53 protein-coding genes and 2 pseudogenes (1 of these 55 only partly in view) are annotated in these 57,126 nt (G+C 62.4%); 35 read left to right on the top strand and 20 right to left on the bottom strand.

Translation table 11 applies throughout. From position 1 onward, the window contains the following. The 5 genes and pseudogenes from ACZXDY_RS22060 to ACZXDY_RS22040 all read left to right on the top strand — a co-directional run. Positions 1-274, top strand: partial view of an N-acyl homoserine lactonase family protein gene (locus ACZXDY_RS22060; protein WP_028163155.1) — the final stretch only. It extends 488 nt beyond the left edge of the window; the window shows 274 of its 762 coding nt (coding positions 489-762); its start codon lies beyond the left edge, outside the window; the stop codon is at positions 272-274. Next, positions 267-2,669 (top strand): xanthine dehydrogenase family protein molybdopterin-binding subunit, encoded by a 2,403-nt coding sequence (locus ACZXDY_RS22055; protein ID WP_464346927.1) that lies wholly within the window; start codon positions 267-269, stop codon positions 2,667-2,669. The genes ACZXDY_RS22060 and ACZXDY_RS22055 overlap by 8 nt, the downstream gene beginning before the upstream one ends. After that, entirely contained in the window at positions 2,662-3,411 is a 750-nt protein-coding gene (locus tag ACZXDY_RS22050; RefSeq protein WP_028163157.1) for an SDR family NAD(P)-dependent oxidoreductase, read from the top strand. Before ACZXDY_RS22055 ends, ACZXDY_RS22050 begins: the two co-directional genes overlap by 8 nt. Positions 3,412-3,423: 12 nt before the next feature. Further along, positions 3,424-4,490: pseudogene (locus tag ACZXDY_RS22045) on the top strand (class I adenylate-forming enzyme family protein); the annotation flags it as partial. Between the two features lie 45 nt (positions 4,491-4,535). Beyond that, on the top strand, positions 4,536-4,964 hold the full coding sequence (locus tag ACZXDY_RS22040) for a class I adenylate-forming enzyme family protein (protein ID WP_464346944.1): 429 nt from the start codon (positions 4,536-4,538) through the stop codon (positions 4,962-4,964). A gap of 12 nt (positions 4,965-4,976) precedes the next feature. Here ACZXDY_RS22040 and ACZXDY_RS22035 read toward each other — a convergent pair whose 3' ends face one another. Then, complete coding sequence (locus ACZXDY_RS22035) at positions 4,977-6,017, bottom strand: winged helix-turn-helix transcriptional regulator (RefSeq protein ID WP_035689760.1); 1,041 nt, start codon at positions 6,015-6,017, stop codon at positions 4,977-4,979. Positions 6,018-6,195: 178 nt separating this feature from the next. Between ACZXDY_RS22035 and ACZXDY_RS22030 the strand changes: the two genes are divergently transcribed. Then, complete coding sequence (locus ACZXDY_RS22030; protein WP_028163159.1) at positions 6,196-7,422, top strand: ABC transporter substrate-binding protein; 1,227 nt, start codon at positions 6,196-6,198, stop codon at positions 7,420-7,422. A 65-nt stretch (positions 7,423-7,487) separates the two neighbouring features. Further along, positions 7,488-9,062 (top strand): 4-hydroxyphenylacetate 3-hydroxylase family protein, encoded by a 1,575-nt coding sequence (locus ACZXDY_RS22025; protein ID WP_464346926.1) that lies wholly within the window; start codon positions 7,488-7,490, stop codon positions 9,060-9,062. A gap of 639 nt (positions 9,063-9,701) precedes the next feature. Here the strand turns inward: ACZXDY_RS22025 and ACZXDY_RS22020 are convergent. From ACZXDY_RS22020 to ACZXDY_RS21995, 6 genes are all read right to left on the bottom strand, one after another. Next, complete coding sequence (locus ACZXDY_RS22020; protein WP_464346925.1) at positions 9,702-11,108, bottom strand: amidase family protein; 1,407 nt, start codon at positions 11,106-11,108, stop codon at positions 9,702-9,704. Between the two features lie 86 nt (positions 11,109-11,194). Continuing rightward, a complete protein-coding gene (locus ACZXDY_RS22015; RefSeq protein ID WP_464346924.1) occupies positions 11,195-11,893 on the bottom strand; it encodes a cyclase family protein in 699 nt (232 codons plus the stop codon). 22 nt (positions 11,894-11,915) lie between these two features. Then, the gene (locus ACZXDY_RS22010) at positions 11,916-12,650 is read right to left on the bottom strand and encodes an ABC transporter ATP-binding protein (protein WP_464346923.1); all 735 of its coding nucleotides are present in this window, start codon (positions 12,648-12,650) and stop codon (positions 11,916-11,918) included. Next, the gene (locus tag ACZXDY_RS22005) at positions 12,647-14,443 is read right to left on the bottom strand and encodes a branched-chain amino acid ABC transporter ATP-binding protein/permease (protein ID WP_464346922.1); all 1,797 of its coding nucleotides are present in this window, start codon (positions 14,441-14,443) and stop codon (positions 12,647-12,649) included. Before ACZXDY_RS22005 ends, ACZXDY_RS22010 begins: the two co-directional genes overlap by 4 nt. Beyond that, on the bottom strand, positions 14,440-15,315 hold the full coding sequence (locus ACZXDY_RS22000) for a branched-chain amino acid ABC transporter permease (RefSeq protein WP_394565717.1): 876 nt from the start codon (positions 15,313-15,315) through the stop codon (positions 14,440-14,442). Before ACZXDY_RS22000 ends, ACZXDY_RS22005 begins: the two co-directional genes overlap by 4 nt. Positions 15,316-15,509: 194 nt before the next feature. Next, on the bottom strand, positions 15,510-16,655 hold the full coding sequence (locus ACZXDY_RS21995) for an ABC transporter substrate-binding protein (protein ID WP_464346943.1): 1,146 nt from the start codon (positions 16,653-16,655) through the stop codon (positions 15,510-15,512). Positions 16,656-16,967: 312 nt separating this feature from the next. On the opposite strand from ACZXDY_RS21995, the gene ACZXDY_RS21990 reads away from it, so the two are divergent. Together ACZXDY_RS21990 and ACZXDY_RS21985 are read left to right on the top strand one after the other, a co-directional pair. After that, positions 16,968-17,915 (top strand): LysR substrate-binding domain-containing protein, encoded by a 948-nt coding sequence (locus ACZXDY_RS21990; RefSeq protein ID WP_464346921.1) that lies wholly within the window; start codon positions 16,968-16,970, stop codon positions 17,913-17,915. Positions 17,916-18,045: 130 nt separating this feature from the next. Continuing rightward, a pseudogene (locus ACZXDY_RS21985) lies at positions 18,046-18,224 on the top strand (tripartite tricarboxylate transporter permease); the annotation flags it as partial. 133 nt (positions 18,225-18,357) lie between these two features. Here the strand turns inward: ACZXDY_RS21985 and ACZXDY_RS21980 are convergent. Further along, complete coding sequence (locus ACZXDY_RS21980; protein WP_245287249.1) at positions 18,358-18,552, bottom strand: hypothetical protein; 195 nt, start codon at positions 18,550-18,552, stop codon at positions 18,358-18,360. Here ACZXDY_RS21980 and ACZXDY_RS21975 point away from each other — a divergent pair. Further along, on the top strand, positions 18,475-18,783 hold the full coding sequence (locus ACZXDY_RS21975) for a hypothetical protein (protein WP_245287250.1): 309 nt from the start codon (positions 18,475-18,477) through the stop codon (positions 18,781-18,783). The two genes, ACZXDY_RS21980 and ACZXDY_RS21975, sit on opposite strands and share 78 nt — an antisense overlap. 5 nt (positions 18,784-18,788) lie before the next feature. Here the strand turns inward: ACZXDY_RS21975 and ACZXDY_RS21970 are convergent, their stop codons facing one another. Then, complete coding sequence (locus tag ACZXDY_RS21970; protein ID WP_028163167.1) at positions 18,789-19,157, bottom strand: transposase; 369 nt, start codon at positions 19,155-19,157, stop codon at positions 18,789-18,791. A 310-nt stretch (positions 19,158-19,467) separates the two neighbouring features. Here ACZXDY_RS21970 and ACZXDY_RS21965 point away from each other — a divergent pair, with 310 nt between their 5' ends. From ACZXDY_RS21965 to ACZXDY_RS21940, 6 genes are read left to right on the top strand one after another with little or no spacing between them, the layout of a single operon-like run. Then, on the top strand, positions 19,468-20,724 hold the full coding sequence (locus ACZXDY_RS21965) for a substrate-binding domain-containing protein (protein ID WP_464346920.1): 1,257 nt from the start codon (positions 19,468-19,470) through the stop codon (positions 20,722-20,724). A 51-nt stretch (positions 20,725-20,775) separates the two neighbouring features. After that, positions 20,776-22,383, top strand: coding sequence for an urea ABC transporter permease subunit UrtB (gene urtB / locus ACZXDY_RS21960; protein ID WP_464346919.1), 1,608 nt, complete (start codon positions 20,776-20,778; stop codon positions 22,381-22,383). Next, positions 22,380-23,474 carry an urea ABC transporter permease subunit UrtC gene (urtC, locus tag ACZXDY_RS21955; RefSeq protein ID WP_464346918.1) on the top strand — a complete coding sequence of 365 codons (1,095 nt, stop codon included), beginning with the start codon at positions 22,380-22,382 and terminating at the stop codon, positions 23,472-23,474. Before urtB ends, urtC begins: the two co-directional genes overlap by 4 nt. Further along, positions 23,471-24,199 (top strand): ABC transporter ATP-binding protein, encoded by a 729-nt coding sequence (locus ACZXDY_RS21950; protein ID WP_028163170.1) that lies wholly within the window; start codon positions 23,471-23,473, stop codon positions 24,197-24,199. The genes urtC and ACZXDY_RS21950 overlap by 4 nt, the downstream gene beginning before the upstream one ends. A 2-nt stretch (positions 24,200-24,201) precedes the next feature. Continuing rightward, positions 24,202-24,894, top strand: coding sequence for an urea ABC transporter ATP-binding subunit UrtE (gene urtE / locus ACZXDY_RS21945; RefSeq protein ID WP_464346917.1), 693 nt, complete (start codon positions 24,202-24,204; stop codon positions 24,892-24,894). A gap of 23 nt (positions 24,895-24,917) precedes the next feature. Further along, a complete protein-coding gene (locus ACZXDY_RS21940; RefSeq protein ID WP_130222481.1) occupies positions 24,918-25,856 on the top strand; it encodes an acetamidase/formamidase family protein in 939 nt (312 codons plus the stop codon). A 271-nt stretch (positions 25,857-26,127) separates the two neighbouring features. On the opposite strand, the gene ACZXDY_RS21935 is transcribed toward ACZXDY_RS21940, so the two are convergent. The 8 genes from ACZXDY_RS21935 to ACZXDY_RS21900 all read right to left on the bottom strand — a co-directional run bounded on the left by ACZXDY_RS21935 (position 26,128) and on the right by ACZXDY_RS21900 (position 35,560). Beyond that, positions 26,128-27,279 (bottom strand): 2Fe-2S iron-sulfur cluster-binding protein, encoded by a 1,152-nt coding sequence (locus ACZXDY_RS21935; protein ID WP_464346916.1) that lies wholly within the window; start codon positions 27,277-27,279, stop codon positions 26,128-26,130. A 1-nt stretch (position 27,280) separates the two neighbouring features. Then, positions 27,281-28,120, bottom strand: a complete 840-nt coding sequence (locus ACZXDY_RS21930) for an FAD binding domain-containing protein (protein WP_464346915.1) — start codon at positions 28,118-28,120, stop codon at positions 27,281-27,283. Then, positions 28,117-30,477, bottom strand: coding sequence for a xanthine dehydrogenase family protein molybdopterin-binding subunit (locus tag ACZXDY_RS21925; protein ID WP_464346914.1), 2,361 nt, complete (start codon positions 30,475-30,477; stop codon positions 28,117-28,119). Before ACZXDY_RS21925 ends, ACZXDY_RS21930 begins: the two co-directional genes overlap by 4 nt. A 56-nt stretch (positions 30,478-30,533) precedes the next feature. Next, positions 30,534-31,913 carry an amidase gene (locus tag ACZXDY_RS21920; RefSeq protein WP_464346913.1) on the bottom strand — a complete coding sequence of 460 codons (1,380 nt, stop codon included), beginning with the start codon at positions 31,911-31,913 and terminating at the stop codon, positions 30,534-30,536. A gap of 95 nt (positions 31,914-32,008) precedes the next feature. Then, positions 32,009-33,424 carry a TRAP transporter large permease gene (locus ACZXDY_RS21915; protein ID WP_463326703.1) on the bottom strand — a complete coding sequence of 472 codons (1,416 nt, stop codon included), beginning with the start codon at positions 33,422-33,424 and terminating at the stop codon, positions 32,009-32,011. A gap of 43 nt (positions 33,425-33,467) precedes the next feature. Further along, positions 33,468-34,016, bottom strand: a complete 549-nt coding sequence (locus ACZXDY_RS21910; protein WP_130222493.1) for a TRAP transporter small permease subunit — start codon at positions 34,014-34,016, stop codon at positions 33,468-33,470. Positions 34,017-34,111: 95 nt separating this feature from the next. Further along, positions 34,112-35,209, bottom strand: coding sequence for a TRAP transporter substrate-binding protein (locus tag ACZXDY_RS21905; RefSeq protein ID WP_464346912.1), 1,098 nt, complete (start codon positions 35,207-35,209; stop codon positions 34,112-34,114). Positions 35,210-35,362: 153 nt separating this feature from the next. Next, entirely contained in the window at positions 35,363-35,560 is a 198-nt protein-coding gene (locus tag ACZXDY_RS21900; protein ID WP_464346911.1) for a hypothetical protein, read from the bottom strand. 170 nt (positions 35,561-35,730) lie between these two features. Between ACZXDY_RS21900 and ACZXDY_RS21895 the strand changes: the two genes are divergently transcribed. Continuing rightward, the gene (locus ACZXDY_RS21895) at positions 35,731-36,279 is read left to right on the top strand and encodes a MarR family winged helix-turn-helix transcriptional regulator (protein ID WP_464346910.1); all 549 of its coding nucleotides are present in this window, start codon (positions 35,731-35,733) and stop codon (positions 36,277-36,279) included. A gap of 57 nt (positions 36,280-36,336) precedes the next feature. Here ACZXDY_RS21895 and ACZXDY_RS21890 read toward each other — a convergent pair whose 3' ends face one another. Both ACZXDY_RS21890 and ACZXDY_RS21885 read right to left on the bottom strand, forming a co-directional pair. Further along, positions 36,337-36,870, bottom strand: coding sequence for an aromatic-ring-hydroxylating dioxygenase subunit beta (locus ACZXDY_RS21890; RefSeq protein ID WP_464346909.1), 534 nt, complete (start codon positions 36,868-36,870; stop codon positions 36,337-36,339). Positions 36,871-36,873: 3 nt separating this feature from the next. Then, complete coding sequence (locus ACZXDY_RS21885) at positions 36,874-39,741, bottom strand: FAD-dependent oxidoreductase (RefSeq protein ID WP_464346908.1); 2,868 nt, start codon at positions 39,739-39,741, stop codon at positions 36,874-36,876. Positions 39,742-39,930: 189 nt separating this feature from the next. Between ACZXDY_RS21885 and ACZXDY_RS21880 the strand changes: the two genes are divergently transcribed. The 17 genes from ACZXDY_RS21880 to dhaK all read left to right on the top strand — a co-directional run bounded on the left by ACZXDY_RS21880 (position 39,931) and on the right by dhaK (position 54,842). After that, a complete protein-coding gene (locus ACZXDY_RS21880; protein WP_464346907.1) occupies positions 39,931-40,302 on the top strand; it encodes an antibiotic biosynthesis monooxygenase family protein in 372 nt (123 codons plus the stop codon). A gap of 6 nt (positions 40,303-40,308) precedes the next feature. Continuing rightward, complete coding sequence (gene maiA, locus ACZXDY_RS21875) at positions 40,309-40,953, top strand: maleylacetoacetate isomerase (RefSeq protein WP_028163185.1); 645 nt, start codon at positions 40,309-40,311, stop codon at positions 40,951-40,953. 114 nt (positions 40,954-41,067) lie between these two features. Next, complete coding sequence (locus ACZXDY_RS21870; protein ID WP_464346906.1) at positions 41,068-42,123, top strand: ABC transporter substrate-binding protein; 1,056 nt, start codon at positions 41,068-41,070, stop codon at positions 42,121-42,123. Positions 42,124-42,145: 22 nt separating this feature from the next. Next, positions 42,146-42,907: an ABC transporter ATP-binding protein gene (locus ACZXDY_RS21865; RefSeq protein ID WP_028163186.1), complete on the top strand. Its 762-nt coding sequence runs from the start codon at positions 42,146-42,148 to the stop codon at positions 42,905-42,907. A 7-nt stretch (positions 42,908-42,914) separates the two neighbouring features. Further along, the gene (locus tag ACZXDY_RS21860; protein ID WP_210164689.1) at positions 42,915-43,682 is read left to right on the top strand and encodes an ABC transporter permease; all 768 of its coding nucleotides are present in this window, start codon (positions 42,915-42,917) and stop codon (positions 43,680-43,682) included. 1,046 nt (positions 43,683-44,728) lie between these two features. Next, the gene (locus ACZXDY_RS21855; RefSeq protein ID WP_035689766.1) at positions 44,729-46,087 is read left to right on the top strand and encodes an ABC transporter substrate-binding protein; all 1,359 of its coding nucleotides are present in this window, start codon (positions 44,729-44,731) and stop codon (positions 46,085-46,087) included. Positions 46,088-46,158: 71 nt separating this feature from the next. Continuing rightward, positions 46,159-47,133 carry a carbohydrate ABC transporter permease gene (locus tag ACZXDY_RS21850; RefSeq protein WP_464346905.1) on the top strand — a complete coding sequence of 325 codons (975 nt, stop codon included), beginning with the start codon at positions 46,159-46,161 and terminating at the stop codon, positions 47,131-47,133. Then, positions 47,130-48,092, top strand: coding sequence for a carbohydrate ABC transporter permease (locus ACZXDY_RS21845; protein WP_130222516.1), 963 nt, complete (start codon positions 47,130-47,132; stop codon positions 48,090-48,092). The genes ACZXDY_RS21850 and ACZXDY_RS21845 overlap by 4 nt, the downstream gene beginning before the upstream one ends. Then, positions 48,089-48,298, top strand: coding sequence for a hypothetical protein (locus tag ACZXDY_RS21840; RefSeq protein WP_464346904.1), 210 nt, complete (start codon positions 48,089-48,091; stop codon positions 48,296-48,298). Before ACZXDY_RS21845 ends, ACZXDY_RS21840 begins: the two co-directional genes overlap by 4 nt. A gap of 4 nt (positions 48,299-48,302) precedes the next feature. Next, the gene (locus ACZXDY_RS21835; protein ID WP_464346903.1) at positions 48,303-49,400 is read left to right on the top strand and encodes an ABC transporter ATP-binding protein; all 1,098 of its coding nucleotides are present in this window, start codon (positions 48,303-48,305) and stop codon (positions 49,398-49,400) included. Further along, entirely contained in the window at positions 49,393-50,418 is a 1,026-nt protein-coding gene (locus ACZXDY_RS21830; protein ID WP_464346902.1) for an ABC transporter ATP-binding protein, read from the top strand. Before ACZXDY_RS21835 ends, ACZXDY_RS21830 begins: the two co-directional genes overlap by 8 nt. A gap of 21 nt (positions 50,419-50,439) precedes the next feature. Beyond that, the gene (dhaL, locus tag ACZXDY_RS21825) at positions 50,440-51,063 is read left to right on the top strand and encodes a dihydroxyacetone kinase subunit DhaL (RefSeq protein WP_028163195.1); all 624 of its coding nucleotides are present in this window, start codon (positions 50,440-50,442) and stop codon (positions 51,061-51,063) included. Next, positions 51,060-51,452, top strand: a complete 393-nt coding sequence (dhaM, locus tag ACZXDY_RS21820) for a dihydroxyacetone kinase phosphoryl donor subunit DhaM (protein WP_028163196.1) — start codon at positions 51,060-51,062, stop codon at positions 51,450-51,452. Before dhaL ends, dhaM begins: the two co-directional genes overlap by 4 nt. Before the next feature lie 31 nt (positions 51,453-51,483). Then, the gene (locus ACZXDY_RS21815; protein WP_063623372.1) at positions 51,484-51,786 is read left to right on the top strand and encodes an HPr family phosphocarrier protein; all 303 of its coding nucleotides are present in this window, start codon (positions 51,484-51,486) and stop codon (positions 51,784-51,786) included. Further along, the gene (gene ptsP, locus ACZXDY_RS21810) at positions 51,773-53,407 is read left to right on the top strand and encodes a phosphoenolpyruvate--protein phosphotransferase (RefSeq protein WP_464346901.1); all 1,635 of its coding nucleotides are present in this window, start codon (positions 51,773-51,775) and stop codon (positions 53,405-53,407) included. The genes ACZXDY_RS21815 and ptsP overlap by 14 nt, the downstream gene beginning before the upstream one ends. Next, positions 53,400-53,822: a hypothetical protein gene (locus ACZXDY_RS21805; protein ID WP_130222522.1), complete on the top strand. Its 423-nt coding sequence runs from the start codon at positions 53,400-53,402 to the stop codon at positions 53,820-53,822. Before ptsP ends, ACZXDY_RS21805 begins: the two co-directional genes overlap by 8 nt. Positions 53,823-53,858: 36 nt before the next feature. Then, positions 53,859-54,842: a dihydroxyacetone kinase subunit DhaK gene (gene dhaK / locus ACZXDY_RS21800; RefSeq protein WP_464346900.1), complete on the top strand. Its 984-nt coding sequence runs from the start codon at positions 53,859-53,861 to the stop codon at positions 54,840-54,842. 168 nt (positions 54,843-55,010) lie between these two features. Here the strand turns inward: dhaK and ACZXDY_RS21795 are convergent, their stop codons facing one another. Beyond that, positions 55,011-56,459: a helix-turn-helix domain-containing protein gene (locus ACZXDY_RS21795; protein ID WP_464346899.1), complete on the bottom strand. Its 1,449-nt coding sequence runs from the start codon at positions 56,457-56,459 to the stop codon at positions 55,011-55,013. Between the two features lie 266 nt (positions 56,460-56,725). On the opposite strand from ACZXDY_RS21795, the gene ACZXDY_RS21790 reads away from it, so the two are divergent. Further along, a partial coding sequence (locus tag ACZXDY_RS21790) for a carboxyl transferase domain-containing protein (RefSeq protein WP_464346898.1) occupies positions 56,726-57,126 on the top strand: 401 nt, incomplete at its 3' end.

Raw genomic sequence — 57,126 nt, 5'->3', positions numbered from 1 at the left:
GGTGCTGGTACCGCTGCCGGGCCACACCCCGGGCACGCTTGGTGCGCTGGTTAGTCTCGATCGCGACGGGCAGTTTCTGCTCGCGTCGGACTCCGTCAGCCTGCGGCAAAATCTCGATACCGACGTCGCGCCCCGCAACACCTGGAACGTCGAGCAGCAAATGAAGACCTTCGACGAGATCCGCCGGATCGAGAAGGGCGGCGCCACCATCATTTGCGGGCACGACGACCGGCAATGGCAAAGCCTGCGCAAGGGAACCGCGGGCTATGAGTAGCGATCGACGCGCCCAATCGTCGGACGTCCTGCGGCCGAAGAACGTCGGCGCGCCCATCAAGCGCACTGAAGATCCGCGTCTTCTGACGGGCAACGGGGAATACACGGCCGACCGGAAGCCGGACCGGCCGCTGCACCTCGCGTTCCTCCGTAGCGGGCAGCCGCACGCACGGATCGCGCGGATCAATGCCGAGGCGGCGCGATTGGCGCCGGGTGTGATGGCTGTGCTGACGGCGGAGGACATCGCGGACGACTTCAGGCCGGTGATCCCGTTCTCGCGGATGCCGAACTACTACGCGACGCCAACTATGCCTCTTGCCTCCAAGAAGGTCCGTTACGTAGGCGAACCCGTCGTCGCGGTCGTCGCCACTTCGCGGTATCTCGCCGAGGATGCCCTGGAGCTGATCGAGGTCGACTACGATCCCCTAGGCGCGATTGCGCGCGCCGAGATGGCCGTCGCCGACGATGCGCCGCTACTGCACGAAGAGGCGGGTAGCAACATCCTGATCGCGCGCGAATTCAAGAAGGGCGATGTCGCCGCCGATCTGAAGGCCGCGGCCGTCAGGGTGAGCGGGCGTTTCGAAATGACCCGCAAGGCGCCGCTCGCGATGGAACCGCGCAGCTACACCGCGGAGTACGAAAGCCGGCGCGACGCCGTCACGCTTTATACGTCGTCGAATATTCCGGGCATCGTCCGCGACGCGATTTCGGAATCGCTCAGTCTTCCTGGACACCGCCTGCGCGTGGTCGCGCCCGATGTCGGCGGGAGTTTCGGTTCGAAGGGCTCGCTCTATCCGGAGGAACTTTTCATCTGCATCGCGGCGCGCAAGCTGCGCCGCTCGATCAAATGGACGGCAGACCGTCTGGAGGACGTGAGCAGCAGCAGTCAGGCTTTTGCCGAGATCGTCGATGCGGAGATGGGTTTCGACGCGAACGGCGTCGCGACCTCCCTGCAGGCGGACGTACTCGGGGACGTCGGCGCCTTCTCGATCTACCCGTGGACCTGCGGCCTGGAGCCGGTGCAGGTCGTCAGCTTCCTTCCCGGCCCGTACAAGATCGGATCCTACCGGGGCGCCGTGCGCGGCGTTGCGACCTGCAAGCCACCGACCGGTCCTTATCGCGGCGTCGGTCGACCGATCTCGACCTTCGTCGCCGAGCGTCTGATGGATCTCGGGGCGAAGGCGCTCGGCATCGATCCTCTCGAGATCAGGCGCCGCAATGTCGTGCGGCCCGACGAGTTTCCCTACCGGATCGCCTCCGGAATCATCTGGGACAAGACCGGCTTCATCGAATGCCTGAACGCCGCCGCCGAGACGGCCGGGTACGAGCAGCTTCGGAAAGAGCAGGCCGAGGCACGCAAGCAGGGCCGGCTGTTCGGCATTGGCATCGCCTCCTATGCGGAACTGACCGGTATCGGGTCGCGGATCGCTGTGGCGCCGGGCATGCCTATCAATACCGGTTCGGAAACGGCGAAGATCACCATCGATTCGACGGGCGCCATCACCGCAGCCTTCGGTGTCGCATCCCACGGCCAGGGCCTCGAGACCACGCTGGCTCAGATCGTCGCTGACGACCTCGGCACCCGCTTCGAGGACGTCCGCGTCATCCAGGGAGACAGCGACGAGGTGCCGATGTCGACCGGGACCTACGCGAGCCGCAGCGCGGTGCTTGGCGGCGGCGCCGCCAAGCATGCCTCGAAAATCCTTCAGGAAAAGATCAAGCGGGTCGCCTCGCATCTTTTGGAGGCCAATGCGGACGACATCGAAGTCGCGGAGGGGAAGGCCATCGTCCTCGGCACCGACCGCGCAGTGTCGTTCAGGCAGATAGCCAAGGCCGTCTATTCCGACATGAAGACGTTGCCTGTCGAGGCCCGCGAAGAATTGACCGCGAGCTACACCTACGACCCGATCAACGGCACCACCGCGGCGGCTACCCACATAGCCGCGGTGGAGATCGATCCGACGACGTGCTTCGTGAAGATCCTCAAGTTCGTCGTTGCCGAGGACTGCGGACGGATCATCAATCCGATGATCGTCGACGGTCAGGTGCACGGCGGCGTCGCGCAAGGCATCGGCGCCGCACTGTTCGAGGAGCTGATCTATGACGACGACGGCCAGCTCCTGAGCGCGAGCCTCGTCGACTACGTGATCCCCTCCGCGCCCGAAGTGCCGCTCATGGATGTCATCCATGTCGAAAGCGAATCCGCGGTGGCAGGCGGATTCCGCGGAATGGGCGAAGGCGGCACGATCGGCGCCCCGGCCGCTATCGCCAACGCGATCGCGGACGCGCTGTCGCCACTCGATATCGACGTCTCCATTCTCCCGATGACCCCAGAGCGCATCTTCAAGCTCATGGAACAGGCCAAGCTCAATCAAGAGGAAAAAGCAGATGAGTGATCTCAAAGGACGTGTCGCCCTCGTGACGGGAGGTGGTCGGGACGTGGGCGCCGCGATATCGAAGATGCTGGCCGAAAGCGGAGCATCCGTCGCCGTCAACTACCACAGCTCGAAGGCCGAAGCGGAAGGCGTCGTCGCCGAGATCGAAAGGGCTGGCGGCAAGGCGAAGGCCTATCAGGCCGACATCGCCAATGCTGACGTCGTCAAGAAGATGGTTGCGGACATCAAGAGCGATTTCGGCGGCCTGGATATCCTCGTCAATAACGCAGGATTGGTGTTCCGCAAGCGCTTCAGCGAGAGCACGCCTGAAGATTGGAAAAAGCAGATCGACACCTGCCTCTACGGCGCGTTGAACTGCTCCCACAGCGCTGGACCGCTGCTCGAAGCGTCAGGCCGCGGACGCATCATCTCGATCATGGGCGACTCCTCCCGGGTCGGCGAGTCCGGTCTCGCGCTTGCGGCAGCGGCGCGAGCCGGCACGATCGCGCTGATGAAGTCGCTTGCCCGCGAATGGGGACGTTCGGGCGTAACCGCGAATTCGATCTCGCTCGGTCTCATCGAAACTGCCCACGAGAAGACGTGGGTGGACGCCAATCGCGACAAGCTGGTCAAGGCCTACGCTATCCGGCGGCTCGGACTGCCGTCCGACGTGGCACCTCTCGTCACCTTGCTCGCGTCCGATGCCGGAAGCTGGATCACGGGCCAGGTCATCAGCGTCAACGGCGGATACTCGATGGTATAGGAGGAGGCGACGATGCTGCACGTTGATCTGATCGCGCCGATCGCGGCACTCCTCGATCGTCACGCGAAGAAGCGGCCGGACCAGATCGCGTACTGGGACACGACCCGGTCCGTCACCTACGCGCAGCTCGCTGAGCGCACAGCGTCGATCGCCGCGAATCTGACGAAGGCGGGCCTTGAGGAGGGTGACAAGCTTGCGATCTATCTGCCGAACGGCGTGGACTGGATCGAGATCTGTCTCGCCGCGCTGCGGGCCGGCGCCGTCGTTGTGCCGATCAGTATCGACGCGGCGGAAGGCGAAATCAGCTATCGCCTGACGGATGCGGGCTGCACTCTCATCGCCACGACGGCCGCGAGAAAAGACCTGGTCGGAAAGATCTGCAGCGATGCCGGCATTGCGGCGGCGACGATTTTCGTCGGTGCGGACGCTGAACAGGCCGGGACGTCGACGGCGGAGCTCGCGAACAGCCGCGCGGCAGCGCCGCTCGACCCGAACGACATCGATCGGTCTTCGTTCATCATCTACACCTCGGGTACACGGGAAGGGCGAAGGGGGTGCTGCTGTCGCTGCGCGGTATGCTGTGGATCGCCGCCGCCTGCTGGGCGCCGATCGGAGGCTTGACGGAGAAGGACGTCGTTCTCTCGCCTTTGCCTCTGTTCCATTCCTACGGTCTCAACCTGTCAGTGCTCAGCGTGCTTGCGGTAGGCGCGAGCGAACACATCATGGAGCGGTTCTCTCCTCAGCAGGCGCTCGATCTGTTGCAGACCGGCAAGTATTCGATCATGCCGGGCGTCCCGACGATGTTCCACTACCTCCTGCATCGAGCTCAGGAATCAGGCATCGAGCATCTCGGATCTGTGCGCCTGTGCATCTCGGCGGGCGCGATCATGCCCGCGAGCCTCAACAAGACCTTCGAGGAGCGCTTCAGGACGCGCCTCCTTGACGGATACGGCATTACGGAGACTTCCACGATGGTCACGATGAACTGGCTGCACGGCGCGCGGCCGATGGGCTCGTGCGGATTGCCGGTACCGGGGCTTGCCGTGCGTATCGTCGATCCGTCGTCGTTGGAGGATGTGCCGATCGGCGCGGAGGGCGAACTGATCGTCCGTGGTCCCAACTTGATGCAGGGCTATCACAACAAGCCGGAGGAGACGGCATCGGCACTGCGCAAGGGCTGGTATCACACGGGCGATCTCGCGAAGTCGGATCCTGCGGGATATCTGACGATCACCGGCCGTATCAAGGAACTGATCATCCGCGGCGGTCAGAACATCGCCCCCGCCGAGATCGAGGAGGTTGTCGTCAGGTATCCGCAAGTCAAGGACTGCGCGGTGGTCGGCGTGAAGCACGCGACGTTAGGCGAGGTGCCTTGCCTCTTCGTCGTCGCCAAGCAGAATGAACTGGATGTTTCTTCGCTGATGGAGCACTGCAGAGCACATCTGTCGTCCTACAAGATCCCCGAGGCGATACATCTGGTCGGCGAGATTCCCCGCACGGGCTCGGGCAAGATCATGCGCTTCAAACTGGTCGAAGCGTTGAGCCAGGTGTGAGGGAAACCACCGTCAGTCGACGGATCGCGGCCCCAGCGCTCCGAACGACTTTGGATCGTAGGTGAGGCGGTACCGCATATCGGCGGCGACGATGGGCTGCTTGCAGCGGTCGCAGCAGACCGAAGCGTGGAAATCGTGTCCGCATTTGAGATGCGTGAGAATGAGCGGAGGCCTGCTCTTCGCGAGCCAGCGGTCGCCCCATCGCAACATCGCGATGAACGGACCGTAGAGGTCCATTCCCATGTCAGAGAGGAGGTATTCGTACCGATCGGGCGAGCTTTGATATTGCCTGCGATAGAACACGCCGCTGGCGACGAGTCGGTTCAACCGGTCGGTGAGGATATTTGGCGCGATCGCGAGTTCCGTCAAAATCTTGTCGTAACGTCGGTTGCCGAAAAAGCCCTCGCGGACGACCATGAAGCTCCACTTGTCGCCGATGATCTCCAAGGCACGCGACACCGAACTTGGTCGCCCAAGGAGGAACCGGCTTCCGTCGGAGGCGCGTCTGGTGTTGCGGCCTTCCTTCGCGGGACATCGTCCGGCGCCCGGGCCGTCACGGTATTTGGCGTCGCGGGCGGAGACGCTCTCCCCACAATGCGAGCACGTGATGACCGGATGGCTGTCGCAGCCGCAGCTCGTGTGGATCAGCGTCAACGGAGGAGGCTTGCCCTTGGCGAGCCAGCGATCGCCGAACTGCATTAGAGCGATGAAGCTCGGATAGAGATCGAATCCCATCTTGGTCAGACGGTATTCCTTGCGCTGGGAGGACCCGCGCGCGACCTGGCGGAAGATCGCGAGCTGCGTGAGCTTCTTCAGCCGGTCAGTCAGGGTTGCCCGCGGAATGCCGAGAGCCGAGCGGAAAGCTTCGAACGTCTGCGTTCCGAAGAAGGCCTCGCGGATGATCAGAAAGGCCCAGGCATCCGAGACAATGTCGAGCGTACGTGCGACCGAACAGTTGCGCTCGGTCCTGACGGTGTTCGTCCGACTCGCGGCCGCTTTCGGCCCTGGCCTGGGAGAGGGCTTGGCTGTTTGAATCTTGCCGGCGACGGGCATTCAGGACGGTCCATTCACGCAGCCGCGGTAACGGCGGCCTTCGAAAGATGCGCACCTCTATCACATCGACGCGATTGACTTGCAGGAAATATAAGTCTAGTTATGCATGTAACTAAGTCTAGTTATGCTAGTCATAAAAACAGAATCGGTTGCATATGCATGCCTGGGGAGGAGTGCCATGAAGTTGAAAATCGGTAGTGTGCTGATCGCGACAGCGGCGATCTCGTTCGTGAACGGCGGCGCCTGCGCCCAGACCACGGCGATCTCGGACGATGTCGTCAAGATCGGCGTGCTGACGGACATGTCCGGCCAGTTCTCACACGAATCCGGCGACGGGTCGGTGACAGCGGTGAAGATGGCCGTCGAGGATTTCGGTGGCAAGGTGCTGGGAAAGCCGATCGAGGTGCTCGTTGCCGATCACCAGAACAAGCCCGACACCGCCTCGGCGCTGGCGCGCAAATGGTTCGACGTCGAACACGTCGACATGATAGGCAATCTCATCAACTCCTCGATCGCGCTCAGCGTGTCCCAGCTCGCCAAGGACAAGAACAGGATCGCGATTATCAATGGCTCTGGCTCTTCCCGGCTCACCAATGATGCCTGCACGCCGAACAGTATCCACTACGCCTACGACACGTATGCGTTGGCTCGGGGGACTGGCAGCGCCCTGATGAAGGCCGGCAAGAAGAGCTGGTATTTCCTGACCGCGGACTATGCATTCGGGCATGCGCTTGAGGCAGATACCTCCGCAGTCGTCAAGGCGCTCGGCGGGGGAGTGGTCGGAGCAACGAGATATCCGGTCGAGGCTTTCGACCAGTCTTCATTTCTCCTGCAGGCGCAATCTTCCAAGGCCGAGGTCGTCGCTTTGGCCGGGTCGGGGAGTGTTCTGGTCAACTCGATCAAATCAGCCCAGGAGTTCGGCATTCCTGCGGGCGGACAGACGCTTGCCGGCCTGCTTGTCTGGATCACTGACATCAAGAGCCTCGGTTTGAGCTCGGCGCAAGGATTGGTCCTGACAAACGCCTTCTACTGGGACCGCGACGACGAGACGCGCGCATGGTCGAAGCGCTTCTATGAGCGCATGAAGCGTATGCCGCACATGGGCGACGCGGGGGACTATTCGTCGACGATGCACTATCTCCGGGCGATCCAGGCGGCCGGCACCGACGAGGCGCACGCCGTCATGAGCAAGATGCGCGAGATGCCTATCAACGATTTTTTCGCCAAGAATGGCCAGATCCGCCAAGACGGGCGCATGGTGCACGACATGTACGTCTACGAAGTCAAGAAGCCGTCCGAGTCGAAGGGCGAGTGGGATTACTATAAGCTGCGCGAAGTGATCCCAGGCGATCAGGCGTTCCGTCCGCTCAAGGACAGCGTCTGCCCGCTGGTCAAGAAGGGCTGAAGCAAGTGGGTAACGCGGGCCCCGATGCGGTCGCACCGCGGGCCCGCTTCGTTGGAGGTGTCGTGATGGACCAGAAACTCGTCGCATCCGGTTCGACCGCCGGGTCCCAAAATCCGATCCGATCCGGCGCCGACTACATCGAGAGCCTGAGGGGGCGGAAGCTGAAAGTCTATCTGATGGGCGAGCCGGTCGAGGAACCGGTCGACCATCCGATCATCCGGCCCTCGATCAACGCGGTCGCCAAGACGTACGATCTCGCCAACGATGATCCGGAACTGGCGTCTGCCGTCTCGCCGTTCACCGGAAATCGCGTGAACCGCTTCCTGCACGTTTCGACGAGCACGGCCGATCTCGTCATGCAGAACAAGATGCAGCGCCGCCTGGGGCAACTGACGGGTACGTGTTTTCAACGCTGTGTCGGCATGGATGCGCTCAATTCCCTGCATTCGGTGACGTACGATTTGGACGACAAGTGCGGGACCGACTATCATGCTCGGTTCACAAAATTCCTCGCGCGGATGCAGAGCGACAACCTGGTCATAGGCGGCGCGATGACCGACGTGAAGGGGGACCGTGGCAGATCGCCGTCGCAGCAGGCAGATCCGGATCTGTTCGTTCATGTCACACGCCGGACCCCGGAAGGCGTCTACGTGAGTGGTGCGAAGGCGCACCAGACGGGCTGCTTGAATTCGCACTGGCTGATCGTGATGCCGACGATGAGACTCGAGGCAGCCGACAGGGATTACGCCATCGTCGGCGCGGTACCCGTCGACGCGATGGGCATCACCTACATCTACGGCCGGCAATCCTGCGATACGCGCAGCGCCGAAGGTGGAGACATCGACGCGGGCAATGCGCACTTTTCCGGCCAGGAGGCGATGATCGTTTTCGAGGACGTCTTCATTCCGCGGGAGCTCGTGTTCCTCGACGGCGAGTTCGAATTCGCCTCCACGCTGGTCGAACGTTTCACCTGCTATCATCGCCGCAGTTATGTCTGCAAGACGGGCGTCGGCGACGTCCTGATCGGCGCGGCGGCGACCATCGCGGATTACAACGGGGTCGAGCGCGCCTCTCATGTTCGCGATAAGCTCGTTGAGATGACCCATCTGAATGAGACCATCTACGGCGCCGGCATCGCTGCGAGCCACCAGGGGATTGCGATGAGGTCTGGAGCGTGCCTGCCGGACGAAATGCTCGCGAACGTCTGCAAGCATCATGTTACGCGGCTGCCCTACGAAATCGGCCGGCTGGCCCAGGACCTCGCGGGCGGATTGATGGTGACGCTGCCCTCGGAACGGGAGTTCCGGCACAAGACGATCGGTCCGATCGTTGAGAAGTATCTGAAGGGACGTCCCGATGTCGCGACCGAGGACAGGATCCGGATCCTTCGTCTGGTGGAGAATATGACGCTCGGCAGAAACGCAGTTGGCTATTTGACGGAATCCATGCACGGTGCGGGCTCGCCGCAGGCACAGCGGATCCAGATTGCGCGATCGATGCAGCTCGAGTTCAAGAAGACGTTGACGAAGTCGCTGGCCGGCGTAGCATCCGCACCGCGCGCCGAGATCGTAGACGATCTTTCGACCTACATGGCTAGAGTGTTCGCGCCCGTCTCGGACCGAGCGAAGCCGCCGGGTTAAAGATGCCGTCTACGACCGTGACCGTATCGATAGCCGCCCGAGAGTCGACTAGCCGGATTTCGCAGTTGCTCGAAGCGAATTCGGCTGCGCGGGGAAGGCAGCTGTTCGGAGATTGCTCCGAGTCGGTCGTGAGCCGCTGGCTGGACGACGGGATGCGGCTCCGTGGCCCCCATGATGGACTGGAGCGAAGGTTCAGGTTTTTCAATCGGTTAGTCGGGTGCGTGTGCACGACGTGTGCACCAGGAGATTAAGAAAAATCTATTGAGAGCAAGTGTGGGCGATGGTTCTTTGGAGTGATGGGACGTCCGCAGAAGCGCTGGCGACCTAGCGAGTTGGATAGGGCAGGGGGCACGCGAACGACTAAGGAGCTGATCGCGCCCGTCACAAGTAGAGCTCGGTGATCAGTCGCGAAGAACTGCGCCAATGACAGTGAAGACAAAAATTGGTGTTGGGGTTCGAGTCGCTTCCCCGCTGCTACGGGCTAAGATCCCTCACGCCAATCTACTTGGCGGACCGAGTGCCCAATGAGGCGCTTCGGCTTGCGTCCAGGAGCCGAATAAGAGTCGGCTGGCATGGGGCGGTGGCACTCTTCCCGCCTTGCATGGAGTTGGCGAGGCCGACATCATCTGCCTCATAAGGTCAGATCGGATAGTTTCGTACATTGTATCCGGGGATCTGGGCTCGTTCGAATGCAGCGGCCAGGCGCACCACGTCGTGCTCGCTGTGTGATCGTCCGACGATCTGAAGCCCGACCGGCATTCCGTCCGTCGCGATCCCCGCGCAGACCGACGCAGCCGGCTGCCCGGTGAGATTGAAGGGATACGTATAATAGACCCATGAAACGAGATTTCGGTCTGATAACTCGTCGGGAATATTTTTGCCAACCTCAAGCGAGGTGACGGGAAGGACCGGAGAAATCAACACGTCATAACGCTCGAAGAAACCGCGAACGGTGTCGCGCAGCGCATAGCGGGAAAATACCTTGGTGTAATAATCGCGCATGTCCTGTGTCAGCGCCGGTTCGAGCACATCGGCGACTGCCGGATCGAGCAGCTCGCGCTGATCCTCCATGAAGGATCGCAGACGAATGCCGACGCCGGCATAAAATTCTGCCGTCCACAAGTCCGCGGGATCGGCGTCGAAGACCTTCTCGACAAGATCGACCTGGCAGCCGAGCGTTCCAAGCGTTTCTGCGGCGCGGTCGGTCAGCTTGAGGACTTCGGCATTGGGCCGCGCGTAGCCCAAGGTCGGGCTGTAAGCCACTCTCATTCCGGCAACCGGTTGCGCCAGCGCCGCAATGACGTCCGGGACGGGGCCAGCGACGCTGAACGGATCGCGGCGATCGAAGCCGGCGATAACGGAAAATAGCAGCGCGGCGTCCTCGACCGAACGCGCCAGCGGACCAACATGTGCAAGTGTTGGTGTCGCGGAAGTCGGCCACACCGGTACGCGGCCGAACTGTCCCTTGATTCCGGTAAGGCCGCAGAAGGAAGCGGGGATACGGATCGATCCACCGCCGTCGGTGCCGAGCGCGAAGGGCGTGATACCTGCGGCAACCGATGCGGCCGCGCCGGCACTCGAGCCGCCCGGCGTCTTGTCCAGGTTCCAGGGATGGCGGGTGATGCCGGTAAGCCGGTTGTCCCCCACCGGCTTGCAGCCGAATTCACTTGTCGTGGTTTTGCCGATCAGGATGCCGCCAGCAGCCCTGGCCCGCTCGACCGCCGGCGCATCCACGGAGGCGATGTTCGACCTCATCGTCAGAGAACCGGACGCGTAACCGACGCCCTTCACCGCCATCAAGTCCTTCGCAGAGAACGGAATGCCATGGATCGGGCCGAGGGGATCGCCCTTCATTACGGCGGCTTCGGCCTGCCGGGCCGCGGCGAGGGCCTCGTCCGGCATCAGCAGATAAAATGCATTGAGCGTCGCTTGCGTCGCCTCGGCTTTCTCGAGCGCACGCTTCGTCAAATCGACCGGCGATATCTCCCTGGCGACAACGTGTCGGCGCATCTCCGTCGCGCTCATGGTGTCGAATTCGGCCGACATCGCTGTAACCTCTTTGCAGGAGAGAAATTCCGGACGTCACGCAGGGAACGCCGTCCGGATTGTTTCGCAAGTTCGGTGAGGCGGCCCTAGTTGATGACGGCAAAGGCGCGCACTGGTGATCCCGAACCACCCTTGAACTTCAACGGTACGCCGAAGAACTGGAATTCGCCCTTGCCGATCAGTTCTTCAAGATTGACCAGCCATTCCCAATGGCTGATGCCGAGGTCGCGGCACAGGCGGTGTTGCGCGAAGATATTGTCGGTCGGCTTGTCGGTTGACGGTCCTTCAACGCCGTGCATCTTCGATCCCCGCTCGTGAAGCCACCTCGTGGCTTCGACGGTCAGAAGTGGATTCTTCCAGACTGAATCGAGACTGGGGTAATTGCGCTTGTGGAAGCCGGTGCAGAGCAGCACGATATGCCCGTTGACCTTGACACCGGCTTTCTTCTCGGCCGCCTCCATGTCCGCAACCGTGATGTCGCCGAGATCCGGCATATGCTGCAGGTCGAAACAAACGGCCTTTCCCATGAACATTTCCAGCGGCATTTCGTCGATCGGCTTCCCGCTCGGGTTGACGTGCTTGAACGCATCGACATGCGTTCCGACGTGATCGAGCATCGCGATGAAGTTTGTCTGGAAGGTCATGGGATCGCCGGGCACGCCGAGATTGGCCGATTTCGTGCTCTCGTGGCTCATGTGAACCGCCATCACCGGCCGCTGAAAAAGCTTGTGCGCTGGCATGTTGTCTTCGATAGTCAGGCTGAGATCAACGATACGCTGAGCCATGGTCACTCCTTAGGCTTTGGGGTTAAGAACGCTTCTTCTTGCCGAGGAATGCTTCCATCACCTCGGGGTCGCGGGCGAGTTCGCAACTCGGGCCCTGGCGCGTGATGCGTCCGTTGGACACCACGAATCCGTAATCGGCGACCGCGAGCGCATGCGAAGCAAGCTGCTCGACGAGCAGTATGGTCAGGCCTTCCCGGTTGAGCTTGCTGAGCGTCGCCAACAATTGATCGACGATCTTCGGCGCCAGACCGAGTGACAGTTCGTCGATGATGAGAAGCTCAGGCCGTGCCATGAGGCCGCGGGCAATCGCGAGCATCTGCTGCTCGCCGCCGGACATGCTGCCCGCCTGCTGCTGCAATCGCTCGTTCAATCGCGGAAACAGCTCGAGAACCTTTTCGAACGTCGCGCGCGAAGCCCTGTCCTTCAGGCCGCCGCTCAGATAGGCGCCAAGAATGAGATTATCCTTCACCGTCTGGTCCGGAAACAGCAGCCGCCCTTCCGGGACCATCACAAGCCCACGGGCAACCTTGCGGTCGGCACTCAGGTGAGCGGTGTCCTCGCCACGGAAGTAGACCTGTCCCGCGGACGGCCGGACCAGACCGGTTGCGCCGCGCACCATCGTCGATTTTCCGGCGCCGTTATTGCCGATGACCGCGACAAACTGGCCGCGGCTGATCGTGAACGATGCGCCGCGCACCGCAATGGCCGCACCGTAGCGCAACTCCATGTCGCGGACGTCGAGCAGCGCCTCGCTCATGCCCTTGCCTCTTGCGGTCGCGCATGCGAGAGCGACGTTCCGAAATAGGCCTCGATCACGCGTGGGTCGTTCTGAACTGTGGCCGGCGTGTCGCTTGCGATCACCTGCCCATAGTCGAGCACGGTTACGGTGTCGGCGAGCGCCATGATCAGGTCGACATGATGTTCGATCAACAGCACCGAAATGCCGAGGCTCGCGATGCGGCGTATCATCGCCTCGAGATCGTCGATCTCCTGGGAAGTGAGGCCGGCCGCCGGCTCATCAAGCAGCAGAAGTCGGGGCTTGGTCGCGAGTGCGCGTGCGATCTCCAGCCGGCGCTGCAGGCCGAACGGCAAGTGCCGCGCTGTATCATTGGCTTGCGGCAACAGTCCGACGAAATCCAACAGGCCGATGGCGGCCGCTCGGCATTCACGCTCGTCGTGCCGCATCCTTGGCGTGCGCAGCAACGCGCCGGCGAGTCCGTAGCGCAGGCGCTGGTGGTAGCCGACCATTACATTGTCGAGCACACTCAAGTCACCGAACAACTCGGTGTTCTGAAAGGTTCGCGCCAGCCCGAGCCTCGCAACGTCGTATGAACGGCGCGCCGTCAGCCCGATCCCATCGAGTTCGAACCATCCCTCGTTCGGCTGGTAAAAGCCGGAAACCGTGTTGACGAAGGTGGACTTGCCTGCGCCATTGGGGCCGATCAGCGCGTGTATTTCGCCGCCCTTGACCCGCAAGGAGACCTTCGACAGGGCCGTCAAGCCACCGAACCGAACGGTCAAATCGCTTGCCACGAGTTCCGCCGGAAGCTCGCGGGCTGCATGATGCAAGCTCTTCTCGGCTGGAACGCCTTCCGACGATGCCGGAGCAGGATCGGGCGGGCGGAGACGGTCGAACAGCGAGCGCAGCGTCCCGACGATGCCGAGAGGCATGACGAACATCACCAGCAGCAACAGCGCGCCATAGGCGAATCTCTGCCAAACCTGGAACTGCTGAAGATATTCCGGCAGGTAGGTCAGAATATACGCGCCGATGACGCCGCCGAAGGTAGATCCCGCGCCGCCGAGGATCACCATCAAAAGGAAGCGCACGCTGTCGGAGAACGTGAAGATGTCCGGCGAGATGTAGGAGTTCAGGAAGGCGTACAGCGCGCCGGCAATTCCCGCGGTCACTGATGCCACGGCAAAGGACAGCGTGCGGATGGCGGTTGGGTTGATGCCGAGCGCGCGTGCCGCAGTTTCGCTTTGGGCGACGGCAAGCATTGCGCGTCCATATCGCGAATATCGCAGATGGTGGATGAGCAGGACCGCGACGAACAGAACTCCCGCCAGGACACAGTAGAAGGCGAAGCCAGACAGTTTGATGCCGAAAAGATTCGGTCGGGGTATGGACGTCAGTCCTGTTGTGCCTCCGGTGAGAGACTGCCATTCGATTGCAACGTTTTCGACGATGATGCCGAAGGCAATGGTCACCACCGCGAGATAGACGCCGCGCACGCGCACCGATGGATAGGCGAGCAGGGCGCCGAAGAGACTGCAGACGACGGCCGCGCTGATGCAGCAAGCGACGACATCAAAATGCAGCCGCGTCGCGAGGATCGCCGCGGTGTATGAACCGAGCGCGAAGAAACCGGCTTGCCCCAGTGAAACCAGAGCGCTTAGTCCGACAAGCACGTTCAGTCCGGCTGCAATCAGGCCATAGGTCAGAAACAGCATGAACAGGCGTAGTTCGTATTCGTTGGCGGCCTGAAGCGGAACCGCGATCAGGACGAGACCGAAGACGAGGAAGCCGATCGCGTTGAGGTACCTCATACCTTGAGAACCTCACGCTTGCCGAACAGGCCTTGCGGGAACGCGAGCAAGACCAGAACCATCACGCTGAAGCCGACGATCTCGCGGGCAGCCGTCGAGACATAACCCTCAACGAACTTCTCCATCACGCCGAACGCGAAACCGGCGATGACAACGCCCGGCGCGCTGGTGATGCCGCCGATGATCGCGACCGCGAAACCCTTCAAGCCCAGGATCGCGCCCATGCTGGCTGATACCTGGATCACCGGCGCGACGAGGATTCCGGCGGCCGCGCCAAACAGGGATGCGAGGCCGAACGAGAGTGCCGTGATGCGGTTGACGTTGATGCCCATCAGGGCGGCTGCCTGCTTGTTGTGGGCGACGGCCTGCATGGCACGGCCGACCAGCGTGTGCCGCTGCAGCAGCTTGAGGCCAATCACGACGGCCACGGCAAAAACGGGAATGAAGAGTTCCTGGGGGTAAACGCCCGCTCCAAGGATATGAACGGCGCCTGCCACGCCGGGCGACGGCAGCGGCCGCGAGAATCCACCAAACTGCAGGGTTGCGAGCGCCTCGGTCATGACCCCGACAGCCAACGTGGTCAGCATCCAGCCGACCGACGTCGCCGCACCCACGAACGGACGGACCGCAAATCGTTCCAGCAGAATGCCGAATATGCCGCCGGCGGCGATACCGAGAAGACAGGCGAGGGGCATCGGCACGCCCTGATCGACGCCGATCACCGCGACCACGGCCCCCAGCATGAGCGTGTCGCCATGCGCAAAGTTTACCGCCTTCGCCGCCGACCACATGATGTGGAAGCCGAGTGCGACGAGCGCATAGATGCCGCCGATGGCAAGGCCCGACAGGATGTATTGGATGGTCGTCGTCACTGCTGGACTCGCGGCTTGCGATCAAATCGGCCGGTTGGACGCGGCGCGGTCGATTTGCGCTCGTTATCGAAGGCAATCGTAGCGTGTTTGGCCGATGCCATTCGCAGCGCGATCACGATGTTGATTGATGCTGGTCACGGCAGCCAGCGTTGCGGGTGCTCAGGCGGAGTCCGCAACGCTGGAAGTGTCTGTCGTCAGTTTGTCTTGCCGTAAGCCGTCTGCTCGATCGGCAACAGCTTCCCGTCAACCCACACTGTGAGCTTGTAGTACTTTGGCAGGATTGCATCCTGACGTTCGGGATCGGACGCGTCGAAGGCCGGCTTATATTCGGCGACCAGGCCGTCGTAGTCCACGGTATAGAGGGCCTGGCGAACCTTCTCCCAATCGTAGGATTGTGCCTTTTCGATCGCCCTGGCGATGATGTGGACAGCATCATAGGCGTTGGCGACGCCGGAACCCATCTTGATCTCAGCGGGATCCTTGAGGCCGTATTTGGCCTTGACCTTGTCCCAGAGCGCCAGCTTCTTTGCGTCCATTGACCCCATGAAAGTATAGGTCTGGATCACCTCGACGCCGTTGGCGAGCGGCCCGGCCAGTTCTCCGAGGTTGCCGGCAATACCCCACGCGCCGATGATGGTAGGTTTCCAGCCGACCTTGTCCATCGAGCGCAGGATCTGGTTTCCCTCGCGGTCGAGCGCCCAGAACAGCGCGACGTCGGCGCCCGCGTCGCGCGCGCGGATAACCTGCGGCGACATGTCCTGGTCGCCCCAGTTGAAGGTCTCAGCTGCGGCCAGCTCCTTGCCTTTCTTCGCCATCGCATCCTTCACGTCGGCGATCGCGCCATTGCCCCAGCCGGTATTCTCATAAAAGAATGCGACCTTGCCCGACTTCGAGGCTTTCAGCGCCTGGTCGACAAGATAGCGCGCGACCCACTTGTCCTTGGCGGAGACACGGAACATGAAGTTCGGGTTGCGGCCATTTTCGATCGCTTTCGTATTGGCCGCGAGCACGCCGACATAGGGAATGCCGATGTCATTGACCGGTTCGGCTTGTGCCACGGCGACCGTCGAGTGGTAGCCGCCGAGGATAGCAATGCATTTGTCGGCCAGCGCGATGCGGCGGGTATTGTCGACGCCGCGAGGCGGCGCGCCGGCATCGTCGTACTGAATGAAGCTGAGCTTCTTTCCAAGCACGCCGCCCTTCCCGTTGATCTCCTCGATCGCGATCTCGGCTCCCATCTTGATAGCCTGCCCGCCGAAGGCTGCGGGGCCGGTCGTGGCTGAAGAATTGCCAATGCAAGGCATCTGCTCGGCAACTGCCACCGTCGACAACAAACTCATTATCGTCACCGCCGCGAGCCCGGCGCCAACCCCAATTCGCGAAGTCATAACTGATCTCCGATGCCTTTTTGCTGAAACAAACGCCCCTTCTTGTCGGCAGCTAACGAGAAAAGAACTTCGAGAACAAAGATCAAATTCCAATGGTCTGATATAGGAAAAACCTATGTCGCCTTGCGTGCTCTCGTTTCAAGCAGCTTGACGGCGGGGAAATGATTGATTTTAATGCGCTATATCTTCTGCTAGGCAATAGTTTTCGCTGATGCTCAATTTGAGAGCAGGACAGCAGTGACATATTGAAGCGTCTCCGCCACGATGGATCTCCGCCAGCTTCGATACTTCGTGCAGATATTCGAGAGCGGCAATGTTTCGCGCGCGGCCGAGGTGCTGCGCATCGCCCAGCCTTCCCTCAGTCAACAGATCAAGCAACTGGAAGAGGAACTCGGCGTCGAATTGCTCGTGCGGCATGCGCGCGGGGTCACGGCTACCGAGCGCGGCCAGCAACTTTATGATCACGCCCGACGCATCCTCGACGAAGTCGACCACGCCAAGAAGAACGTGCGTTCGCAGACGCTTGCGCCGTCGGGACGTGTCTCCGTCGGGCTCCCGACATCAGCGGCGAGAGGACTTTCATTGCCGCTATTCGAGGTGATGGCAAGACGGCTTCCGAACGTCACGCTGCATCTCGTCGAGGCCATGACCGGCTTCCTGGACGAATTGATCCAGGCAGGTAGGCTCGACGTAGCTCTCCTGTACAATCACAAGGCGTTCGAGCATGTCGCCTGGACCGAGATGATGACCGAGGACCTGATGCTGTTCGTCGCCAAGGATAGTCCGATGGCCAGGCGGAAATCGGTCCCGTTCAGGAAGGTCTTCGCAAGCGATCGTATCGCGCTGCCTGGGCGGCCAAACGTGTTGCGCGTGGTGATTGAGCAACTCGCGGCGCGTCACGATGTGACGCTCACGGTCAAGGACTGCGACAGCCTGCCTGCAATCAGCAAGCTGGTGTGCGACGCCAACTACATGGCCGTCATGCCGCATTTTGCGTTCACCGATGAGCTCAAGCGAGGCGAGATGATTGCAATTCCCATCGTCGACCCGGTGCCCTCATGGACTCTCGCGGTGGTGGTTTCGCAGCGGACCATGAACGCTCGGGGCAGCGAAGCGGTGGCCCGTATCATGGCGGATTTGATCGCGGAGATGGTTGAGCAAGGCACCTGGCGGGCGAAGTTGCACGGCGACAAGGTCACTGCGGAACGTTGACCGCGGTTCGTCCATCCCGGACAGGAACAATTGACGGTTCGCCGAACTCTTTTCGTCACGTAGTTCCCGTCTTTGTCGGAGTATCGTATTTCAGATGCAACCAGAGCTGCCTGACCTGATACTCGGCTGCAACGTGGTCGCCGTCGCGCTGGCGCTGCTCACCGTTCCGATATTCGCCGGCTTGATGCGGATTCCGTTTGTCATCATCGCGCCCCTGATCGTGATCATCTATGTAGTGGCGGCTACTCGGTGCCGAACTCCTATCTCGACGTCGTCATGAAGCTCGGCTTCGGCGTCGTCGGCTATCTCGTGGCCGGGGTAGCGCTATAACTGCTGCCGCTTGCACTCCAGATCGCGCAAATCCCGCGCGGGCCGGCGCGTCGCTGCCGCCATGCCCATTCCTATGAGCCATCGTCCGTCCCGGATCTGACCGGGCCTGGCGCTACGGTTGCGCCATTCGAACAGCCGAGCGCCCTCCCGCAGTCGGTCGGCCATCTTGCGATAGGTTTCGGGGTTCGAGCCGGGATCGTAGGCGACGACTTCGATCTCGCGACCGAGGATGGATGCCGCCAGCTTCGTTGATCTCCTGGATGGCGAGCGCCGTGTCGAAGAAATGCTCGGCTTCCAAGACCGCCATCGAACCGGTACGCGAAAAAAGCACGCCGACGCGCCAGACGTCCCGATCGGATTGTTTCGCGGGTTGCTTCGCCGTCATCATGAAATACTCTCCAGCGCTGGCAGGGGAACGAACGGATCTGCTCAGCTTTCGATCGCAACAAAGCTGCTCACCAGCGGCTTGGCAACCGTCCAGCCATACCGGGCGGGCCAAAATTGTTGTTCGAAATCAGCGAAATGCCGCCTCGTTTGAAGGCGTCAGCGCATGTAGCGGATCGAGGCAAAACGACCCAGGCAGGCGCCGCGCGACTGCTCTGCAGCTTCCACCGACGCCTGGCTCGAGCCGAAATCCTGACGCGGGATTTTGTCCAGCGTTGCTCTCGCGCGGCCGTCGTGGCGGTTCTCCGACAGCTTGTCGAGCATGGTGCGCAGGCGCTGGTTCTCGATCTCAAGCTCCCGCAGATGACGAAGGGCGGGCGAGGTGAGACCGCCATAACGTTTGCGCCAACGATAGAAGGTCCGCAGCGAGACACGGGCCGTGCTACAAATTTCGGCAATCGAAATGCCGGCATCTGCCTCTTCGAGCAGGAATAAAATTTCGTGTTCAGTGTGCTGTGAGCGGCGCATCGGCGTGGACCCTCATACGTGACCGATTACGGGCATATCGCATAGATTTCAGCCATTTGATAGAGACGCGATGCTTGCGCTGCCGGCATGACGGCAACGCCGTTTGATGCATCGCGGGTGTTGCGCACATTGCGTCATTGCGGTCGCCCCGCGAGGCAAAGGTAACATCCTAAATGGCAAAAGTGACATCACGATTCGAGAAGCAAAGTCCTTGCCGAGCGCTTGAGCACACCTGAATACTATTTGGCGTTGCCTGACCAAATGCCATGATTTGAAATCGGACAGCACTCGGAGAGCAGAGGTCCGATCCATGGCAAGGTTTTCACGGCGTTCGTTTCTTCGCGGAACTGGACTTGGCGCGGCGGCGGCGCTGACGACGTCGGTCGCTATGCCGGCAATCGTGCCTTCCGCAAATGCAGCCGGCGGCACGGTCAGGCTCGGCTGCCTGTTTTCGTCGTCGGGGACGATGGCCAACATCGAGGGCCGCTTGAATCACGTCGTGAAGATGGCGGCGTCGGAAATCAACGCGAAGGGGGGCGTCAACGGCCGCACCATCGAGGTCATGGTCTCCGATCCCGCCTCCGACTGGCCGCTCTACGCGCAGATTGGCAAGCAGATGCTCGACCAGGACAAGGTTGCAGCACTGTTCGGCTGCTGGACCTCGGTCTCGCGCAAAACCGTGCTTCCCGTGGTTGAGCAGGCCAACGGGCTGCTGTTCTACCCGCTGCATTTCGAGGGTGACGAGAATTCGAAGAACGTCGTCTATGTCAATTCGCCACCCGCGAGCTCGGTGCTGCCGGCGGTCGATTATCTGATGAGCGAAGACGGTGTCAGCGCCAAGCGCTTCTTCATGCTCGGCTCGGATTACGTCTGGCCGCGTACGATCAACAAGCAGCTCAAGGGTTACTGGAAGTCCAAGGGCATCGCCGAGAGCGCCTGGAAGGAAGAGTACGTCCCGCTTGGCTTCTCCAACTTCCAGACGCTGGTCAACCAGATCCGCGCCTTCGCGGACGCGGGCGGCGGCAAGCCGATCGTGGTGCTGACGGTGGTTGGTTCGTCAATCCCGGACTTCCTGCGCGAATTCGCCAATCAGGGGATCAAGGCGACCGACGTACCGGTGCTCGGGCTCGACATGGTCGAAGCCGATCTCGAAGGTCTCAACACGGAGCCGCTGGTCGGCCATCTCAATTGCTGGGCTTATCTGCAGAACGCCAAGGCGCCGGCGAATACGGCTTTCCTCAAGCAGTGGGCCGATTACGTGAAGGCCAACAACGTGCCGTTCAAGGCGGACGTCGCCATCGATCCGATGGTCTCGGCCTATGATGCGGTTCACCTCTGGGCCATGGCGGCAGCCAAGGCCAATTCGTTCGATGTGCCGGAGGTGACGAAGGCTTTCGCGGGTCTCTCCTTCGATTGTCCGTCCGGATACAAGCTCTCGATGACGGCCGACAACAACTATGTCTCGCGTGGCGTCTTCATCGGTTCGGTCAACGAGAAGCAGGGCTTTGACATTCTTTGGCAGTCCAAGGATACGCCAAAACCTGTTCCGTTCAGCCCTTACAGTTGATCCGTGATCGCAGGCTCGCCTGGACCGTCGGCTTTGCTCGGATGGTCGCGCATGATTCGTAGCCTTGCGCTTGTGTTGTGGGTGCTCGTTGTCGCGTGGTGCTCGACCGCTCATGCTATGGAGCGGGCCGATCTGATCGGCAAAGTGTGCGGCGACGCGGCGGCGATGGGGGAGGCAGGTCGCGCAATGATCGACATTGCGGCGGAGGGCTCCCCCGACGATCGCGCCTGGGCCGCGCTGATTCCACGCAGCGTGATGGATCGGAAACTGTCCTGCGATGCCACGGGCGCCATCATCGCCTCGGCTGACGGGTCCGTTGACGCGCTGACGCGGGCGGCACGGAGCGCCGCCGACGGCAGCCGCTCGCCACTGCTTAGCCTGAAGAACAGAGCGATGTTTGAGACAGCCGACGCGGCGCTCGCTTTGCGCAGCTCGCCGGATCCCGCGCGCCGCGCTGCAGCCCTGCGCACGCTGGAACGGCAGGCCTCGAATCTGCCCGAGCAACTGTTCGAGGCAGCCGGCCGCGACGAGAGCAATCCTGGACTGAAAGCGCAGATCTCGGCAGTTGCGCAGGGAGCCGCTTTGAACTCACCCGACATGGACAAGCGCATCGCCGCGATCGGCCGCATCGCGTCCAGTCCGGACCGGCGCGCGCTGGCGCTGGTAGGACCGCTGACAAACGATCCCGCCTACGGCGCGAATACCGACTTCAGGCGCGCCGTCGATGCGGCGAGCGCAGCGATCCGTCGAGGCATCACGATCGGCGACATGCTCGCCACGCTTTACAACGGCCTGAGCTTCGCGAGCATCCTGTTCATGGCCGCGATCGGGCTTGCGGTCATCTTCGGCCTGATGGGCGTAATCAATCTCGCGCAAGGCGAGTTCATCATGCTCGGCGGCTATATCACCTGGCTGGTGCAGGAAGCCTTGCGGCTGATCGCGCCCGGCCTGCTGCAGTGGTATCTCATCATTGCGATTCCCGCTGTCTTCCTGGTGACCGCTGCGATCGGCATCGTGCTGGAAGCGATCCTTCTGCGCCATCTCTATCGCCGTCCGCTGATGAGCCTGCTTGCGACCTGGGCGGTCAGCCTGTTCCTGATCAATCTGGTGCGCGTGACCTTCGGCACACAGAACCTCCAATTCGTCACTCCGTTCTACGTCACCGGCGGGGTGCCCGTGATCGGTGATTTCATCTTTACCTGGAACCGCATGTTTGCGATCGCGTTTGCGGTGGTCACGCTTGGCCTGACCTGGGGCTTGATGCGCCTGACCCCGCTGGGGCTGAACATCCGGGCCGTGACCCAGAATCGGACCATGGCCGGCTGTATTGGCATCGCCGTGCGCCGCGTCGACATGCTGGCGTTCGGACTTGGTTCGGGACTTGCAGGATTGGCAGGGTTGGCGCTTGCGCCAATCTACAGCGTCAATCCGCAGATGGGACAGAACTTTGTCATCGACAGCTTCATGGTGGTGGTGCTCGGCGGCGTCGGCACGATCGCCGGCACCATCGTCGCAGCCCTTGGCATCGGACAGATCAATGTGCTGATCGAGCCGCTGTGGGGCGCGGTTGCGGCCAAGGTCATCGTACTCCTGATGATCATCGGTTTCCTGCAATGGCGGCCGGAAGGCCTGTTCGCCATCAGGGGACGCCGGAAATGAGCTCAATCTGGTCGGACCGGCCGTTCCTGGCTGTGTTGGCTGCAGTGCTTGCGGTAGCGCTGTCGCTGATCACGTCCATCGCGGTTCCGTTCGGCTTGTCCGCTTATCTCGCCAATGCCATCGGGCAACTCGCGGCCTTCGCGGTGCTGGCGCTGTCGCTCGATCTGATCTGGGGCTATCTCGGTATCCTCTCGCTCGGACACGGGCTGTTCTTCGGCATCGGCGGTTATGTCGTCGCGATGTATCTCCTCAAGCATTCATTCGAGCTCACCGGCAAGGTGCCGGACTTCATGCAGTTCATGGGCTGGACGGCGTTCCCGTTCTATTGGGCGGGCTTTGGCTACTTTGTCTATGCTGCGCTTGTCGCTGTTGCCGTGACTCTCCTGATCTCCGGCGTGTTCGGCTACGTGTCGTTCCGCTCCCGGGTTGGCGGTGTCTATTTCGCGATCATCACCCAGGCGCTGGTCTATGTCGCGATGCTGCTGATGTTCCGCAACGATACTGGCTTCGGCGGCAACAATGGCATGACCGGCTTCGCCGTCATCTTCGATTGGCCGATCGGCTCGCGCGGCGTCGTCATCTCGATCGCGGCGATCTCGGTCGTTGTCCTTGCCTTGACGATGCTCGGCTGCCGCCTGCTGCTGCAGAGCCGCTTCGGCATGCTCATGATCGCGGCGCGGGACGACGAGGTGAGGCTGCGCACGCTCGGCTATGACACCTTGTTGTTGAAACTCGCCGTCTGGTGCCTGTCGGCGCTGATTGCGGCACTCGCCGGCATGCTCTATGTGCCGCAGGTCGGCATCATCAATCCCCGGCTGCTCGCGCCCGATCTGTCGCTCGAAATCGCGGTCTGGGTCGCGATCGGCGGACGAGGGCACCTGATCGGCGCCGTCATCGGTGCGGTGCTGGTCAATGCGATCAAGTTCTGGCTGTCGGCTGCCGCGCCCGAGCTCTGGCCGTTCATCCTTTCGGGGCTCATCGTGCTGGTCGTGTTCGTATTCCCGAATGGGCTCGTCGATCTCGCCGGGTTCAGGCTTCATCGCCCGCTGATCTCACGGCTGTCTTCCGAACCGGCGGAGCTGAACCGGTGAGCGGGACCGCGCTGGTGATCGACGCGGTGACGGTCGAGTTCGGCAGTTTTCGTGCCATCGATACGCTGTCGCTGGCGATCGATTTCGGCGAGGTCCGGGCGGTGATCGGGCCGAACGGCGCGGGCAAAACGACGTTGCTGGACGTGATCTCCGGCATCACGCAACCCAAGAAGGGCCGGGTGATCTTTGGCGACGCCACCGACGTCCTGCGCGCCGGTGAATCCCAGATCGCCCGTGCGGGCATCCGGCGGAAATTCCAGAAGCCGAGCATCTTCGAGGGCCTGAACGTACGCCAGCACATCGAGATCGGTGCGCAGGGCGGGCTGAAATGGTCTCTCTCGAGAGCCGAACTCGATCAACGCGTCGCAGAGGTTCTGGATGCTGTCGGCCTGTTGGCCCTGGCCAATCGCTCCGCATCCGAACTCGCACATGGACAGAAGCAGTGGCTGGAGATCGGCATGGTCCTGGCGTCAAACCCGTCCGTGCTGATGCTGGACGAGCCGGTCGCCGGCTTGACAGACGAAGAAACCGAACGCACGGCCGCTCTCGTGCGAAGTCTCAAGCGCGCCGACCGTGCTATCGTCGTGGTCGAGCACGACATGGATTTCGTCGAGCAGATCGCCGATCGCGTCACGGTCCTGCACGAAGGAAAGACGTTGTTCGAGGGCTCGATGGCGAATGCAAGGGCGGACGCGCGCGTCATCGACGTCTATCTGGGACGATAGGCATGCGCTTCCGCGTCGAGAGCCTCGATCAGCATTACGGCAGCGCGCAGGTTCTGCGCAAGGTGGGCTTCGAGATCATGCCCGGCGAGTGTCTTGCGGTGCTCGGCCGGAACGGCGCGGGGAAGACCACACTGCTGAAATGCCTGATGGGCGTTCTGCCGGCGTCACGAGGCCGCGTGCTGGTCGACGACACTGAGATATCGGACTGGCCGTCGCATCGGCGCTCGGCGGCGGGACTGGCCTACGTGCCGCAGGGCCGCGAGATTTTCTCAGAACTCACGGTCGGCGAGAACATCGAGGCTGCGGCCCGTGCGCACGGCACGTTCGGAACGGATGTCGTGGACGAAACTGTTGCGCTGTTTCCCGTGCTCAGTCAGATGTGGCGACGCGCCGGCGGCGCGCTCTCCGGTGGACAGCAGCAGCAGCTTGCGATCGCCCGCGCGCTCGTCACGAGGCCTGGCCTTTTGATCCTCGACGAGCCGACCGAAGGGATCCAGCCCAATCTCGTGGCCGCGATCAAGGATGTGCTGGCCTCGTTCAAGGGCAGGATCTCGCTGCTTCTGGTCGAGCAATATCTCGACTTCGCCGTCAGCCTTGCCGACGCGTTCGTCGTGCTGTCGCGCGGCTCGGTAGTCGAAGCGGGCCGCATGGATCAGACGAGCCGCGAGTTGTTAAGTCGCCACATCGCCATCTGACATCACAACAAGAAAGCAAGCCCATGTCGCGCCGTCATGAAATTTCCTCCGCACCCGAGAACATGGTCTGGGGCTATCTCGACAGCACCACGCCGCCGGTTCTGGAGGTCGCGTCCGGCGACACTGTCACGCTGCATTCCTTCCCCGCCGGTGGAAAGGAGTGCCTGCCGGAGGATCGCAGCATCGTGCCGGCCGACTATCTGCTGGCGCTGGACACGCTGGCTCAGGGACCCGGCCCGCATTTCATTACAGGCCCGGTCTACGTGAAGGGTGCGAGGCCCGGCGATGTCCTCCAGGTAGACATTCTCAGCGTGAAGGTGCGGCAGGACTGGGGCTTCGTGTCGATCTTGCCGCTGCTGGGTACCTTGCCGGACGAGTTCACGGAATACGAAACGATTCATCCGAAGGTCGATCATGAACGCAATGTCTGCGTGATGCCCTGGGGCCTCGAGATCCCGCTCGACCCGTTCTTCGGCATCATTGCCACCGCGCCGCCGGCGGCCTGGGGCCGTTGCGGCTCGCCGGTACCGCGCAGCTTCGGTGGCAACATGGACAACAAGGAGCTTCGTCCCGGCACGACGCTCTATCTGCCGGTCTACAATGAAGGCGCGCTGTTCTTCGCCGGCGACGGACATGGCGTGCAGGGCGATGGCGAGGTCTGCATTACCGCGCTCGAAACTGGCGTGACCGGCACGTTCCGCCTGACGGTGCGTAAGGACATGGAGCTGTCATGGCCGTTTGCCGAGAGTTCGACGCATCTGATGTCGATCGGCCTCGATGAGGATCTCGACGATGCCGCGAAGCAGGCGGTGCGCGAGATGGTCAAGCATATCTGCGCGCGCACCAACCTGTCTCGCAACCAGGCCTATATGCTCTGCTCGCTTGCCGGAAATCTGCGGGTCACCCAGCTCGTCGACGGCAACAAGGGCATCCATATGCTGTTGCCGAAATCCTATCTGTGAGCGCCAGCGCGGCCTCGTGCCGAATGACGGAGATGCAACGGAGCCGAACCATGTGCCGCTTCTCGATTGAGGTCGTGGTAATCAATGGCTCGCCGTACGGCCGCGCAGGTGAAACGTTGCTGGCGGACAATCCCATTGTGGAGGGAATTGAATTCTTGTCCTTCGAGTCGCCCCCCGCTACACAGGCAACGATTTCCTACGTCAACCGACGATTTCCTGCAGGTTGGTACTGCAGATGGTGAAGGTAAGGTCGATCTCCCGATCGCGATGATCAGCGCCGTCCGGTCAGGCGGCCCTTCAGGATGGCCCATGCCAGGGACCAGAAGCTGATTGGCTTGAATAGGTCCAACGAGGCCGTTTCGCCCTTGAGTGAGCGTTCGAGATTGGCCGTGAAGTCAGACGTCAGGCGCTGCACAACGTCCTGCACCAGACCAGCGCGATTGAACTGCGCCAGCCGGCCACTCAAACGCCATGACAAAGTGACGGCCAGGGTGCTCGCGGCAGCCGGATCGGCGTCGCCAGGCAAGACGTGCCATTCGACTTCGCCCTCGGCGCTCGATCCAGATCCAGTATCGCGTCCGCGACCGCTCATGCGGCCCTGACGGGCCGTCGCATCCAGGGTAACATTGCCGTCGCCCTTGAACGCAACTTTCATCGGCCCCAGCGCCATGTGCATGCGGCCTTCGATGTGGTCGCCGTCAATGGTCGTGATTTCCGCGCCGGGCAGGCAGGTCGCGACCTGTTTCAGATCAGTGAGCTTCGTCCATACGTCGGCCGGTGACGAGGCGATCTGAAGCCGCTGTTGGATCGAGGTCCATCCTTGCCGTGACGGCGTGGCCGCGACACTTGCGGAAGCAGGTCTCTTGGCTGGTGAAACAGCCTGCTTCACGAATTCGGCCGCTGGCGGGGCGGTTCGGACCGCGGTGGCTACGGCGGGAGCGACAGTTGCGGCCGGCTGCTTGCCTGCGCTGACCTCTAGGATCGCCTCGACGATGCCGACATAGCCGGTACAGCGGCACAGATTGCCCGACAGTTCCTCGCGGATGCGCGCCGGCGTAACCTCGCCAAGGCGAACCACGATATCACGTGCCGTGATCAGCATGCCGGGCGTGCAGAAGCCGCATTGCAGGCCGTGATGCCTGGTGAACGCGGCGCGCAGCTCACCCATGAGCGGATCGTTGTCGAATCCCTCGATCGTCGTCACCGAGGCGCCATCGGCGTCTCCGGCATAGCTGATGCAAGAGCGCTGCGGCTTGCCGTCGACAAGCACTGTGCAGGCACCGCAGACGCCCTGCTCGCAACCGGCATGCGCGCCGTTCAGGTTGAGATCTTCGCGCAGCAATTCTAGCAATTGCGTGCGCGGCTCCGCGCTGGTGCGCACCGATCGGCCATTCACCGAAAGCGAGATATCGATCGCTAGCATGTCAGGATCTCCGCGGATCGTTGAGCTGCGCCAGGCTACGCTCCACAGCCACGGCGAGTTGCTGCCGATGTGCGACGTCGAGCGTAGCGAGCATGTCCTCGATCTCGTCGCGGACAAGGGCGGTGGCCTTGTCCGTGCCGTCCTGCTGTAACGCTGCGGCCGTGCGTGACAACAGCAGCGGGCGGCCATTCAGGGCACCAGCGACGACGCGGCAGATATCCAGCCTCGGGTCGACGACGCATGCGCCGATCGCCTTGGCAAACTCGCCGGTCTTGCGGCAGACCTTGTAATAGCCCCAACGCATATCGGGGGAGAATCGCGGGATCTGCACGGCGCACAGGATGTCCTCCGCCGCAAGTTGCGGCGTGAATGCGCCACGCAGGAAGTCGTGCGCTACGACGGATCGCGCTGGGGCTATGGCGCTGCGGATTTCGATGATGGCTCCGATCGCGGCCATCGTGGACACCCAGTCCGCTGCTGGATCGGCGTGCGAAAGGCTGCCGCCCACTGTGCCGCGATTGCGCACCGCGCGATAGGCGATGCCGCGGGCGACGAAAGGCAGAAGCCCGCGCGTCGGGTCTTCGAGCATGCCGTCTTCGATCTCGGCATGCGTCCAGGTCGCGCCGAGCGAGAACATGCGGCTGTCCGCCTCGATCGCGCGCAATTGCGGGATGTGTCTGATATCGATGAGTTTGGCCGGGCGCGCGAGGCGCATATTTAGCATGGGCCCAAGCGACTGGCCGCCGGCGAACACCTTGACCTGTCCATCGCCGGCGGCGAGCCACTCGAGCGCGTCGTCGAGCGTCCGCGCCCGCGCGTAATCCAGAACCGCCGGTTTCATGCCGCATCCCTGGTGTTGGCGGGGCCGCCTTTCGCGATGGCGGCAAGAATGCGCTCCGGCGTCGCCGGGATGTCGCGCAGCACGGCATTCAGCGGCGAAAGCGCATCGTTAATGGCGTTGATGATCGCTGCTGACGGCGCGATCGCGCCGCCTTCGCCGACGCCCTTGATGCCATGTGCGGAATAGGGCGACAGTGTTTCCATATGATGGATGCGGAAACGCGGCAGTTCAGTCGGCCCCGGCAACAGGTAATCGATCAAGGTCGAGGCCAGCGGCTGGCCATTGTCGTCATAGGGGCTCTCTTCAAACAGCGCTGTGCCCACACCCTGCGCTGCCCCGCCGAAGGTTTGCCCTTCGACGATCATCGGGTTCACCATGCGCCCGCAATCCTCGACGATGGCGTAGTCAAGGATTTCCACGAGACCGGTCCTGGCGTCCACGGCGACATAGGCGGCGTGGCTCGCATAGGAGAAGACGCCGCTGTCGACCTCGGGCTTGTAAGCGGCCGTCGCTTCCAGTCCAGCGCGATCGACATCATCAGGCAATTCGTCGGGGCGGATGTACCAGGCGCGGCCAACGTCCGCATAGGAGACATTCGCGGCGCCGCTGAAAATCCGGCCCTCGCGGAAAGTGATATCGTCCGGCTTGACCTGCAGCAGATGCGCTGCGATGGCTTTGATGCGGCCGGCAACGATGTCCGCCGCGCGTGACACCGCGCCGCCAGTCATCACGATACCGCGCGAGGCATAGGCGCCCGTGGAGAAGGGCGTGGTCGCGGTGTCGCCCAGCGTCACCCGGATATCCTTCAGCGGAACGCGCGTCATTTCGTGCGCGACCTGCGCCAGCGTGGTCTCGAGCCCTTGTCCGATCGTGTGGATGCCGGCTTTGACTTCGAGCGCGCCGTCGGGCGTGAGCTTGACATGTGCCTGATCGAAGCCCGGCACCAGCGGGAGCCCCCAGGCGGCAAACACCTTGGTGCCGTGCGCAGATTGTTCTGTATAGGTCGCAAAGCCGATCCCGAGATAACGGCCTTTGTCGTCGCGTGCAGGCAGCTTGCGCCGCGCGTCGAAATCGATCATGCGCTTTGCTTCCAGAAGCGAAGCCGGGTAGTCGCCGCTGTCGTAATGCTTGTTGGTGATGTTGGTGTAGGGCATCGCCGCGGCCGCGACGAGATTTTCCATGCGCACTTCCCACGCCTCGCGACCAACCGCCTTCGCGATGGCGTCGATGGTCAGTTCGATCGCGAAGCAGACGCCCGGTCGCGCCACGCCTCGGTATGGAGCGAAAGGCGGCTTGTTGGTTGCGACCGAATAGGTCTTGCAGCGATAGGATTTGAGATCGTAAGGGCCCGGCAGGTTTCCGCCAGCCTGCGCGGCTTCGAGACAGGCCGAGAACGGCCATACCGAATAGGCGCCGCAATCGACCGATACTTCGGCGTCGAGCCCGAGCAGCCGTCCGCGCGCGTCGGCATAGGCCTTCAATTTGTATTCGTGCTGGCGCGCATTTGCGCCGGCGGTCAGATGCTCGCGGCGGTCCTCGATCCAGCGGAATGGCTGCTTCTGCCTCAGCGCCAGCCAGGCCACCGCGATCTCCTCCGGCATCAGCATGCATTTGTAGCCGAAGCCGCCGCCGACATCGGGCGGCGCCACGCGCACGATCGCCTGCGGAATGCCGAGACATTCGGCCAAGCCGATGCGGATCAGATGCGGCACTTGCGTGGAGGTATGCACGACAAGCTGCCCAGCGCGATGGTCCCACCACGCAACAAGGCCCTTGCCTTCCATCGGATGCATGACTTGCCGGGCGGTCGACAGTTCCAGCTCGACGCTAATCGGCGCCGTTCGGGCGATCCCGTCCATGCCGCGATCGAAGCTGGTTTCGAGGAAGAGATTATCGCCCCATTCGCGATGCAGCAGCGTCGCCTCGCGTTGGCGGCCGGCGGTGCTCGATGCAATCACAGGGATTGCATCGTAATCGACGTCGACGAGCTCGCAGAGATCCTCCGCCGCTGCCCGGTTGTCGGCGACGCACATCGCCACGATCTCGCCGACAAAGCGTACGCGTCCGTTTGCCAGCGCGGGATAGTCGGAGACCTTGTAGCCGGGAATGGAGGAGCGGGTGGTGATCGGCGCGACGCCGGCGAGATCGCTGTGAAAGAAGACGCAATCCTCGGAGCCTTGCGGCTTGCTCTGTCGGGTGATGAGCGCGTGCGCCACGGGGCTGCGCAGGAAGGCGACTTCGCGCATCCCCGGGATGCGAATGTCGGCGGTGAATTGGCCGCGGCCGTGTAGATGCCGGGCGTCTTCTTTCCGGGGTGCGCGGGCGCCGATGCCTTCGCCGTCGTTATCGTGTGCCATCTGCGTCATGCTCCCTGCGCTCGGTCCGCATCTTACCTCGTCCGCACCTTACCTCATCACCGCACGTCGAGAAGTTGCCAGGGGTGGTGCTGCTCATGGAATGCGACGGCTCCGAGCAGTCTGGCCTCCTCATACCAAGGGGCGACGAGCTGGAACGCCAGCGGAACACCGCCGTCCGAGAGGCCGGCAGGCACGCTGATCGCGGGATGCCCGGTCAGATCGAACAGACTGAGATACGGCGTCCATTCGCGCCGCATGTCGCCGACCACCTCCCCGTCGATGCTGATCGGATCGAGCGGCTTGTGCAGCGCATCCAGCGGCTCCCGGCTCATTGCCGGCGTCAGCAGGAAGTCAAACCCCTCAAACAGCTTCTGCACATGCCGGAACAGCGCGGTGCGCTTGTTGAGCGCACCCTGAAGGTCCTGTCCGGAATAGGAAAGACCGACGCGCACGCCCTCGGCCAGGCTTGGCTCGATCTTGTCCTCGACCTCGTCGATGATCTTGCCAAGCCGCGCCGCCCAGTTCGACTGCTGAAGGATGCGCCAGGTCGGTTCCGGATTGTCCATCGCCCATTCGATATCCGTAACGGAGGCGCCGTACCCCTCCAACGCCTTCGCAACACGCCGAATCGTCTCGGTCATCCCGCGGCTAACGCGCGCATTACCGACCTGCATGATGAGGCCGATGCGCTTGCCGGTGAGGTTTGCTGCCTGCGTGCTGATCTGTGATGCGTCGAACCGCGGCAGGCCGAGCGAATGCGGATCGCTCGGCGCCGGGCCGGCGATGGCTTCGAGTGCGAGTGCGATATCCGCGACACTGCGCGTGATCATGCCGAGATGGATGAAGTTGGCAAACCCTTCCGGCACGAGATCGTGCGGGATACGGCCGAGCGTGGGTTTCAGTCCGAGCACGCCTGTGCAGGCGGCGGGCAGCCGCGTCGATGCGCCCGCGTCCGTGGTGAGCGCAAGGCGTACCAGGCCTGCGGCGACGGACACCCCGCCGCCGCAGCTCGATCCTCCGCACGTCGCCGCCGGATTCCAGGGATTGATGGTGAGGCCGGTCAAGGGCGAGGAGCCCATCATGCTGTGGGCGAATTCGGTGGTCGTGCTCTTGCCGATGATGATTGCGCTGGCCTTGCGCAGCCGCGCGACCGCGATCGTATCCGCCGCGGCGGGCGCGGCGTCCTGCATCAGCCGCGAACCCCAGTTCGTCGGCAGGCCGCAGACATTCAGGATGTCCTTGACGCTGACCGGAACACCGGCGAGCGGTCCAGCGGCTGCCCCGCTCGCATCGAGGGTGCGCGCTGCGGCAAGCGCGCCGTCGCGGTCGATCCGGACAAAGGCGTTGAGTGTCGGCTGGCTCTGCTGGCAGCGCTTGACCGTGTCGGAGATCGCGTCCTCGATGCTGTGCTTTTCGGTGCGGAGATCGATCTGCATGTGCCGTTGAAGTCAGTGGTCCTAAATGAGAGGTATACTGACGATATAACCCATGCTGTCAAGCGGCCGCCATGCGGGAGAAGAGCGCAGCCACCCTATTTGAAGTTTACTATCGACATGTCGCCGTCACCGCTGTCGGTTTTCGGCAGCTCGATGCGGATCGCAGCCGGATCGACGTTCGATCGCTTGTCGATCCAATAGGTGACGCTCGCAGGCCAGAAGATCACGATCGCCACCAGTACGAGTTGCAATCCGACCCACGGCAGCGCTCCGAGGTAAATGTCACGGGACAGCACCTCCTTCGGAGCGATGCCGCGCAGGTAGAACAGTGCAAACCCGAAGGGAGGGTGCATGAAGCTCGTCTGCATGTTGACGCAGAGCAGTACCCCGAACCAGACGAGGTCGATGCCGAGCTTGTCGGCGACGGGCACCAGCAGCGGAATGATGATGAAAGCGATCTCGAAAAAGTCGAGGAAGAAGGCGAGGAAGAATACGAAGATGTTGACGAAAATCAGAAAGCCGACTTGTCCGCCCGGCACATGGCTTAGCAGGTGTTCAATCCAGCGGGAGCCGTCGACGCCCTGGAAGACCAAGCTGAACACCGTGGATCCAATCAGAATGAAGATCACCATGGATGTGATGCGCATGGTGTTCTGCATCGCCTGATTGACCAGCGGCCAGCTTAGTCGACGGTTCAAGGCGGCGAGAATGACCGCGCCGACCGCGCCCATGGCGCCGGCTTCCGTCGGCGTCGCGAGGCCCATGAAAATGGTGCCGAGCACCACGAATATCAGGACGATCGACGGCACCATGCCCCAAAGGACGCGTCGCACCAGCACCCATCCACGCTGCGCGCGCGCCTCTTTGGGCAAGGGCGGGACGCGCTGCGGCGAAATGATCGAAACGGCGGCGATGAAGGCCAGGAACAGCAGCACCTGAAGGATCGAAGGCCCGATCGCGCCGGCATACATGTCGCCAACGGATCGGCCGAGCTGGTCAGCGAGTACGATGAGCACGAGCGACGGCGGTATGACTTGCGTGATCGTTCCGGAGGCTGCGATCACGCCGGTCGCGATGCGCATGTCGTAGCCGTAGCGGATCATGATCGGCAGCGAAATCATACCCATGGCGATCACCGAAGCGGCGACGGTTCCCGTGATTGCACCGAGGATGGCGCCGACGATGATGACCGCATAAGCGAGCCCGCCGGGCACGCCGCCGAACAACTGGCCGGTGCCCTCCAGAAGGTCTTCGGCAAGGCCGCTGCGTTCGAGGATCGCGCCCATCAGCGTGAAGAAGGGAATAGCCAGCAGCAGATCGTTGGACAGGATGCCGAAGATGCGCAGCGGCAGGTTTCCGAGATAGGCCTCGGAAAAAAAGCCCAATCCGACCGACAGGAAACCAAAAAACAAGCCAACGGCCGCAAGCGAGAAGGCGACCGGAAAGCCGATCAGCAGGAACAGAACAAGGCCGCCGAACATTAGCGGCGGCATATGGGCCACCGTCAGCATCGGGACAGTTCTTTCGAGGATCGGATGTGTGCGGCGAAAGCGGTCATTGTTCCATACGGTGATATTCGGTCATGACCTCGGCCTCGGGCGCCACGCCGCGCAACAGCGCGATGCGTTTGACCAGCTCGGACATGCCCTGAAGGGTGAGCAGTAGGAAGCCGACCGGAAGGATCAGCTTCACCGGCCAGCGCATCAGTCCGCCCGCGTTGGACGAGCCTTCCTCGGTCACCCAGCTCGTGACGAAGAACGGCCATGTCATCCATGTCAGCAGGATTGTCGCCGGAAGCAGGAAGAAGATAATGCCGAAAACGTCCACATATAGCCGGGTTCGCGGACCGAAATTGCCATAGAGCAGGTCGACGCGGACATGCTCGTTGCGAAACAGCGTGTGGCTCGCCCCGAGCATGACTATACCTGCGAGCATGTACCACTGCGCTTCCAGCCATGCATTGGAGCTGTAGCTGAAGCCGTAGCGAATGATGGCATTCGCGGCGCTGATGGCACATGACAGACCGACCATCCAGTCCGCGATGCGGCCGAATACCGCGCTGGCGGCGTCGATCTTCCGGCTAAAGGCGAGCAAGGCATGCATCGATCTCTCCCACACTGGCGCCGTGAGCGCGCCGACTTCCCGCGAACCTCAAAGGTCGTCGCCCGGCAGCGTCAGTGGCCACCGGCCGTGCAGCATCATTGCGATGCCGTCGGGATGTCGTGCGTGAAGCGGTAGGCGTCGAGGCTCTGCTCTGCGACTCGGAACCACGGATTGGAGCTTTCGAGAAAGCGCTTCCAGGGGTCGTAGATGGTCTTGAAGTCTGCGTCCTTGGCGGCAATCTCTTCGAACGTCTCGAAGCTCGCCTTGTAGCACGCGTCCAGAACCGGGCGCGGGAACAGCCGCAGTTGCGTGCCTTCCCCGATCATCCGCCGCAACGCATCCGGATTGCGGGCGTCATACTTTGCGATCATGAACATCATCTGCTCATTGCACGCGGTCTCGAACGCGACCTTGAACGGCTCGGGGAGGGCTTCCCAGGCGGGCAGGCTGACCGGCGCGGTGATGCCGGCGCTGCCTTCCCACCATCCGGGGGCGTAGTAGAACTTGGCGACCTTGTTCAGGCCGAGCTTGGCGTCGTCGTATGGGCCGATCCATTCCGACGCGTCGATGGTGCCGCGCTCCAGCGCCGAATAGATATCGGACGGCGGCAGCTGCTGCGGTACGGCGCCGAGCTTGCGCAGAATGGTGCCGCCAAGTCCGCCGATGCGGATCTTCAGGCCCTGCAAATCCTGCACGGTGTTGATCTCCTTCCGGTAGAAGCCGCCCATCTGCGTGCCGACGTTGCCGACGGGGAAGGGGATGACGTTCGATTTCTTGTAGAAGGCGCGAACAAGCGGCAGGCCGCCGCCTTCATACAGCCAGGCGGCCTGCTGCCGCGCATTCAGGCCGAACGGCAAACCGGCATCGAACGCGTAGGTCGGGCTCTTGCCGATGTAATTGGCGGACAGAATATGCCCGCATTCGATGGTGCCGTTCTGCACGGCGTCGAGCACCTGCAGCGCCGGGACGACTTCGCCGCCGGCGAAGCAGCGGATCTCGAAGCGGCCTTCGGTGAGCTGGCCGACGCGGCGGCAAAGGTCTTCGGCCGAGCCGTGAATCGTATCGAGGCTCTTCGGCCAGCCGGTGGCCATACGCCAGCGGACCGCCGGTTGAGTTTGGGCGATGGCCGGTGCAGCGAGTGCGGCGCCGGCGGTCCCGCCCGCCAGGCCCAAGAGCAGTTTGCGGCGATTCATAGTCCCCATCCTTTCTTCGCGTGAGAAATGCCGTCGCTTGCGAGTGCGGGCCGGCCGCGGATATCGCGCCGGTGGATTACATCCCGTTCGCCAAGAACCATGTCGGTTACGCCATCTATGGCCATGCGTGGAGCATATTAGTCAGCATATATCCTATTTTTGAAGATGCAAAAGCTGCACCAACTGAAGGACCGTGGTGGTTGAGGGTATGGAATGCCCGGTTTGCGCCATGACGGCCGGACGCATAATGCCATCGAAATACTTGGTTTCGATAAGATCAGGGACGTTTCCCGAGCGCTGCATCTGCAAACTAAAGCCGAAGGGCGAAAGTATCATTCGATTGCGGATCACCGCGGCCTCCCTATATTAGACAGCGTACTGCTTATTTTCCTTGCGGCCGATGCTTAAGCCCCAGGCCGCGGTGAGGCGGCATGTCATGAATAACCGGGACGAAGGAGATGCGAGTGGACGCTGGGGGTGGTAGAGAACAGCCGGAAGCCGTCGCAGGGAGATTGTTGAAATTGGCAAAGCCCAAAAGAGTCGGGAAATCCAAGCCGGCCCGAAAACCGAAAAACCAGCCCGCCGGAAAGAAGGCGGAGCACACCTCGCTTTATGCCAGCATGCCGTTGTGGGCGCGCCCCGGCTTTCTGATCCGGCGGCTGCACCAGATCAACTACGCCCTGTTCTTCGAGGAATGCGCAGGCTTCGACATCACGCCGGTGCAGTATGCGCTGCTGACTACGCTCAGCCTCAATCCCGACACCGATCAGCACACGCTCGGGCGGGAGGTCGGCATCGACCGCACCAATGTCGCCGACGTGCTGCGTCGTCTGGAGCAGCGCGGCTTGCTGACCCGCCGCAAGGGTGAGAAGGATCGGCGCGCCGTGCTCGCGCGCCTGACGCCGGCCGGGGAGAAAGTGACCCGGGAGATGTTCAAGGCGATGCAGCGCGCCCAGGCGCGCCTGCTCGAGCCTTTGCCTCCCAAGGAGCGCGCGGCCCTGATGGCGGCGCTGCTGCGGCTGGTTGATGCGAACAACCATCTCGGCCGCACGGTCTTTCAGCCAAGCTGAGATCGTTCGCCGGCCGCGCGCCTTGTCTGCCGGTTCGTCGCGGCAGGTCATATGCGGTCACACCGGCAGACAAAGCGCATTCGGCACCAGCAGGTTGTCATAGACACAGCGCCTGCTGGCCAATTTGAGCACGCCGTTCTCGCGACGGAATACGTCGAAATACACGCCAACCTGATGCAACGTAGCGTCTGGTCGATCGAACAGCACCTGCAGCACGACGTAGTTGGCGCGTGCCTTGATCGTGCCGTCGCGCTCTTCGCCCAGCACGTCGAGATTACCGATGATGTGCCGCAGATAGCGCGGCGCGAACATCGCGGTCTCGCTGAGAGCGAAGGCGCGGTCGCGGATCATGCCTTTGCCTTCGCAATAGATCAGCCCAACCGGCATGTCGCGGTCATGGTTCTCGCGCGACAGGACGACGTAGGTCGCGTCCTCCGCGAACATCTCGGTCCAGTCGACGAGACGCTGCTCGTCGAGCGCGTTCGCATAGCGCACGTTGAAGGTCTCGATCTCGTGCCGCAGCAGGAGTGCCTCGAGGCGCGGATCCATGAGCGTGTCGGATGAGAGGTTGCGCTTAAGGGCCATATCCATGACTCACAGTCCCATCTCGGCGCGCCAGTGCTTGTACATGGCGCGGATTGCCGCTTCAGAGATCAGGTTGTCGGCGGTGCCGGCTTCGACTGCCGGATCGAGTTTCACCAGATGCTCGCCGTTCGGCACGCGCTGCATGCCGTCCTGCACGAACTTGATCGCCTCGTTGTCTTCAAGCCCGAGGAAGCCGGCCGGCCCCATCAGATTGCCTTGCCGGAGGCGATGCCGTGTCATCTCCTCGCTGTCGCCCTCAAAACCGAACATAGTCCACTTCATGATGAATTCATGCGGTCCCGTCGGCACGATCTGGCGTACGCCCAGTGTGTTCATCTCGCGCTGCACGATCAGGTTTGGCCAGATCGTCGCCATTGTCACCGACCAGGGGCTGTCGAACTCGTCTACGAAATCCATGAAGCGCGGCTCGGCCAGCGTCATGCCCTCCTTGTAAGCGCGCATTTCCTTCTTCGCGTCGCTTGACACGGCCTTGCCGTCGGACTTTGCCGAAGCCATCACGCCATGACGCCCGCTCGGATCGGCGAGCATCAGCGACTTGTTGCCCGCGACCAGGAGGCCGAACGTGACCAGGAAAGTGTGCAGCAGGGTGGCGTGATAGGGGTCTTTCAAATTCTCATGATAGAGCTTCCAATTACCGGGCAGTGAGTGGCGGTAATAGCCGAGCACCTTGAGCTTGCGGCCATCGAAGGTCGCCTCGAATTCGCGCATGATCTCCGGCGTGAAATATTCGGCCAGCGGCTCCATGTCGTCGCAATAGGAGGCGAACACCACGCCGCGATGCGTCGTCACTTTCAGGCGGCGCAAGCCATGATCCGCATTCCTGAAATCTGGCGGCATGCCACCCTTGCCGCCGACGCCGCGACGAAAGGGAACGCCGGCCAGATTTCCTTTCAGATCGTACGACCATTGATGATAGGGACAGACGAATTCCTTTGCGTTGCCGGAAAGCTCTCGGCAGAACTCGGCGGCGCGATGCGCGCAGCGGTTCTCGAACACATGGATCGAGCCGTCTTCCGCGCGAGAGACGACGACCGGTGTCGGTCCGACATGCGAGCGGATGAAGTCGCCGGAATTGGGGATTTCGGATTCGAGCGCGACATAGTTCCAGGTGCGGCCGTGGAAGATCTTCTCGACCTCGCGCTCGTAGATCGCCTGGTCGGTATAGACCCAATCCGGAATGCGGGTGAGGCCATCGGCCGGCCAGATATAGCGTTTGGTGAGCGACAGTCCCGGGTTGGCGTTCATGAGGCTGGCCTCCATGGCAACGGCGCCTTCTTGTCCATCGGATGAGATGATGGCGCCATGAATATCGGGATCGAAAGGCGGGGCGGAATCGAGTTCGGCGCGCGCGGCGCGGATCGCCTGCGGGTGCGAGAACGCGACGACGCCGGTGAGCCGTCCGGTCGCTTTGTCGAACATGCGATAGATCGCGCCCGGGGCCGCTTCGTTCGCGGCTACGAGCGCGACATGATCGTCAGCGCCGACAATTCCGAGCATCTGCACATTGCAGCCGAACTGGTCGGTCCAGAACCAGGGGCGCTTTTGCCCCACGGGTGCGCTGTTTCCGGCGATCGAGCGGCCGGCTGCGCCGCCTTGCTCCTCGGCGTTCTGCCAACTTTCGAGCGAGAGGCGCCGCCCTGCGATCGGCTCATGGTACAACGCGCAATCGCCGGCCGCCCAGATGCCCGGCACAGAGGTGCGTCCTTGCGCGTCCACTTCGATGCCGGCGGGCGTGGTGGCGCAGCCGGCCTGCAGCGCAAGGCCGAGCACCGGTTGCATGCCGATACCGACCAGAACCGCGTCGACTTCGATCGTGTCGTCGCTGGTCACGACGCCGAGGCGTTCGCCGCGCCTGGTGATTTCGATAACCCCGGCGTTGCAGCGAATATCGACGCCATGCCGCTCCGCCATGATCCGGAAGGCACGGCCGACGACGGCCGGCATGATCCGCGCCATGATCTCGCGTTCGCGTTCGAGCAGGGTCACTGCAACGCCGCGCGAAATTGCGGTCGATGCAAGTTCTAGACCGATGAACCCACCGCCGACCACAGCGACATGCTGCGCGCGGTCAAGGGCTGCGCCGATGGCGGCGGAATCCTCGATCGTGCGCAGATAGTGAACGCCCGGGAAATCCGCACCGGGAATGCTCAGCCGTCGTGGCGTTCCGCCGGTGGCAAGCAGGAGCGAATCGTAAGCCAGAGCCTCGCCGTTCGCGAGAGTGATCCGGCGCTGCGCGGCATCGATCGTCGTCGCGGCAACGCCAAGATGCAGGCGCACGCCGAGCTGAACCGCGTCTGCCTCGCTCAAACGAACGCTGGATGAAAATTCGGCCGTACCCAGCAGGAATTCCTTGGACAGCGGCGGTCGCTCATAGGGAAGATGAGGTTCTGCGCCTACCAGATCGATGCTGCCATCGAAGCCGCCGGTGCGCATGGCCCGGATTGCAGCCGCGGCTGCCTGACCTGCGCCGACGATCACGACACCCGTCGTATCTTTCGCGGGCGCAGCGGCAGCGAGCTTGCTCTCGAAGGCGGATTCGGTAGCCGGCTGGTCGGGATCGATGAGAATGTCATCGCCTTCGACGCGAACAGCATAGGTCCGCAAATCCTCGGTCACCGGCGCGCAAAGGGCCTTTCCGCTCCGGATGTCGAACTGCCCCTGGTGCAGCGGACATTCCACCTTGCTGTCTTCGATCCAGCCTTCGGCCAGCAGCGCGAGCGCGTGCGTGCAGATGCCATGCGTTGCGTAGATTTTGCCGTCGAGATTGTAGAGCGCGATATGAATGCCGCCAACTTCGACGCCGAGGGCCTTGCCCTCGGGCACCTCGTTCAGCGAAGCCGCTCTCGTCCATGCCATTTGTGGCGTCTCTCGCACTGGAACTTATAATCAGTATAACATCATTTCTAAGGCTCGCAACTCCGTGAAGAGCGCTGCTGCGGACGAAAAGAAGAGCGCTACTGCGCACAAAACGGCGCGATATCGCGCCTGTTGCGAAACCAAGATAGTCAGTGTACCATCATATATGTTCAGGAACGGGAGACTTTCATGGCGCAAGAGCCGCTCGCCACCAAGGGCAATTATCTGCATATCTACGACTTCCGCGTCATGCCGGGGCATGAGGAAGAGTTCATCAAGCTGTTCGAGGAATTTGACTATTCGGAAGGCAATCCGATGCACAAATCATCGGCGCAGGTGAAGGATGGCGTGCTGTGCCGCGATACCGAGGACTCGCAACGGTTCTTCCTGATCGCCGAATGGAGCGATATCGAGGAGCATGCCAGGATCCGCAAGATCCTCGCCAATGAAATCAAACCGGCCTTCATCAAGTATATCGAGGGCGGCAAGTTCATCCCGAAATATGTCGAGGTCGTATCCTCCACGCCGGATGACATCCTGCAGAAGGCCGCCGCAGAGTGATCTGACGTGTCGCGGCAACTCTACACATTCTTTCGGTCTTCGACCTCGTTCCGTCTCCGGATCGCGCTGGCCCACAAGCGGCTCGACTACGAGCCGCGTTATATCAGTCTGCCGAAGATGGAGCATCGGGCGCCGTCCTATCGCGACATGAATCCGCAGGGCCTGGTGCCGCTTCTGGTCGAGGGCGGCCGATGCCTCATCCAGTCGATGGCCGTGATCGAGTATCTGGATGAAGTCTATCCCGATCCTCCGCTGATGCCGAAGGATCCGCTCGGGCGGATCTACGTCAGGGCGGTGTCGCAGATCATCGGATGCGAAATTCATCCGCTGAACAATGTGCGCGTGCTGAAGCATCTCAAGGCGCAGTTCGAAGCGGACGAGGCGGCCACCAATGCCTGGTATCGGCACTGGATCGCGGAGGGGCTGTCCGGACTCGAGGACTACCTGCGGCGCGAAGGTCTATTTGGCCGGTTTTGCTGCGGCGATTCGGTGACGATGGCCGACATATGTCTCGTCCCTCAGATCTTCAACGCGCGGCGCTTCGATTGTCCGCTTGACGCGTATCCGATCCTGCTGGCGATCACCGATCGCTGCATGGCACTTGACGCCTTCCGCACTGCCGAACCGAGCACGCAGGCTGACGCGTTCTGAACTGTCGTTGCCTGCGCCGCGCGCCCCCGAGCCTCATTGTTGGGCAATCGGCAAATTAATCAGTACATAATCATATCTTGCGCGGGCAAGGCGCCGTGTTAGTCTTTTAAAGGAATGCGGTACTGCCGGGCAGGTATGGGAGGTGTGCACATGATGGGATTTCGAGAGTTAACTGCGGTTACGGCATTTATTGCATGTGTACTGATTAATTGTAGCGCATCGGCGGCCGACCGCCTGACGGTACGACTCGACTGGACGCCCTGGGGGTCGCAGGCACCGTTTCATCTGGCGGCGCAAAAGGGATTGTTCGCGAAGTATAACCTTGATGTCGTGCTGGATGACGGAACCGGGTCCGTCGCCACCGTGCAGATCGTCGGTAATGGTGAATACGATGTCGGCTACGCGTCGTTGGCCCCGATGGTGATCGCGCGCTCCAAGGGGTTGCCGGTGAAAGCGATTGCCGGCTTCATCAAGCAGAACGACATCGGTCTGTTGGTTCCGAAGGACAGCGGCATCGCCAGCCCCGCCGATTTGAAAGGCAAGAAGATCGCCTTCACCGCCGGTTCGCTTGAGGCGCCGTTCATCGACCAGTTTCTCGCCGCCGGAAAGCTGACTCGCAATGACGTCGACCTCGTCAGCGTCGACGCGGCAGGCAAAGCCGGCCTCTACATGGCTGGCCGGTCCGACGCGGCATTCTCGTCCGGACCATTCTTTCTGGCCGTCGTCGCAAGCCAGCGTCCCTCGAACGCCATCCGCTTCGCCGATCAGGGGCTGGAATTCCCGAGCTTCGGCTTGCTTGCGACCGAGAAGTCGATCGCCTCGAAGCGCGTGGCGCTGAAGCGTTTTGCGAGCGTGGTCGCGGGATGTTGGGCCTATATCTTTGCCGGCAATCAGGACGAAGCGGTGAGGGCGATCATTGCGGCGCGGCCGCAGGCCAAACTCAATCCGGCCGTCTTGCGGCAGCAGATCGATACGCTGAAGGATTATGCGTACACCGATGCAACCCGGAACCTGCCGTTCGGCACGATGGCTGCGGCGGACTGGAAGCGGGCCGTTGCGGTGCTCGCCGATGGCGGGCTCATTGAGAAGGGCCTCGATGCAGATGCAGTCTTCACCAATGAACTGATCGACGAGCGCGTCGTTGCGGACGTGGCCAGCGGCAAGAACTGACCCTCGCGATCCCGTTGAATCCATGATCGCAGCGTCCGATGTCGTGAAAAGATACGGTGACGCCGACGGCGTCACCGCGTTGCAAGGCGTTTCGCTTGATATCGCAGAGGGCGAATTCATCAGCCTGGTGGGGCCGAGCGGCTGCGGCAAGAGCACGTTCTTGCGCTGTCTTGCCGGACTTGAGGCGCCGACCGGCGGACGCCTGCAACTGGATGGCGCGCCCATCGACGGTCCACCGGAGCGTCTCGGCATGGCGTTCCAGCGGGATGCCTTGCTGGATTGGTTCGACGTTCTGGAGAACGTCCTGTTGCCGGCGGATTTCGGCGGTTACGGCAAGAAGAAATACGAGGAGCGCGCACGGCAATTGCTGCAGATGGTGGGGCTCGACGGATTCGCACGCGCCTATCCGCGGGCATTGTCCGGCGGCATGCGGCAGCGCGTCGCGATCTGCCGCTCGCTGCTGCTCGACCCGCGTTTGCTGCTGATGGACGAGCCGTTCGGGGCCCTCGATGCGCTGACGCGCGACCAGATCAATGTCGACCTGCATCGGCTCTGGACCAAGCATCGGATGACCGTCGTCTTCGTGACTCACAGCATCACCGAGGCGGTGTTCCTGTCGACCCGCGTGGTGGTCTTTACGCCACGGCCGGGGCGCGTGGTCGCGGACATCGCCATCGACCTGCCGGCCGAGCGGAAACTGGCGATGCGCGAGACGCCGGAATTCGGTGCCTATACCAGCCGTATCCGGGCTCTGTTCGAGCAAATGGGCCTGATCCATGACTAGGAGCTTGATGAAAGCCGCGCGCCGAGCCGCCGTGCCGCTACTGGGGGTTGCGATCTTCCTTTTGGTGTGGGAGATCGGCGTGCGCGCGCTTGGCGTGCGGTCCATTCTGCTGCCGGCGCCATCGCTGATCATCGAGGAACTTGCAGCCTCTCCGGGCTGGTTCGCCGTGCAGACGGCCTATACCCTGGGCATCACGCTCGCCGGATTTGCCGTCGCCGTCGTGTTCGGCGTCCTGTTTGCGGTTGCGATCGTGGAGTGGAAGATCCTGGATCGTCTGCTGTTCCCGCTCTTCGTCGCGCTCAATAGCGTGCCGAAGGTGGCGCTGGCGCCGCTCTTTCTGATCTGGTTCGGGACAGGCGCGGAGCCTAAGATCGCCATTGCCTTTCTGATCGCAGTCTTTGCCGTGGTGATCGACACCGCGCTTGGCCTGCAATCGGTGTCGCCGGATACGATCGACCTGGCGAAGACCTTGCGTGGGTCGCGTCTGAAGGTGCTGCTGCGCATCAAGCTCTATTGCGCGCTGCCGCATCTGTTTGCCGGACTGAAGGTGGCGATGTCGCTGGCTCTGGTTGGCGCCATTGTCGGCGAATTCGTCTCGTCCCAGCGCGGCCTCGGCTATGTCATTCTGACCGCGCAGGGTACGTTCGACACGCCGCGTGTCTTTGCTGCGATTGTCATTCTTGCGGTGCTCGGCGTCGCATTGATTGCGGTGATTGAAGCGATTGAGCGGGTTGCCTTGCCGTGGCATCACACGAATTCGCAACGCTTGAAGTAATCGAGCAGCAGTACATCAAGGACGCCTTTGAGCAAGTAGCAACAGCCCCTCAACGGACATCGGCGTCGGTCCAAGCGGGGCGGCCTGTCGATGCGACAACGCTTAGCCCGAGGCAGGCACCGAGCAGAGTAACTCACACTCCGAATTGCTGACACCCGAGTTTGTGCTGCGAACCATGAACGCCGACTGAACGTCAATTGGCCGCGAGGCGCGAAGAAGGGATCAAGCGTGCTCCGCGATGCGTCAAAGCAGCTCGGTTAAACATCAGCGCGCGAGGAAGCCGGACACGGCAACGGCGCGTGGGAGCAGACAAGAACGACGGTGAAAAGCGCATGCACCAGACGAAGCGAATTCGGCTGGGTTGGAGTGCAAATAGGATGCAAGTGGCTCTACCAAGTCGCGGGTCGTGCCAGCCTTATGCGAACCTGCAATCAGACCGTTATGAGCGGCAGAACATCGGTCAGCTTCGTTGATTTTCTGCGCCGGCGCTTGAGTTCGATCGCGTTCGTTGCGCTTTGGCGAGGTCGTTTCTGGCGCGAAACTGGTGCGGTCCGCGGCAATGGCAGATTTCGGCCTATGAGGCTGCTCGCTGTCAATCGCTTTGTCGAACGTTCAGTAAATTAGCTTACTAAACATGCCGGTTATGGCTAACCTTCCGGCTCTCCTGCTGTCGGGATGGGCCGTATTGTGTCCGCCGGACCAGATCGGTAATCGTGGGCCGCCAAACTAGCTACAACGGTCGGACACTTTGCTGCACCGCGAACATCCCCGCTCGTGCGTGCGAGCGTCGCAAATATTTCGCCAAGAGCGCGAGAACCGGCTTGACGGTCTCAAAAATTTAGTACTACGTTTAGTAATACAAAAAAACTAAACATCGTGCATCGAGCCGATGTGTAGGAGGAGCCCAAGCCATTCCGGAGCCGTCTCCGGCAGCGGTCCGTCTCGTCCTTCACTCATCGCTCCTCAAACTCGGTTTCAAGGTCTCGGCGTCGCTCCGGCGGGGCGCGTTGAGCGGGTTGGATGCTTCAACGAGAGAGGAAACGGATATGCGGACATTCAATCGGCTGAAAAGCTCAGTGGCCACCACGGTTCTCGGAGCGGCGCTGCTGGGGATATTTGGCGGAGGCGAAGCTGCGGCTCAGGGCAAGCAGCTCACGCTGTGCTGGGCGGCATGGGATCCGGCCAACGCGCTGGTCGAGCTGGGCAAGGATTTCACCAAGCAATCCGGCATCGAGATGAAATACGAGTTCGTCCCCTGGACGAGCTATGCAGATCGCTTCCTCAACGAGCTCAATTCCCACGGCAAACTCTGCGACCTGATCATCGGCGATAGCCAGTGGATCGGCGGAGCCGCCGAGAACAAGTGGTACGTCAAGCTCAACGAATTCTTCGACAAAGAGCACATCTCGATGGACGATTTCGTCCCGGCGACGGTCGTGGGTTATTCGCAGTGGCCGAAGAATTCGGCGAACTACTGGGCGCTGCCGGCGATGGCTGATGCCGTGGGCTGGACGTACCGCAAGGACTGGTTCTCGCGACCGGACATCCAGTCGGCGTTCAAGGCCAAGTACGGCCGCGATCTGGCGCCGCCGAAAACCTATGACGAGTTGAAGCAGATCGCGGAGTTCTTCCAGGGCCGCGAGATCGACGGCAAGAAAGTCTATGGCGCCTACATCTTCACCGAGCGCGGTTCCGAAGGCATCACGATGGGCGTGACCAACGTGCTCTACAACTACGGCTTCAGCTACGACAATCCGAAGAAGCCGTACCAGATGCAGGGCATCGTCAATTCGGCCGATGCCGCCAAGGGGCTCGAATTCTACAAGGAGCTCTATAAATGCTGCACCGCGCCCGGCATGACGAACGCCTACATGCAGGAAGGGCTCGATGCCTTCAAGTCGGGCCAGGTGGCGATGCAGATGAACTGGTTCGCCTTCTTCCCCGGCCTCTACAAGGATCCGAATGTCGGCGGCGACAAGATCGGCTTCTTCGTCAATCCGGCCGGCCCGAAGGGGCACTTCACCCAACTCGGCGGACAGGGCATCTCGGTGGTTGCGACTTCCGACCGCAAGGACGACGCGCTCGCCTATATCAAGTGGTTCGCGCAGCCCGCCGTGCAGCAGAAATGGTGGCAGATCGGCGGCTACTCGGCGCTCAAGGCGGTGGTCGATGCGCCGGACTTCCCGAAGAGCGCGGCGTTCGCGCCGCAATTCCTGGAGTCGATGGGCATCGTCAAGGACTTCTGGGCCGAGCCGTCCTACGCCCAACTGCTGCTCGACATGCAGAAGCGGGTGCACGACTACGTCGTCGCCGACAAGGGCACGGCGCAGCAGGCGCTCGATCTCCTGGTCAAGGACTGGACCAAGGTGTTCAAGGAGCAGGGCAAGGAAGTCGCCTCGCGATAGCCTGAACTCCGCGATCCAACTGAACTGGCTTCCCCGAGGTCAGCCTCGGGGAAGCCGAACCAGCCCAGCCGATGGACAAGATGACGACGATCCTGCAACCCGATCATGCTACGATCGCGGGAGTGAGCGAGCCCGCCAAATCCCGCGCCGCGCGCCGCGTCCACGGTCTGTCCGATCGGACCATTGCGTGGCTGTTCGTCGCGCCGACGATTGCGCTGCTGCTCGCGATCAACATCTTCCCGCTGGTCTGGATGATCCGGCTCTCCTTCACCAGCCTCAACCTCAGCATGTCCTATCTGCCGCTGCGGTTTGTTGGGCTCGACAATTTCAGCGACATCCTCAACGACGAGGACGTCTGGTTCCGGCTCCAGACCACGGCGCAATTCGTGATCTGCTCGGTTGCCCTGCAGGTGGTGATCGGCTTTGGGCTCGCGCTCCTGATCAACCGCCAATTCCGCGGCCACAGCTTCTGGACCACGATCATCCTGCTGCCGATGATGCTGTCCCCGGCAGTTGTCGGCAATTTCTGGACGCTGCTGCTGCAGCCGCAGATCGGACCGTTCAACTATCTGATCAGCTTGTTCACTGGCGTGCCGCCGAGCTCGTTCAGCATGACAGGGCAGGTCGCGCTGGCGCCATGGACCATCGTGCTCGTCGACACCTGGATGTGGGCGCCCTATGTGATGTTGATCTGTCTCGCCGGGCTACGCTCGATCCCCGATTATATCTATGAGGCGGCTGAGGTCGATCGTGCCTCGGCCTGGCGGCAGTTCTGGTCGATCACGTTGCCGATGACGGTGCCGTTCCTGATGCTGGCGGTGCTGTTTCGCGCGATCGAGAACTTCAAGATGTTCGACATGGTCAATCTCCTGACGTCGGGAGGACCGGGGTCGACCACCGAGCTCGTGTCCATCACGCTGAAGCGCGCGGCGTTCGAGAAGTGGCGCACCGGCTATTCCTCGGCGCTTGCCATTATCCTGTTCGTGACCGTGTTCGGTGCCGCCAACATCTACGTCAAAGCGCTCAACAAGGTGAAGCAACGATGACCGCTGCCGTCGCCAGATCCACCGCACACTCGATCGTCGAGGCCTCGCCGCGCATCAAGGCATTCGCCGGTGCTCTCGTCATCCTCTATGCGTTGATCACGATCCTGCCGCTGCTCTGGATCGTCGCCACCGCGTTTAAGTCGCAAAGCGATGCCATCGCCTATCCGCCCAAGGTGATCTTCGAGCCGACGCTCGAAGGCTATGTCAACCTGTTCACGGTGCGCACCCGCCAGACACCGGATTTCATCGCCAAGTTGCCGCCGCCGGAGACCTGGTATGACAAGCTCGTCCGCAAGCATGACATGGTGATTGCCGGACCGTCCAAGGTCGTGCCGCGCTTCGTCAACTCGCTGATCATCGGCTTCGGTTCGACCTTCCTCGCCGTCTTCCTCGGCACGCTCGCGGCCTACGCTTTTTCGCGCTTCCGCATTCCGCTGGCCGACGATCTGCTGTTCTTCATCCTGTCGACGCGGATGATGCCGCCGGTCGCGGTTGCGATACCGATCTATTTGATGTACCGGCAGCTCAATCTGACCGACACCAGGCTCGGCATGATCCTGCTCTACACCGCCGTGAACGTCTCGCTTGCGGTCTGGCTGCTCAAGGGCTTCATCGACGAGATTCCGCGCGAGTATGAGGAGGCGGCCCTCGTCGACGGCTACACGCGACTGCAGGCGCTGCGCAAGGTGGTGTTGCCGCAGGCCGTCACCGGAATTGCGGCAACCGCGATCTTCTGCCTGATCTTCTCCTGGAACGAATACGCCTTCGCAGTTCTGCTGACCAGCGGCGAGGCGCAGACCATGCCGCCCTTCATTCCCTTCATCATCGGGGAGGGCGGGCAAGACTGGCCGGCGGTTGCCGCCGCGACCACGCTGTTCGTCGTCCCGATCGTCATGTTCACCGTGCTGTTGCGCAAGCATCTGTTGCGCGGCATCACCTTCGGAGCGATGCGCAAATGAGCGATTCTGCCGTTGCCAAGGGCGCCAAGGGGACATTGCATCGCTTCTTCGGCCGCGGGCGCTGGGAGGCCGTTGCGATGACCGTGATCGGGGGCGGCATCTTCATGCTGGTGCAACCCTTCTCGATAGATCTGTACAGCTATTCATTCGTGACGATCCTCGCTGGCACGGTCGGCTTCGTCATCGTCAGCCACTTTCCGGAATAAGGCCATGGCTCAGATCCGCATCGAATATCTTCGCAAGTCGTTTGATCAGTTCACGGCAGTGGAAGGCTCGACATTCACCATCGACGACGGCACCTTCTTCGCGTTGCTCGGCCCCTCCGGCTGCGGCAAGACCACCACGTTGCGCATGATTGCCGGCCTCGAGCTGCCGACCGAGGGCAAGATTCTGCTCGACGGAGAGGACGTCACGTTCCACCGTGCCGCCGCCCGCGACATCGCGTTCGTGTTCCAGCTGTTTGCGCTCTATCCGCACATGAACGTCGGGCAGAACATCGGCTTCCCGCTAAAGTGCCAGGGCATGGCGCGGCACGAGATTCGCGAGCGGGTGCAGGAGACCGCGCGGATGCTGCGGATCGAGCATCTGCTGTCGAGCAAGACGTCAAAGCTCTCGGGCGGCGACCGCCAGCGCGTCGCGCTCGGGCGAGCCATGGTGCGGCGCCCGAAGGCCTTCCTGATGGACGAGCCGCTGGGCGCGCTCGACGCCGAGTTTCGTCATCTGATGTGCGGCGAGCTGCGCGACCTGCATGATCGCATCAAGGCGACCACGGTCTATGTCACCCACGACCAGCTGGAGGCGATGTCGATGGCCGACCAGATCGCGATCATGAACAAGGGGCGCGTGGAACAGATCGGCACGCCACAGGAGGTCTATGACCGGCCCGCCTGCATGTTCGTCGCGGACTTCATCGGCTCGCCGTCGATGAACTTCCTGCACTTCGAGGGCGGGCTGCGATCCGGTGACCGGGCCATCAATTTTCACGAAACCAGGCTCGCGGTGCCCGAGATCCGCGAGGACCGCGCGAGCGCGGCGCTGGCGCTCGGCGTTCGTCCGGAGCATATCCGCTTCGCCGACGCCGGATCCGTTCGTGGCGAGGTGTTCGGCGCGGAATATCTCGGCACGACGCAGATCGTCACGATCGACACGGCGTATGGGCGGGTCGCGGCGCGGCTACCTTCGAGCGCCTCGGTGCGGATCGGCGAAACCGTCGGCCTCGAATTCAACTCCGATCGGCTCTCGCTGTTCGATGCCGGCAGCGGCCTTGCAATCAGGACCGCCAGGGAGGAGGGCATGCGCCATGGTTGACGTCAGCTTGCGCAATATCAGCAAGCGCTTCGGCGCGGTGGACGCGGTGCGCGACCTCTCGCTGACGGTGAACGACGGCGAATTCCTCGTCCTGCTCGGGCCGAGCGGCGCCGGCAAGACCACGACGCTGCGGTTGATCACCGGGCTCGAGAGCCCCGACGCCGGTTCCGTCATGATCGACGGGCGCGACGTGACGCACGATCCGCCGGGTGCACGGGACATCGCATTCGTGTTCCAGCAATATTCGCTGTATCCGCATTTGTCGGTCTATGACAATTTGGCGTTCCCGCTGCGCTCTCCGGCGCGGCGCGTGCCGGAGCCGCTGATCCGCAGGCGTGTCGAGCAGACGGCGGAGCTGCTGCATATCGCCAGCAAGCTGAACAATCGCGCCACCCGCCTGTCGGGAGGTGAGATGCAGCGGGTCGCCATCGGCCGCGCGCTTGTGCGCGATCCCTCGATCTATCTGATGGACGAGCCGCTGTCGTCGCTGGATGCAAAGCTTCGCGCCGAACTTCGGCTCGAGCTGAAGCGGATCCAGCTCGAGCTCGGCGCGACCATCCTGTATGTGACCCACGATCAGGTCGAAGCCATGACGATGGCATCAAGGATCGGCGTGATCAAGGACGGCCGGCTGCTTCAGCTCGGCACGCCGAGGGAGATCTACGAAAATCCATCCAACAGCTACGTCGCTTCGCGGCTCGGGACGCCACAGATCAATTTCCTGCCCGCGCGGCTGCTGTCCGATGTGGCGATGCCGCCGGAAACGGAGACGGTCGGCATCCGCACCGAACACCTCCAGATCGCCACGCGCAACGGCGGACGGATGATCGGCCGGGTGCATCGCGTCGAGCACCTCGGCGAGCAGAATCACGTTCACCTGGACTATAAGGGCGAAACGCTGGTGACGCTGGCGGATCCGCATCAACCGCTGCGGGCCGGCCAGGAGGTTGAATTGCAACTGGTGCGTCCGCTGTGTTTCGACGGTGCGGGACAGCGCATCGGCCCGATGGTTCATTAGAGGAGCGAAAGGTTCAGATCAATGTCGGTGCAGCCCGAGACATTCAAGTCGCTGCTCAAGGCGGCCGCCGAGCAGGTCATCGATAGCGCGCCGGAGCTCACGAGTCTGGACCAGGCGATCGGCGACGGCGACCACGGAACAAACATGAAGCGCGGCTTCGAAGCGGTGCTCGGCAAGCTCGATGCCATCTCGGCGCAACCGCTCGACGAGGCGTTCAAGACGATCGGCAAGACCCTAGTCATGACGGTCGGCGGCGCTTCCGGCCCGCTCTATGGCAGCTTCTTTCTCGCCGCGGGCGAGGCGCTGTCGCACGACAAGCACCTGCCTGACGATCTCGCCGACGTGTTCGGCAGTGGCGTGAACGCGGTGAGCGCGCGCGGCCGCTCGCAGGCCGGCGAGAAGACGATGCTCGATGTGCTCATTCCGGTGCTGGAGACACTGAAAGCGGGCGCCGGCCAGCCCGATCTGATCGCGCGGGTGCGCACCACCGCGGCTGAAGCGGTCGAGCGCACGGTGCCGATGCAAGCAACGAAGGGTCGGGCGTCGTTCCTCGGCGCGCGCAGCGTCGGTCATGTCGATCCCGGGGCGCGATCGAGCTGCGTTCTGCTGCACGCGGTGTGCGCTGGCCTGGAGGCGCGGCAATGACCGACACCGTGGGGATCGTGATCGTATCGCATTCGCGGGACATCGCGAAGGGAACCGCAGACATGGTGCGGCAGATGGTCGGCAGCGAGGTCAAGGTCGCCTTCTGCGGCGGCAATCCCGACGGTGGTCTCGGCACCAGCGTGCCGCTGATCATCGACGCCATCAACGACGCCTGGTCGTCGAAAGGCGTTGCTGTGCTTGTCGACCTCGGCGGCGCCGAGACCAACAGCGAAATGGCAGTCGAGATGCTGGAGCCGGCGCGGCGTGATCTCGTTGTCGTCTGCAACGCGCCGATCGTCGAGGGCGCCGTCATGGCGGCGACGGAAGCTGCGGGCGGCAGCTCGCTGGCCCAGGTCAGGGCCGTGGCCGAGGAACTCTCTGCCGACTGAGGCGTCGGCGAAGCGATGATGGATGACGAGCATGCTTGATAAAGCGGACGAACAGATCTTCACCGGCAACGTGCGGCTGGTGCATGCGGTTGGCATGCACGCGCGCCCCGCGGTCAAGCTGACCAAGCTCGCCAAGAAGTTCGAGGCCCAGATCTCCGTGCGGGTCGCGGGCGCACCCGAATGGATCAATGCCAAGAGCGTGGCCAAGATCATGGCAATGCGCGCGGCACACGGCAGCACGATCGAGATCAAGGCTTCCGGCAGCGATGCCGAGGCCGCGGTCGCGGCGCTGGTTGATCTGATCGCAAGCGATTTCCCGGATGGAGCACCATAGCATGCAGGGCGGCGCTGCAGGGCTGGCGTATCGCGGCAGGACTGCCTCGATCGGCTTTGCCCATGGCCCGTTCGTCCGCGTCGACGCGGGAGCGGGCGGCGAGCGGGTGGCCGGTACGCTGGTCGAGGAGGCGCTGGCCCTGCGCAATGCGATCGACGTCGCGAGCGTGCAGATCGCCGATCTTGCCGCCAGCGCCGGCGGCGAAGCCGCGCAGATTCTCGAATTCCAGGTCGCGCTGCTCGAGGATGAGGAATTGATCGAGGCGATCTTCGCGTCGATCGGCGAGGGACGTCCCGCCGATATCGCATGGCGTTCCACGTTCGACGCCCACATTGCCGAGTACAACTCCGCACCGGACGACTATCTGAAGGCGCGTTCCTCCGATCTTGCCGATTTGCGCGACCGCGTGATCCACATTCTGCGTGGCGACCAAGACCAGCCGCTGAAAATCCCGCGCGGAGGCGTGATTTGCGCCGACGATCTGCCGCCATCGCGATTCCTTGAGATTAACTGGTCCGGCGGCGGTGGCTTGGCGCTGTTGCGCGGCAGCCCGACCAGCCATGTCGCGATGCTGGCGCGAGCGCGCGGGATCCCGATGGTGGTACAGCTCGGGGCCATTCCTGACACTGGCACCACGGCGCTGCTTGACGGCGAAGGCGCCACGCTGGAGCTGGATCCCAGTGCCGAGCAGGTCCGAATTTTCGAGAAGCGGCGCGACAGCCATCACAAGAGCAGGGCATCCGCGCGCGCGATCCTGCGGCGGCCGACAGCCTCCTGGCGCGGCGAGCGGATCAAGCTCTTCATCAACATCCAGCGCGTCGAGGATCTCGAGCATGCCGACGCGCAATATGCCGACGGCATCGGCCTGATGCGCACTGAGTTCCTGCTGACGGAGCGCGGTGGCCTGCCCGACGAGGAGACACAGTTTCAGGCTTACGATGCGGTGTTGCGATGGGCCGGCCAGCGCCCCGTCACCATCCGCACCTTCGATGCCGGCGGTGACAAGCCGGTGCCTGGCTTCACGCTGGACGGCGAAGCCAATCCGTTCCTCGGGGTGCGCGGCCTGCGCCTGTGCCTTGCCCGGCCTGAGATCTTTGCGGTTCAGCTTCGCGCGCTGGCGCGGGCCGCGGTGCGCGGCAATCTCAAGGTCATGTTCCCGATGGTCACGTCGGCGGACGAGCTCGAGGCGGGGCGGAAGCTGTTCGCAGATGTCGTGCAGCACTTGCAGGCGGATGGCATTGCCGCGATGCTGCCCGAGCTCGGTATCATGGTCGAGGTGCCGGCGGCGGCCCTGGCAATCGCGAGCTTCAAGACGTCCTTCTTCTCGATCGGCTCGAACGATCTCGCGCAATATGTCCTGGCCTGCGACCGTTCCAACGGAGCTCTCGTCCCCCTGATGGATCCGCTGCATCCGGCAGTGCTCGAACTGATCGCGCGGACCGCGGAGCATGGGCGGCGCGCCGCCATCAGCGTCAGCCTGTGCGGCGACATGGCGGGTGATCCGCGTTGTCTGCCCGCCCTGCTGAATTGCGGCCTGCGCGAGCTCTCCGTCAATGCATCGGCGCTGGCGCAGATCAAGCAGACCATCGACCGGCTGAGCAGTGGAGGCGGCCTTGGCTGATACGGCGGCCGATGACGCGCCCGAAGCCGGCGCGGTTGCGGTCTACAAGCGCATCTTCAAGGAGGTGCTGGAGAGCCGTCCGTCGGGCATGCGGCTTCGGCTGGCCCATGCCATGGGGAAGAACCGCAGCTTCGTCAGCCAGATCAGCAATCCCGCCTATCCGGTGCCGATACCGGTGCAGCATCTCAATACGATCTTCGATGTGTGCCATTTCCCGCCGCAGGCGAAGACGGCCTTCCTTCGCGCCTATGCGCGCGCTCATCCGCGCCGCGTCGGCCGGTTGAGCGAAGGCTCGCACGAGCGGACACTGACGCTGCATCTGCCGGATCTCGGCAGCGCCAAGCGCAACGCCGAGCTTGACACGCTGCTCCAGGAGTTCACGCGGCGACTGATTGCCATCATGCGGGAAAAATAGGCGAGGAACGCCGGGCGGACGAAGCGGGAGGACACAATGAAGAAGTTCATCAATTCGGTCGACAATATGCTCGCAGAGAGCCTCGACGGCTTTGCCGCCGCGCATGCCGACCTCGTCATGCTCGGCGCTGAGCGGAAATTCGTCCGTCGCCGCGAGCTGAATCCGAGGAAAGTTGCGCTGGTGTCGGGGGGCGGCAGCGGGCATGAGCCGCTGCATGCCGGCTTCGTCGGCTACGGCATGCTCGACGCCGCCTGTCCCGGGCAGGTGTTCACATCGCCGACGCCGGACCAGATCGTCGAGGCCGCCCAGGCGATCGCGGGCGACGCTGGCGTCCTCTTCATCGTCAAGAACTATGCCGGCGACCGCATGAACTTCGAGATGGCGGCGGAGATCGCCGAGGGCCGCACCGCCACCATCGTGACCGACGACGACGTCGCGGTCGAGAAGTCGACTTACAGTATCGGACGGCGCGGCGTCGCCGGCACGCTGATCGTCGAGAAGATCGTCGGCGCGGCGGCCGAGAAGGGCGCCGATCTTGCAACTTGTGTCGCGCTTGGCGAGCGCGTCAACGCACAGACGCGCTCAATGGGCGTTGCGCTGACCAGCTGCACCGTTCCGGCGGCAGGCACGCCGACCTTTGCACTTCGTGACGACGAGATGGAGATCGGGGTCGGCATTCACGGCGAGCCGGGACGCCGCCGCGTCACGCTCGCGCAGGCCGATGCGATCGCCGCCGAGATGACCACCGCGATCGCCGATGATCTTGGCACGCGGGCCGGTACCGAGGCGCTGCTGCTCGTCAACGGCTTCGGCGGTACGCCGACGATCGAGCTCTATCTGATGTACAACGCGGTGCGCAGGATGCTCGAGGAGCGGGGCCTGCGCATCGCCCGTTCGCTGGTTGGCAGCTACGTCACATCGCTCGAAATGGCCGGGTGCTCGCTCACCGTGAGCCTGCTCGATGGCGAAACCACTGCGCTCTGGGATCATCCTGTGCGTACGGCCGCATTGAAATGGTGACCGCTGCGGTGTGAGCGGCCGCTGATTTTCAGGATGATGGTGGACCATGATTGCCCCAGAAGGATCGTGTGGCCGATTGTCGTTGCGAGTTCGGTCACGGCCGGCCGCGCCACGGCAAGAAAACGAAGAGTTGCTCGATCGCCGTCAGGTCGAGCGGACTTTGCGAAATCATTTGAGGGTGCTGGTGCGAGAAGTCTTGGCATCGATCTGATACGGAACGACGCCTCTTTCGACGGTACCCACGTCAAGTGGGTGGCCGATCGGCGGTAGTGCTCGGTGACGGCAGTCGCTTCGCTCGCAGGCTCTGCATCCCGGGCCGATGAAGTCGACCGCATCGAGATCGTCCAGGTTCAGCCCCTTTGCGTAAACCGTCTCGCCCGCATAGGTCACCTCACACCCAAGTCCGACGGCGACCGCGCGCGGTCGGTTCAGATATGAGCCCGCCGAAAGGCTGACGGTCCGAGCTACGCAAAGATACCTCGTTCCATCAGGCGTAGCAGCTAACTGGGCCAGGATGCGGCCAGGATGCGAGAACGACTGGTGTACGTTCCATACGGGGCAGGGACCTCCGAAGCGCGCGAACTGAAAGCGGGTGGCGCTGCTGCGCTTCAAGACGTTGCCGGCGATGTCGATTTTCAGGAAATAGAACGGAATTCCCGGCGAGTTTCTCCGTTGCAGCGTGCTCAAACGATGGCAGACCTGCTCGAAGCTCGTGCCAAAGCGTCGCTGGAGGCGTTCGATGTCATAGCGAACGTCGCGCGCTGTGGCGAGAAATGCTCCATATGGCATAACCAGGGCGCCGGCAAAGTAATTGGCGAGTGCGACGCGCGCGAGCGATGCAGCTTCCTCGTTGCTGAGACGTGCCTGTCTGATCTGACGTTCGATGCTGTCTCGCTGTTCGAGCAGGCCGATGACGTGAGCGATCCAGAACAGACGGCTTTCCACCGGCGCATCTTTGGACATGAAAAGCGTTTTGGCGTTGCTATCCAGCCGCCAGATCATTCCCTTGCCAAGATCCACCGGGCCTTGGCCGATCCGAACCCCGTAGGCATCACGCAAATATCTGATGAAGTCCTCGCCGCGGTTCTCGGGCTGAAAGTCTCTTGTCTCCGAAAGCCGTTCCGCGGCGCGATCAAGCGCATCAAAATGGTTACGTTTTGATTGCACCCAATCGCGTACCTCGTCATAGGGAAAGCGGCTGGCCGCACCCACGTCGGTTTGGGCCACACGCGTTTGCAAGGAGCGATGTTCCTCTTCGAGCGCAAGATAACCGCGATAGAGATGCAAAAAGCGCTGCGCGATATCGGGCGCGACCCGGACGGCCGCGCTGGCCTCGTCAGGCAAAATGGGCGACCCGAACAGAGGGTCACTGGCGCTTTCACGAAGTTCGCTGGCGAGCCGCAAATCGTCGTCAGACGAAAAATAATTCGTCTCAATACCAAATTGCCGGCTGAGCCGCATGAGCAGCTCTCGCGTGATCGGCCGCTGATCACTCTCCATTTGACTCAAATAGCCCGCGGAAATGCTGAGAGCGTCTGCGAGCTCTGCTTGTGTCATGCTGCGTTGTTCGCGCAACCGCCGTAGCCGGTCGCCGGCGAAGATCTTGTGCTGTCTCACTTGGCAAACTTTACAACTGGTTCAGCGCTATCGGCAAAAATAAGCACTTTCTTCGGTCCCTTGCGGCGATCTCCTTGCTAATCTTGCATACATTGACTGGGATGCAAAGCGCCCGGGGGCCGGTTTGGCAATCCATCGCGCTTGCCGGAGCAGCCAGGTGGTACCGGCGGACTATGTGCGAATGCTCGCGCGCCCTGCATCGGCTCCGTAAGGGATTCCTGTCCCGGCGCGACCAGGTCGGACCGGATTGTGAGGATGTGGCTATCATGACGATGTTGGTTGAACTGGAGGAAAGGCGTGCCGGCGCAAAGCTGGGCGGCGGGGAGAAGCGCATCGAGGCGCAGCATGCCCGCGGCAAGCTGACGGCGCGGGAGCGCATCGAACTGCTGCTGGACAAGGGATCGTTCGAGGAATTCGACATGTTCGTCGAGCACCGCTCGATCGAGTTCGGCATGGAGAAGACCAAGGTTCCCGGCGACGGCGTCGTCACTGGCTGGGGCACCGTCAACGGCCGCAAGACCTTTGTCTTCGCCAAGGACTTCACCGTGTTCGGCGGCTCGCTGTCCGAGACCCACGCGCTGAAGATCACGAAACTCCAGGACATGGCGATGAAGGCGCGGGCGCCGATCATCGGCCTCTATGACGCCGGCGGCGCCCGCATCCAGGA

The sequence above is a fragment of the Bradyrhizobium sp. LeoB3 genome, assembly GCF_055456055.1.
Note: the sequence above shows the minus strand (reverse complement) of the source record. Positions and strands in the feature narration are given on the sequence as shown.

Coding starts and splice junctions, on each gene's coding strand:
- ACZXDY_RS22055 (WP_464346927.1), top strand. CDS start 267: ATGAGTAGCGATCGACGCGCCCAATCGTCGGACGTCCTGCGGCCGAAG.
- ACZXDY_RS22050 (WP_028163157.1), top strand. CDS start 2,662: ATGAGTGATCTCAAAGGACGTGTCGCCCTCGTGACGGGAGGTGGTCGG.
- ACZXDY_RS22040 (WP_464346944.1), top strand. CDS start 4,536: ATGCAGGGCTATCACAACAAGCCGGAGGAGACGGCATCGGCACTGCGC.
- ACZXDY_RS22035 (WP_035689760.1), bottom strand. CDS start 6,017: ATGCCCGTCGCCGGCAAGATTCAAACAGCCAAGCCCTCTCCCAGGCCA.
- ACZXDY_RS22030 (WP_028163159.1), top strand. CDS start 6,196: ATGAAGTTGAAAATCGGTAGTGTGCTGATCGCGACAGCGGCGATCTCG.
- ACZXDY_RS22025 (WP_464346926.1), top strand. CDS start 7,488: ATGGACCAGAAACTCGTCGCATCCGGTTCGACCGCCGGGTCCCAAAAT.
- ACZXDY_RS22020 (WP_464346925.1), bottom strand. CDS start 11,108: ATGTCGGCCGAATTCGACACCATGAGCGCGACGGAGATGCGCCGACAC.
- ACZXDY_RS22015 (WP_464346924.1), bottom strand. CDS start 11,893: ATGGCTCAGCGTATCGTTGATCTCAGCCTGACTATCGAAGACAACATG.
- ACZXDY_RS22010 (WP_464346923.1), bottom strand. CDS start 12,650: ATGAGCGAGGCGCTGCTCGACGTCCGCGACATGGAGTTGCGCTACGGT.
- ACZXDY_RS22005 (WP_464346922.1), bottom strand. CDS start 14,443: ATGAGGTACCTCAACGCGATCGGCTTCCTCGTCTTCGGTCTCGTCCTG.
- ACZXDY_RS21995 (WP_464346943.1), bottom strand. CDS start 16,655: ATGAGTTTGTTGTCGACGGTGGCAGTTGCCGAGCAGATGCCTTGCATT.
- ACZXDY_RS21990 (WP_464346921.1), top strand. CDS start 16,968: ATGGATCTCCGCCAGCTTCGATACTTCGTGCAGATATTCGAGAGCGGC.
- ACZXDY_RS21975 (WP_245287250.1), top strand. CDS start 18,475: ATGGATGCCGCCAGCTTCGTTGATCTCCTGGATGGCGAGCGCCGTGTC.
- ACZXDY_RS21980 (WP_245287249.1), bottom strand. CDS start 18,552: ATGGCGGTCTTGGAAGCCGAGCATTTCTTCGACACGGCGCTCGCCATC.
- ACZXDY_RS21970 (WP_028163167.1), bottom strand. CDS start 19,157: ATGCGCCGCTCACAGCACACTGAACACGAAATTTTATTCCTGCTCGAA.
- ACZXDY_RS21965 (WP_464346920.1), top strand. CDS start 19,468: ATGGCAAGGTTTTCACGGCGTTCGTTTCTTCGCGGAACTGGACTTGGC.
- urtB (WP_464346919.1), top strand. CDS start 20,776: ATGATTCGTAGCCTTGCGCTTGTGTTGTGGGTGCTCGTTGTCGCGTGG.
- urtC (WP_464346918.1), top strand. CDS start 22,380: ATGAGCTCAATCTGGTCGGACCGGCCGTTCCTGGCTGTGTTGGCTGCA.
- urtE (WP_464346917.1), top strand. CDS start 24,202: ATGCGCTTCCGCGTCGAGAGCCTCGATCAGCATTACGGCAGCGCGCAG.
- ACZXDY_RS21940 (WP_130222481.1), top strand. CDS start 24,918: ATGTCGCGCCGTCATGAAATTTCCTCCGCACCCGAGAACATGGTCTGG.
- ACZXDY_RS21935 (WP_464346916.1), bottom strand. CDS start 27,279: ATGCTAGCGATCGATATCTCGCTTTCGGTGAATGGCCGATCGGTGCGC.
- ACZXDY_RS21930 (WP_464346915.1), bottom strand. CDS start 28,120: ATGAAACCGGCGGTTCTGGATTACGCGCGGGCGCGGACGCTCGACGAC.
- ACZXDY_RS21925 (WP_464346914.1), bottom strand. CDS start 30,477: ATGGCACACGATAACGACGGCGAAGGCATCGGCGCCCGCGCACCCCGG.
- ACZXDY_RS21920 (WP_464346913.1), bottom strand. CDS start 31,913: ATGCAGATCGATCTCCGCACCGAAAAGCACAGCATCGAGGACGCGATC.
- ACZXDY_RS21915 (WP_463326703.1), bottom strand. CDS start 33,424: ATGCTGACGGTGGCCCATATGCCGCCGCTAATGTTCGGCGGCCTTGTT.
- ACZXDY_RS21910 (WP_130222493.1), bottom strand. CDS start 34,016: ATGCATGCCTTGCTCGCCTTTAGCCGGAAGATCGACGCCGCCAGCGCG.
- ACZXDY_RS21905 (WP_464346912.1), bottom strand. CDS start 35,209: ATGAATCGCCGCAAACTGCTCTTGGGCCTGGCGGGCGGGACCGCCGGC.
- ACZXDY_RS21890 (WP_464346909.1), bottom strand. CDS start 36,870: ATGGATATGGCCCTTAAGCGCAACCTCTCATCCGACACGCTCATGGAT.
- ACZXDY_RS21885 (WP_464346908.1), bottom strand. CDS start 39,741: ATGGCATGGACGAGAGCGGCTTCGCTGAACGAGGTGCCCGAGGGCAAG.
- ACZXDY_RS21880 (WP_464346907.1), top strand. CDS start 39,931: ATGGCGCAAGAGCCGCTCGCCACCAAGGGCAATTATCTGCATATCTAC.
- ACZXDY_RS21870 (WP_464346906.1), top strand. CDS start 41,068: ATGCGGTACTGCCGGGCAGGTATGGGAGGTGTGCACATGATGGGATTT.
- ACZXDY_RS21865 (WP_028163186.1), top strand. CDS start 42,146: ATGATCGCAGCGTCCGATGTCGTGAAAAGATACGGTGACGCCGACGGC.
- ACZXDY_RS21860 (WP_210164689.1), top strand. CDS start 42,915: ATGAAAGCCGCGCGCCGAGCCGCCGTGCCGCTACTGGGGGTTGCGATC.
- ACZXDY_RS21855 (WP_035689766.1), top strand. CDS start 44,729: ATGCGGACATTCAATCGGCTGAAAAGCTCAGTGGCCACCACGGTTCTC.
- ACZXDY_RS21850 (WP_464346905.1), top strand. CDS start 46,159: ATGGACAAGATGACGACGATCCTGCAACCCGATCATGCTACGATCGCG.
- ACZXDY_RS21845 (WP_130222516.1), top strand. CDS start 47,130: ATGACCGCTGCCGTCGCCAGATCCACCGCACACTCGATCGTCGAGGCC.
- ACZXDY_RS21840 (WP_464346904.1), top strand. CDS start 48,089: ATGAGCGATTCTGCCGTTGCCAAGGGCGCCAAGGGGACATTGCATCGC.
- ACZXDY_RS21835 (WP_464346903.1), top strand. CDS start 48,303: ATGGCTCAGATCCGCATCGAATATCTTCGCAAGTCGTTTGATCAGTTC.
- ACZXDY_RS21830 (WP_464346902.1), top strand. CDS start 49,393: ATGGTTGACGTCAGCTTGCGCAATATCAGCAAGCGCTTCGGCGCGGTG.
- dhaL (WP_028163195.1), top strand. CDS start 50,440: ATGTCGGTGCAGCCCGAGACATTCAAGTCGCTGCTCAAGGCGGCCGCC.
- dhaM (WP_028163196.1), top strand. CDS start 51,060: ATGACCGACACCGTGGGGATCGTGATCGTATCGCATTCGCGGGACATC.
- ACZXDY_RS21815 (WP_063623372.1), top strand. CDS start 51,484: ATGCTTGATAAAGCGGACGAACAGATCTTCACCGGCAACGTGCGGCTG.
- ptsP (WP_464346901.1), top strand. CDS start 51,773: ATGGAGCACCATAGCATGCAGGGCGGCGCTGCAGGGCTGGCGTATCGC.
- dhaK (WP_464346900.1), top strand. CDS start 53,859: ATGAAGAAGTTCATCAATTCGGTCGACAATATGCTCGCAGAGAGCCTC.